The organism is Chelatococcus asaccharovorans (assembly GCF_003201475.1).
Lineage (GTDB): Bacteria > Pseudomonadota > Alphaproteobacteria > Rhizobiales > Beijerinckiaceae > Chelatococcus > Chelatococcus asaccharovorans.
Genome location: NZ_QJJK01000016.1, coordinates 57,169 through 109,656, shown reverse-complemented (window position 1 = coordinate 109,656; position 52,488 = coordinate 57,169). Strand labels below are relative to the sequence as shown.

Here is a 52,488-nt window from a genome sequence, read left to right as displayed (position 1 = left end):
CGGGTTCCGCTCGTTAATGAGCTCCCAAATCTCTTCCGCGCGCCAGGCCGTTGTTCCTCCCAGACGCACCGGCTGGGGAAACTCGCCCGTCTTCACTTTCGCCCAGAAGGTGGACTTGCTCAGGGGCAATGGGCCACCTGGCGCCAGGATCTGCTTCAACCTGACCAAGCCAGTCCGTGGCATCTCCGTCTGCGTTATTGTTTGTCGGTTCGTACTCTCGGCCGTCGGTTGCTCATCCGGGGCAACTTGAGTTGGTGCAGGCGATATAAATGCGGTCGGCCTTCTTCCCTTCTCAGGGCGTGGTGCCTCCTGCCCCCCAGTTTTACGGTCCTGCGGGCGTGATTGCCCCTTCAAAGCCTCCCATAACGCGGCATCCCCCAGCCAATCGGCCAGCTTCTCCGGAACGACCATGTCGTCATGACCAACGAGACCGATCGCCACTGCCCGGCGGATTCGCTCGTGCTGCTCCTTGAAGCGCTTGATTGTTGGCGGCGCCTCATCGGCCGTCAGCGATCCCTCGTCAAGCAAATGCGGAGCTTTGCCGAGGGACAAGGCTGCGGCCTCGGCCACCGTCCAGAACGGCATTTCCCGCCATCTGGCCGTATCGAGCGATGCGCCTAGTCGATTACAGGGCAATAGTCGATCGCGAAGCTCTGACATGGAGAGCGGCTGCAACGTGGTTTCGGGCTTGGAGAGCCATATCGGAGTGAGGACTTTTAGGACTCGCCGCTGCCAATCTGGTCGACCCGATGAGAGCCGAGGCGCGCAAGGAGAAGCGCATGCCGCACGCCGTTGGCGACGGCACTTTCATCGTGGACGGCCGCAAGTTCGATCGCAGGGAGATGATGCGCTCCAAACTGCCTCCGGGGGTCTGAGTTGGCTGTGCAGACCGATCTTCTTGCGCCTCCTTCTTCCGGCGTCACGATCGCCGCCAGTCATCACGCTATGATCTGATGGCGGAGGTGCCGGAATAGCCACGCTGATTCCGTCGCGCTTCAGGCCGCCGTTTCTCCGCCTAGGTTCGCACCACGCTTTGGGCTAGTCCTCACCGGACCTGGCAGATCACCAAGATCGTGTCAGTCTTGGACTGCAGCAGGCCGCGGGTCGACGGATCAAGGGCAAAGCTGCACCCCGCCTCTAGCCGATGTTCTTCGGCGAGGCAGCTGCCAGACAGAACGGTTCCCAGTCCGATTGCGCCTGGCTCTTGTACAAAACTCGAGCCTGCCGGGAGCCGAAGGCAGGTGACTGTCAGTCGCCTGTCGTGGCTTCGGAACAATTCTTCCTCGCCGCCGGTTCGCTCGGACAGTTCTGCGCGCCGTATGAGAGTAAAGTCCTGCATCGGCTCAACCGGGGATTCCGGCCGATAGCTGAGCGCGAATTTGAGCGTCGACTCGGTCTGCGCCCAACGATAGGAAAAAGTTGGCGGTAGCACAAAAAGATCGCCTGCATGGACCCTGACTTTTCCTGTCATTGGGTTCGACAGATCGAACTGGCCTTCCAGGAGGATCGAGAATTCGTAATCGGGCCGCGTCTTGGGATGGATCGCATAGGGCGTAGCGCCCCAGGCGACTATCGAAACGCCAAGCGGTGGCGCGGTGAGATATGTCTGGCCCCGGATCTCGGGACCCGGCCCATCGAGGATGGCCGCGTCTAGCGGCGGGCGTGGCCCAAGTCCATCAAGGCCGAGAGGTATCAGTGCCATCGCATGTGTTCCATTACATCCGCGCCGCATCCACCGCGGTACGGATCCGCGCCGTCGAGATCGTTGTCGGCAGAGTGCAGTCTGCACCGAGAATCAACCTCTGTCGGCCGAAACGCTCTATGATGTCGCGCACCGCGATTTGGATCTGTTCCTCCGTACCGTCGACAAGAACGCCGCTCCGGTCATCGAGGCCACCGAGGACGGTTTTTCCGAACAGCTTCGCTCCCGCGTCTAGCGGCACTTCGCTTTCGTGTACTGCCCAGTTGACCGCGGCAGCGCGGTAGTTCGCATATGGGCCAAGGCGCGGCTGCGGTTTGCAGACATGTAGCACCACCTCGTCGGTATGGCGCGAGATCTCATCCAGGATCTCGGTCTCGAACGGCTTGAGATAGCGAGTGAAGGTCTCTTCGTCGAAACGATCGGACTCCCCGCCGATCGAGCTATAGTAAATACCCGAAGCGCCGGCTTCCAGGCAGGACAACGACAATTCGATCAACGCATCGGTGACGGCGCGGAAGGCCGGCATCACCGCTTCCGGACATTCTTTCAGATGCCGGGTGAGAAGATGCGGCATATCGAAGGTGGCCTCGGGACGGCGACCACCGTGGAAAGCACAGATGTAGACGCCGTGGATTGTCGCGAGGATTGGCACCTCTCCTCCCAACTTGTCCGCCAATGCCTTGATGATGTCGAGCTGCCCCTGATAGTAACCGCCTTTCGTCTTTAGCGGCCTCCATGTCGCCCAGTCCTCCGGCCGGGAAATCGGCGTGTCCATCTGGTAACGATATTCATTCATTACCTTCAGGACGTCGGGATCGACCTCGCGATAGAAGTCTAGATGCGCGCGGACCGCCGCATCACCGAACCAGTCATCCTCATGGAAATGCAGCCAGAACCCTGACGGCACATAGTCCACCGGGCCACCCGCGAGAGCAGCCTTGAACGTTTTGACCTTGTTCATCTGTTCTTCCGACTCCTCGTCAACCGCGGAAAGGCAATCCTTTCCACGCGGCCGCCCGTTACATCAGGGTGGATATTTAGGTTCTGCCGGCCGACAACCGCATCAGGCGTGATCCGCCTAGGTGTTTCTTGATAACACGCTGCGCTTCATCGGAATCACGGCGCTCGATGGCATCACAAATGGCGCAATGTTCGTCCTGAACCTCGCCTTTGTAGAGGGCCAGCCGCTCCGTATCGTCCAGATCATCACGCATGAGAGCCCTAGCGATCGTGGCAGTGCGCACGGTAGCCAGCACACGTGAACAATATTCATTCTGCGCTGCTGAAGCGATGGCGAGATGCAGGGCGATGTCGGCCTCGATGCATTCATCCAAGTCACACGCACGATTGCCCCGCTCGAGGCAGTTCATAAGCTCTTTGATATCTGCGTCGGTCCGCCTCTCTGCCGCAAGCGAGACTGTTTCGGTCTCAATCAGGGTGCGGAACTCGTAAAGCTGCCGAAGGCTTTTCATCGACTCGAGATCTGCCACGGTGATGCGAAATGCAGGCGACGGCGAATTGGCGATCACCACGGAGCCGCGTCCGCGCTGGGTCGAGATCAGGCCGGCCTCGCGCAGGCTCGAGACGGCTTCGCGCACGACCGTGCGACTCACTCCGAAGGCGGTGGCAATCTCGGCGTCGCTAGGGAAATGCTCACCAACCTTGATGCGACGACTCTCGATTTCCTCGCGCAACTTGCGAGTCAGCATCGTCGCAAGGCTAGGCGCCGCCTCTAGGGTTTCGGATTCTAATAGAAACGCCACAACTCCTCCCTCTTGTATGCCTGCAAAGTATCGACACCGCTGCCGGCGCCAGCGCGCTGACGGAGACGCCCCCCTGTTTCGCGGCCCATAGAAGCACGTTCCGCACTGGATCGCCAGATAAATAATATATCATCTTGTAATATATGCTGATGACACACTGGATCGGTTCTGCTTAGAATGTGTCGTGAGAGGTGGTTTCACACCCGTCTGTTGCCCGCCGGCCCGGATTGTTGCTTAGGGGGACGCGTTGAAAATTCTTATTGAGGAAAGTCTGCGAGCAGAGGCCAAAGAGCTGCTTGTGGGACATGAGGTCGTTTCATTCGCCACGGGCGAAGATGGTCGCGATGTGCTCACCAGCAAGGCACGGGGCGTCGAGGCGCTTGTCCTGCGTTGGCCGCTGAAGTTTCCGGTCGACGCGGAATTTCTTGCCGCCTGCCCGGACCTCAAGCATGTCCACAAGTCCGGTTCTGGACTTGAGCACGCCAATGTTCTCCATATTGAGGCCTGCACCGAAGCCGGCGTCATATTCTCGAACAACGCCGGATTGAACGCGGATGTGGTCGCCGAACACGCGATCCTGCTGACGCTGATGGCCCTGCGGCCTGACACGCTGACGCAGATCAACCGCATGCGCGAGGGTAGCTGGGATCCCTCTCCGGCGGATGGCGTTCAGCGGCCGCGTACCCTCATCGGCAAGACGGTCGGCATCATCGGGCTCGGGCAAATCGGTACCTGTATCGCGGCCCGCATGCAGGCCATGCGCGTCGGGCGCATGCTGGGATATCAGCGCACCCGCCGTTTCGAGCAGACCTATTTCGCCGGGATCGAATGGGTGGAGCTGCGCGAGCTTCTGGAAAGCTCGGACATAATTGTTCTGTGCCTGCCGCTGACCCCATCGACGACTGGGCTGATTGACCGTGAGCTGGTGGGGGCGATCCGCCCCGGCGCGGTTCTGGTCAATGTCGGCCGCGGCGGGGTTGTCGACGAAGTCGCTCTATTCGATGCCGTGCGCGATGGTAGGCTTGCCGCCGTCGGGCTGGACGTGCTTGAGACCGAGCCTTCCGACAGCCCGTTGATGCGGCTTCCCAACGCCTTTGTCACTCCGCACACAGCTGGAACCGCTGTCGAGATGCAGCGGATTCAGCGCCAGGCCGCGATAGAGGCGGCCGCCGAATTTGCGCGAAGGCGGCGACCGCCACGCCTGGTCAATCCAGAGGTGCTGAAATCTCCAGCATTGCGCGCCACGTGGCTTCGCACCGCCTGACACTCCAGAGCTAACCTACAAGGATAAATTCCGTAATGATGCCGATCCAGCCTCCCGATGCCGTATTTGACCCCTATGAGCGGCTTGCTGCGCTTAATCTCAAGCTCGAGACCCGGAAGACCCGGGGCGACTGGTTCAGTTTCACGCGGCGTTCAGGCGATCTTCTCTACACCTCTGGCCAGATCGCCAACACCGCCGAGGGACCACTGTATCGTGGCCATCTGGGGCGCGAGGTTTCGACCCAGCAAGGCAATGAATGCGCCCGTCTGACGATGCTGAACGTGCTGTCGCTGGTTCATCAGAGCACCGGTGACCTGCGGCTATGGCGGGCATTCAAGATCTCCGTACAAGTCTCATGTACCCCGGATTTCGCCGACGTCGGCGAGGTGGTGAACGGTGCGTCCCAATTGCTGTTGGACGTATTCGGTCCTCATTTCGGCGCTCATGCCCGCATCGGCATGAGCAACGTGGCTCTGGCCGGCGGCTCGCCCGTCGAGATGGAGGCGATTTTCCAGCTTCGCAGCGCCTGATTTCTGTCTGCATGAGAAAGGTCCGGAGCTGTTGCGGCTACGGGCCGGCCAGAAGGGGTTCCAGTCCCGCTAAACAGGGTAAAAAGGATATAGAAATGCCGACCCTCGCAATCAGCCGCCGCGGTTTGCTCCTCGGCTCGCTTCTCGCCTCTACTGGCCTGGCAACGATTGGCACCGCCATGGCCCAGAAGGCTACGCCAACCCCCATGCACGGCGGCATTCTGACCTTTGTGCTGATGGCGGAGCCCACAGTGGGGCTGATCAATATCGTCAGCGCCGGTGCAACGCGCACCACTGCCAAGACAAACGAAGGCCTGCTGACCTACGATTTCGACCTGACGCCGCGCCCTCAGCTTGCGACCGAATGGGATATTGCAGAAGACGGCATGACCTATACGTTCAAGCTGCGGCCTAACGTAAAATGGCATGACGGGAAGCCCTTCACGTCGGAAGATGTGAAGGTCTCCTATACGTTGCTGCGCAAGGGACATCCACGTTCGCAGGCGGTTGTTCTCAATATCGCTGAGATCGAGACGCCGGATCCCTTGACCGTCATCTTCCGGATGTCAGCGCCGGCGCCATACCTGATCTACGGCCTCGCGGCGGCCGAGATGCCCATAGTTCCGGCACATATCTTCAAGATCGGCGAGGACGCCTCCCAGAATCCTGCGATTCGCAAACCGATCGGCACCGGTCCCTTCAAGTTCAAGGAATGGGTGCGCGGCAGCCATATCATCTATGAGCGCAACCCTGACTACTGGGATGCACCCAAACCTTATGTTGACGGGATCGTCTTCCGGGTGATGACCGATCAGGCCGCCCGCTCGGCCGCCTTTGAGACCGGCGAAATCCTGATCGGCGATGAAACCCCTGTCTCTTACGCCGATATCAAACGGCTGACCCAGACGCCGGCTCTGGATGTCACTGCCGACGGCTATACCTCGCGCAACACAGTCGCGCGGCTCGTGTTCAATCTCGACCATCCGATCTTCTCCAACCTCAAGGTTCGGCAGGCGATTGAACTCGCGATTGACAAACAGCGTCTCGTTGACTCGGCCTGGTTCGGATACGGCAAGGTTGGCACCTCGGCCATCCCCTCGGGCATCGCCCGCTTCCACGTGCCGGTCGAGACCAAGGCCGTCGATCTCATCAAGGCCAACGCGCTGATGGATGAGGCCGGCTATCCAAAGGGGGCAGACGGCAGCCGTTTCAAAGTTAACATCGACTATTATCCAGGCTTCTCACCGATGAAGAGTCAAGCCGAGTTCATCAAGAGCGAGCTGGCCAAGATCGGAATCATCGTCAACGTCCGAAATGCAGACTACGCGACATATGTGAAGCGAATCTACACTGACCGTGATTTCGAGTTTTATACCACAACCAATTCGGCAACTTTTGATCCAACCATCGGCGTACAGCGTAACTATCTTTCTACAGCTTTCACGCGCGGCGTGCCGTTCTCGAACGGCTCGCACTATGTCAGCAAGATCGCCGACGATGCGCTCAATGCTGCCGCGCGCGAGCCGGACGAGAAGAAGCGATACGAGTATTTCGACGTATTCCAGCGTCAGGTGGCCCAGGATCTGCCGGCTATCGCTCTGATCGAGATCCAGCAGCTGACTGTTTTCAACAAGCGCGTGCATAACCATACGCTGGCGGCAGAAGGGCTGTGGAGCAACATGGCGGACCTGTTCCTCACTAAGACATGACGTCGCCCGCACGGCGAGCCATGCGCTTCGGACCGGGCCCTTTCATGCATGGCCCGGCTTCCGCCGATCCCTGAGCCCACGTGGAGGCAATCCCTTGTCCGGCCTCAGCCGTATCCTGCGCACCCTACGACGCAGTACCCTCCAGGCGATCCCCACTGCCATCTGCATTATCGTCCTGAATTTCATCCTATTGCAGATGGCGCCCGGTGATGCGGTTGACGTATTGGCCGCAGAATCCGGCGCGGCGACGCTGGAAGGTATGGCCGCGATGCGCGAGCGTTTTGGCCTGAACGCGCCGGTGATCGAGCAGCTCTCGGCGTATCTCAATCGCCTCCTGCATCTTGACCTCGGTACCTCAGCTCGTTTTGGCGTGCCAATCGCGGAGCTTATCGCGCAGAGGCTGCCGCGAACGCTCCTTCTCATGGCGCTGGCGCTTGGTATGGCGGCGATCATTGGGGTCGCGTTAGGCGCGGTGATGTCCAGTTTCGCCGGCCGGCTGTCCGATCGGGTACTGTCGATCCTGTCGCTGCTGTTCTATTCGATCCCTAACTTCTGGATCGGCCTCATGTTGATCGTCCTGTTTTCGGTCAAGTTAGGTTGGCTCCCCAGCGGCGGCTCGGGCTCCATCGGGATGGGGCTTACGGGATGGGCGGCGCTCGTGGACCAGGCGCGATATCTTGTCCTGCCGGCAGCCTCGCTGGCGCTATACTATGTTGCCATTTACGCGCGCCTCACCCGCGCCGCCATGCTTGAGGTCCGAGCGCAGGACTACGTTCGCACTGCCCAGGCCAAAGGCCTGCCGCCTCTGGTCGTTAATGTCCACCACATTCTCCGCAATGCATTGATACCCATCACCACTATGGCCGGTATGCATGTCGGCGCCATGTTGGGCGGCGCCGTCGTGGTGGAGACTGTATTCAGCCTACCGGGGCTCGGTCGGCTGGCCTTCGAGGCGGTGCTGGGCCGCGATATCCAGGTGCTGCTGGGCATCCTCCTGCTGTCGTCCTTCTTTGTCATCGTGATGAATGCGTTGGTGGACCTCCTGCATACCTTCCTTGATCCGAAGATAGGGGTCCACTGATGCGATTGCCGTTCTTCAGGAATGAGCCCCCCACTCCTTACGACATGGCCGCCGCCAACCTGTCGAACCGAGAACTGAGACTGTTCCTCACCAACCCGAACGCGGTCGTTGGCCTGGGCATCCTCGCCTCGGTGGCGTTGCTCGCGCTATTGGCGCCAGCGCTTTATCCCGGCGATCCGTTGAGCGTGGTCGCGGAGCCTTTCCTATGGCCGGGCCAAGATTGGGCCTACCCGCTGGGGACGGATGCGCTGGGTCGCGACGTAATGGCCGGAGCCCTGCATGGGGCCCGGATCTCGCTCTATGTTGGTTTGGCGGCGACGATCGTCGGCTTTGGCATTGGCCTGCTTGTTGGAGCGAGCGCCGGCTACTTCGGCGGCCGGACGGATGCTGCGCTAGTGAAGCTGATCGAGGTGTTCCAGACCCTCCCCAATTTCGTGCTGGTCGTGGTGATCGTTGCAGTCCTGGAGCCGACGCCCACCGTTGTCGCCGTTGCGATCGCGATCGTAAGCTGGCCGACAATCGCCCGGCTGGCCCGCGCGGAGTTCCGTTCAATCCGTGAGCGCGACTATGTCACCGCGGCGCACAGCTTGGGCTGCGGCAGCATCCACATTATGGGGCGGGAGATCCTGCCCAACGCCCTGCCGCCGCTGATCGTGACCTCGTCAATCATGGTCGCGAGCGCAATTCTGATGGAATCGGGGCTGTCCTTCATGGGCCTCTCGGATTCGAACATCATCTCCTGGGGCTCCATGATCGGCGCTGGGCGCGAATTCATTCGTACCGCGTGGTACCTGACCGCCCTGCCAGGAATTGCCATTGTCCTGACTGTGCTGGCGCTGAATATGATCGGCGACGGCTTGAACGATGCGCTGAATCCCCGGACCCAGAACGACTGACGCCGCGCCGATTACGACGATCGAACGGAGAGTGACGATGGACGTCAACCCCACCGCCATCCTGGACGTGCGCAACCTCACGGTCAGCTTCAAGGTCCAAGGCGGCCATGCCACTGCCGTTAACCGGCTAAGTTTCAGCATTCCCGCTGGTCGCACGATGGCGCTGGTCGGAGAATCCGGCTGTGGCAAGTCGACCACGGCGCTCTCGGTGCTTCGTCTCCTGCCGCGCAATGCCAATCTCAAGGGGCAGATTCTCTTCGGCGGGCAGAACCTTGCCACGCTGCCCCTTAACGCCTTGCGCAAAGTCCGCGGCCACGAGATCGGTATGATCTTCCAGGAGCCGATGACCTCCCTCAATCCGGTTCACCGCATCGGGCGGCAAATCGCCGAGGCGATCCTCTATCATGAAAAAACCACAGCGGAGGCCGCCCGCGCCCGCGCTTTGGAGCTGTTGCGGCTTGTGCACCTGCCGGATCCCGAAAGGCGACTGGATGTCTATCCGCACCAGCTCTCAGGGGGACAGCGCCAGCGTGTCATGATTGCCATGGCCATTGCCGGAAATCCTAAGCTTCTGATCGCTGACGAGCCAACGACTGCGCTGGATGCTACCGTCCAGGCGCAAATTCTGGAACTCATAGACGAGCTACGCCGCAAGTTGGGAATGGCGATACTGATGATTACGCATGACTTAGGTGTGGTCTCACGCTGGGCGGACGAGGTCGTCGTCATGCATCACGGTGAGAATTTGGAACATCTGAAGGCCGCTGACCTTTTTACCGAGGGCCGCCATCCCTATACGCGCGGACTCATCGGGGCTTCGATTCGCGTAAGCCAGGACATCCACTACCGGACCCGGCCTTTGTCCGAGATACGCGTGAGCCGCGATGCCGAAGGTAACTATGAGTATGCGCTGGAACTTCCAACGCGTCCGAAGCTGCCACCGATCGATTCCCTGGCGCCCCCTGTGCTGGAGGTTCGGAATCTCGTCACCAGCTATGATCTCGCCGGCACCGAGTTGCGGGCAGTCGATGATGTCAGCCTTATTATTCGGCAAGGCGAGACGCTTGGTCTCGTTGGCGAATCCGGTTGCGGCAAGTCTACGCTGTCGAAGACCATCATGCGTCTTGTGCCGGCTACCTCGGGGCAGCTCTTGTTTATGGGACGAGACATAACTCGCCTTGAGGGCCGGGGCCTGCAATCGCTCCGGGCAAACATGCAGATGATCTTCCAGGATCCGTTCGGATCACTTAATCCGCGGCACACTGTGGGCGGTATCCTCGATATCCCGTTGCGCCTGCACGGCATAGCCGACAAGGCTGAAAGGCGTAACCGCATAGCTGAGGTGATTGAGAAGGTCGGTCTGCCTGCGCATAGCGTATTGCGCTACCCGCATGAATTCTCGGGCGGACAGAGGCAGCGGATCGGCATCGCGCGCGCACTGATCCTGCGTCCCTCGCTGGTCATCTGTGACGAGCCTGTCTCGGCGCTGGATGTCTCTGTGCAGTCACAGATCCTCAATCTGTTGGCGCAACTGAAAGAACAGTTCCAGCTTAGCTACTTGTTCATTTCGCATGACCTGGCAGTGGTGCAATATATCTCGGACCGGGTCATGGTGATGCAGTCGGGCAGGTTTGTCGAAGAAGGTAGCTACCGTGACATTCTGCGCAACCCCCGCCATTCCTACACCCGCACGCTGATCGCTGCTGCCGAGGGCGGCCGCGTGGCCGAAGCAGCCGCTTGAGCGGGCGCCAACAAGTTGGATGGAAAATGCGAACGGCAATCGTTATCGCTCCCGGATATGCCGACCACCGGGCCGAGGCGGCTTTGCTGGCGCCATTAGGCGTCAACGTGAAGGTGCTTGACTGGGCCGGCGAACGGCGTCGATTGATCGAGGGCGTTGCGGACGCGGCAATCCTGTTTGTCCGCGACACTGCACTGGATTCTGAGGTGATCAATGCATGCCGGAACGCCCACGGGATTATCCGATACGGCGTCGGTGTGGATCGGATCGATCTGGACCAGGCCCGTGCCCGGGACATCAAGGTGGTCAATATTCCCGACTATGGCGCAGAGATAGAGGTGGCAGACCACACCCTGGCATTGTACCTCGCCGTGCAGCGGCGGATCGTCAGCCATGACCAAGCAATTCGGGCCGGTGCCTGGGGTTTTGGCCAACAAGCGCCCATCGAGCGGATAGCCGGACAGATTCTGGGGCTGATTGGATTCGGGCGGATCGGGCGGGCGGTGCGCGACCGTTTCGCCGCCTTTGGCATCACCGAGGTGCTGGTCCACGACCCCTGGCTTGACCCCGCGGCTGCCGTAGCGGCTGGCGTTGCACCGGTCAGTCTCACCGAGCTGGCCACGCGGTCTCGGATCATCTCGATTCACGCCCCCGTTTCGGACCCGGAAAGGCCGATGATCGACAAAAATCTCTTGGCCGTGATGCGGCGAGACGCTGTGTTGATCAATACCGCCCGGGGAGCCCATGTCGATGAGAATGCGTTGACAGAAGCACTGCGCGAAGGACGCCTCTATGGAGCGGGGTTGGATGTTTTTCAGACCGAACCTCCGGCTCCGAGCAATCCGCTGCTTTCCTTGCCAAACGTCGTGATATCCGATCACGCCGGCTGGTACTCGGAAGCAACGGTCGCCACGCTGCAGCGCAAAGCGGGTGAGGCCGCCGTGGCGATCCTGACCGGCCGGATTCCCGCAAACTGGGTGAATGCATGAAGACCGTTAGTTTTGACCTAACCGGGCGCACGGCCCTCGTGACCGGGGGTGGCGGGGGCCTTGGGTTGGCGATGGCGCGAGGCCTTGCCGAACATGGCGCGAGGGCTCTTCTGGTTGGACGCGACCATGCAAAGCTGGATGCGGCCGTGGCCGTGCTGGAGGCTGACGGGCTGCTCGCCGAAGCGTTGCCATGCGATCTCCTGGATCGCAGCGCCAGTGACGCGATGGTCGTAGAAGTAGAGAGTCGGTATGGCATAGACATTCTGGTGAATAATGCTGGCGTACAGCATCGCCAGCCGGTACTCGACGTTGCCGATGACGACTGGGAACGAGTTATCGACACCAATCTCAATGCGCCGTTCCGGCTGGCGCGGGCTGTCGGCCGTGGAATGATTGCGCGCGGACGTGGCAAGATCATCAACACGCTGTCAGTTCTGTCCACGCTGGGCCGGGCCACGGCGGTACCCTATGCATCCGCAAAGGGCGGCCTGTTGATGCTGACCCGAGGTCTTGCGGTCGAGTTGGCCCCTTCGGGCATCCAAGTGAACGGCATCGCCCCGGGATACATCTTGACCGAGATGAACACGGCCCTTTCCCAGAATGCGCAGTTCAGCGACTGGCTGACGTCCCGAACTCCGGCCCGCCGCTGGGGCCGCCCCGAGGAACTTGCCGGCGCCGCAGTGTTCCTGGCCGCGCCGGCTTCCGATTTCGTCACCGGGCACGTGCTGGCCGTCGATGGCGGCATCACCGCTGCAGTCTGACCGCCCTCATCAGATTTCCAGGAGAAGCGACATGAGCCTGATTATCCGCAACAACGACAATGCCAACCGGCCGATTGTCGACGCGGCAAGTCCCCATCTTCCCGATGTGTATTTCAACCGTATCCGTCTGTCCGCCGGAGAGAGCCTGACGCTTGAAGTTCCCGGCTTCGAATGTGTGGTCGTGGTGCAGACAGGACGCTGCAAGATATTGGTGGGTGACACCGAGTTCCACGGCATTGGCGGACGCGCCGATATTTGGTCAGGCAAGGCCGACAGTGTCTATACCGGTACCCGCCAACCCTTTACGGTCATCGCCACTGCGGATCTGGAAGCGGTGGTCGCGGGCGGGGCCTGCACCGAAGCCCATGCGCCCTTCCGAGTCACGTCTGACGAAGTGGAAAGCGTCGTTGTTGGTTCGTCTGACACCAAGTCGCGGCGGGAGATCTTCCACATACTTGGTCAGAACGCCAATGGCCGCGCGGGCAATCTTCTCGTGAGCGAACTCTATGCGGAAGACGGCTGTTGGGCGGGCTATCCGCCGCACAAGCACGACACAGATCGCGGAGGTGAGACCAACCACGCCGAACTCTATCACTACCGTTTCAACCCGCCTTCTGGCTTCGGCGGCCAGTTTCACTATCACGCGGATGGAACTCCCGAAGCGGTGATGACGCTAGACGGCGACACCTATCTGCTCCCATCGGGCTACCACCCGACGGTGACCTCGCCCGGCCACCGTGCCTATGTATTCACTATTCTGGTCGGCCGGGATCAGCGGGGCCTCGTTCAGTATTTCGACCCTGTACACGAGCACCTGACAGATTACATCCCTGGCCTTGGTGCCATGCGCGACAAATTCAAGTAGGATAGACTTATTGCTCAATGGGGGGCGCCGGCGATGTTCCTGGCCTGTCACTGACTTGTGGATATGCTTGCGGGATCTCGCCTTGGCGAGCAAATCGCGGTCGATATCGAAGGTCAAAGACCACCAGAACGCGAGGACATCGGCGTCATTCATCCCCCCGGGATGTAATCACGTCGATCCGTCGCGCTGGCAAGGCTGACGATGTCGTGGCTGTCCAGCCGCGCCCTGGCCTCGGGGCGTAAGTCTCTTCCCATACGATACGCATCGCGCTGCCTATTGGCTATTCGGCAGCCCCATGGCCGTGCAGCGGTGGTTGTGGACAGATTTGGGGGGCCGCCTCAGATCGTGGGGTAATCGACACCGAGTTGCTTGAGGTAGGTCTCGAATCTCGCCGGGTCGTAATAGGTTTTCTCAAGGTCAGGCCGGTATTTCGCCTGTGCTGGGCCGTTGAGGTGTATAGCGGGGATTGCGTCGGCGCTCTGAATCGGCGCGTATTTGATGTCTCTGGTCTGCACATTGACGAAGTAGTCGCGAATGCTGTCCAGAAGATCAGGCTTGAGGAGCAGGTCGATAATAGTCATACCCGCCACCTTGGCTGCCGCCGAGACGCCCTTGTGGGCGATCGGTGTCGCCATCGACACCGCTGAACTCCAGTGATGCCCGATCGCGCCAGGAATGTTGGAGGGATACCGTAGGCGGATCGTCGGAACCTTCCAGGTCACATCGCCGATGTCGTCCGAGCCGCCGGCGGTCGGCCCCATGAGTGGCGGGGTAAGCGGCGGAAGAACCGTGCGAAGCCCGATCTGCTCGACCTGCATATGGCTTTGCAGAGCTTTCGCCAGGGCAAGATCCTCCTCGCTCCAATCGGGCATGCCGACCGTCTCCATATTGCGATGGACAGCCTGTGCAAGCGGAAGGTTGTAGTGATGCGGCCAAGCGACACCGAGCAGTTCGGACGTGAAGCGGGTGCCGGTCATCAGGGCTGCGCCCGCTGCGATGTCCTGCGCCACATCCATCATAGCGCGCACGTTTCCTGCATCGGAATCGCGGAAATAGTACCAGACTGATGCACGATCCGGCACGACATTGGGTTGCCCGCCGCCATTGGTGATGACGTAGTGCGAGCGCTGACGGGGATGCAGATGTTCGCGTTTGAAGTTCCAGCCGACATTCATCAACTCGACGGCGTCGAGCGCGCTTCGGCCAAGCCACGGAACACCCGCCGCATGGGCGCTCTTGCCGTGGAATGTGAACTCGACGGAGGCGGCGCCCAGGGATTCTCCTTCGCCGCCCTGCACGGTGAAGTCGTTTGAGACATGCATGCTCAAAACCACATCCACGTCGTCAAGCACGTCGGAATTTGCGACATATGATTTGCTGGCAATCTGTTCTTCGGCGATACCCGGCCAGAGGTGAAGTGTTCCTGGCAGACCTTCTCGTTCCATGATGTCCTTGGCCGCCAGGGCCGCGACGATGGCGACAGCCATGCCTGAGTTGTGGCCTTCGCCGTGGCCTGGTGCGCCTTCGACGAGCGGTTCGGGGCGAGGAACCCCTGGCTTTTGGGAGAGGCCCGAAAGCGCGTCGATATCGGAGTTCAGCGATATGACAGGACCGCCATTCCCCCAGCGCGCAGCCCATTGCGTCGGGATGCCCGCCGCCTGCCTTCTGATGCTGAACCCCGCATCTTCGAGGATGCGGGTCATATAGCGTTCGGATTCGCTTTCCTGAAAGCCGAGTTCCGCGAAGCTGAACAGGCTATCGACGATCTCCTGCACCAGCTTGGCGCGTCTTTCCACACCAAGGACGATTGCCTGCTTGAGACTATCGACGCTTGCCGATTTTGAGCCGTTGTGGGTGTCCATCTGAAACGTCGTCCCTGCGAGGCGAATGAAATCACGTCCCGGTCGAGCGCTGGTTCTCGCTGATGTGGTTGGGTGCGGCGGCGATAAGTCTGCGCGTGTATTCGTGTTGTGGATTTTGGAGGACGGCTTCCGTCGAGCCGGCCTCGACGACATCGCCGCGATACATAACGATCATCCGGTCGCAGATGTAGCGGATCACACCGAGGTCGTGCGAGATGATGATGTATGACATGCCACGTTCTCGCCGAAGGCGGTTCAGCAGATTGAGAATGGTCGCCTGTACGGAGACATCGAGCGCCGAAACCGGTTCGTCGGCGATCATAAGCTTCGGATTGCGTGCGAGCGCCCGGGCGATACCAACCCTCTGCCTCTGGCCGCCGGAGAGCTGATTGGGCTTCCGGCTTGCCATAGCCTCGGTCAGCCCCACTTCGGCCAGAAGCTTTCTAATGCGTTCCTGCCTTGCCTGCGCGTCCGGCTCAAGGGCGAGAAGCGATTCCTCAATACTGCGGGCGATGGTGAAGCGTGGATTAAGGGAGGAGGAGCTGTCCTGGAAGACGAATTGCACCTCGCGTCGCCACTGGCCTATCTCCGCCGGCTCCAGCGCGGATAGCGGTTTGTCACCGAACAGGATCTCGCCTTCGGTTGGCATTTCCAGGCCGACCATCATCCGTGCAACCGTTGTCTTGCCCGATCCCGACTCCCCGACGATCCCGAGCGTTTCTCCCGGCGCAATCGAAAGCGACACGTCTTTCACCGCAGGAGGCCTTGGGCCTCGCCAGAAGTTCAGCAGCCTTTGCTGGCCAAACACCTTGGTGATGGATCGGACCTGCATGATAGCCGCCGCGTCAAGTTCAGGAGCGACGGTTTCCATGGTGGTATCCGCAATGACAGGAGGCAGCACCACGCGTCCGTGGTGGTGGTTGTGACAGGCTGCCCAATGTCCGGTGCGTTCCACGAACGCTAGTGGCGGGTCGATCTGCTCGCATATCCCGGTGGCGAGGGCGCAACGGGGCCGCAATGCGCAACCGCCCGGCAGATTGATCAACGGAGGAGGGAGCCCCTCGAGCCCCTGCAGGGGCTTGTCGCGCCCGCGGTCGATGCTCGGCATGGCCGCGACGAGCGCGGCCGTATAGGGATGGCTTGAGCGCGAAATGACGTCGTCCGTAGCGCCATGTTCAATGATGCGGCCGGCATACATGACAGCGACGCGATCGACGCGCTCCTGTACGACGCCGAGATCATGAGTGACCATCAGCACAGCGAGCTTCAGCTCTTTGCGGAGATTGTCGATAAGGTCGAGGATCTGCTTCTGCACGCTGGCATCGAGGGCGGTGGTAGGCTCATCGGCAATCAAGAGTTTCGGGTTGCGGGCCAAGGCCATCGCAATCACGATCCTCTGGGCAAGACCACCCGATAGTTCGTGCGGATACTGGCTCAGCCGCGCTTTGGGCTGCGTCACGCCTACGCTATCCAGCAGTTCCATGCTCTTCATATGGCTGGCGCGTAGCGAGCCGCGGTCCTTGGGTGCCATCGCCTCCGCAAGCTGGGTTCCGACGAGCATTCGCGGGTTGAGCGCCTTCATCGGATTCTGGAAGATGACGCCAACGCTATCGCGGCGGATGTTCCTCCAGGCACGCTCGCTTGCATTGCTCATGTCCACTCCGCCGACAACGAAGCGTTTGGCGGTGAGCGTCGCGGAAGGCGTGAGCAATCCCGCGATCGCCATCGACGTAATCGTCTTGCCGCAGCCGGATTCCCCGACCAGACCTAGCGCTTCGCCAGGCTCGATCTGCAGCGAGACGCCGCGGACGGGATGGACAATGCCGGCGCGCGACAGGATCTGGATCTTCAGCTCGGAGATATCCAGAAAGCTCATTGCAATCCGTCCCCTCGGACCGAATAGACATCCGCAAGCCAGTCACCAATGACCTGCGCGCTCCACATCACGAGGACGAGCGCCATGCCGGGGAACATCGCGATCCACCAGCCGCCGGCGAGCTGTGACTGCCCCTCGGAAACCATCGTTCCCCAATCCGGCGTTGGCGGTTGTACGCCGATGCCGAGGAAGCTGAGAGCGGCCTCCATGAGCAGAGCCTGTGAAAAATTGGCGGTTCCCGTCACTGCCAGGAGCGGTATGGTGCTCGGCAGGATATGCCGCAATACGATCCAAACCTCGCCGATGCTGGCAAGCCTTGCAGCCTCCACGAACGAAAGATTGCGTACTGCCATGACCTGGCTGCGCACCACGCGGTAATGCATGGTCCAGGATTCAAGCGCGATCACGATGATGAGGTTCGTGATGCTCGCCCCGAACAGGACAAGGATGAGCAAGGCCAGAACGAGACCGGGAATGGACATCTGGATATCGGCCAGCCGGCTGAGGAAGCCATCGACGATGCCCTGCCGGTAACCGGCAAGGAGACCAAAGCCGAGCCCGAGCAGGACGGCAATGGCGGTTGCCGTGAAACCCACGAAGAGCGGGGGGATTCCGCCCCAGATAACCCGGGCCGCGATATCCCGGCCGAGCAGGTCGGTCCCGAATGGATGCTCGAAAGAGGGCGGCAGCAGTATGGCCATCAGGTCCTGCTTGTAGGGATCCACGCCAAGGAAAGGCGCGGAAACCGTCATCAGCAGTACGCATCCCAGGGTGGCGAAGGCGAACATTACGCCGACCGGAGGCATCCCGCGGCGCACCGCCTTAGTGGTCTGTGTCGTTATCGCGCTCATCTCTTCTGCGCTCGCGGATCTATGATGACGACGAGCACGTCAACGAGAAGGCTTGCGATATTGTAGCCGAGGCAGACGAGGATGACGGCGGCGAGCGCAACAGGATAGTCACGAGAGACGACCGCTTGCACCAGCAATTGCCCCACACCGGGATAGGCGAACAGGGTTTCCACCACGACGGCTCCGGCCAGAACGCCACCGAGCTGCAGGCCGATCAGGGTGGTGACGGGCCCGAGCGCGTTGATCGCATTGTGGCGTATTCTCACCGCGCGCTCTGAGATGCCCTTCGCCCGGGCGGTCTGGATATGCTCCTCGAAGCGGATCTCGTTCATCGTCGAGCGGAACAGTCTTGCGACATTCGGCGCGACGTAACAGGCGAGTGTGGTGATCGGGAGAATAAGGTTCCGCCAGCTCGAAAAGCCGCTCGTCGGTAGCCAGCGCAACGTCAGGCTGAAGAAATAGATCAATAGCAGGCCCATGAAGAAATTTGGCACGGACTGGAGGATCATCAGAAGCCGGATCGGCACGACGCGCATGATCCTGCTCCGGCCAGACGAAGACACGTATCCGACGACAAGTCCGAGGAGAGCACCGAGTACGACCGCCGTCAGTCCGAGGAGCAGGGTATTCGGCACCCGGTAGAGCACCTCCTGGAAGGCTGGACGGCCGGTATAGAGCGAGTTCGGGAAGTTCCCCTGCATGATATTCACAAGGAAGTTGCGATATTGCAGGTAAATGGGCTGGTCGAAACCATACTGTCGCGCCAGTTCCGCCACCTGTTCGGCCGTGGCCGTTTCGGGAGCCAGCACTTCAGCCGGATTTCCGGTTGCGTAGAGCATCAGGAAAACGATCGTGACCGCTCCCCACAGCGAAAAAAGTCCGCCGATTGCCCTGCGTAGAAGAAATCTTACCTCTATGGGAGAGCGCAGGCGCGCCTGCAACGCCTTGAAATGGGAGATCGTCGCCAAATTACCGTCCTTGGTGTATCTGAGATACGGACAGGCAGGGGCCGCGCGTGCGCCAGCCCCTGCTTCGATCGTCGTTACTTGGCGGGGCGCATGTCGGAGGCCCGCGGCCGGTCATCTGCCCGTGGCGTCCACTCGACGCTCTTGCTGACGGCGTAGGTGAACGGCTGCGGCCACAGGTAGACGAGCTGGGCATCGTCCGCGAGGATACGGTTGGCCTTACGGATGAGTTCCGCCTGGCTTTCCAGAGACGTCGCCGTCTTCACTTTCTCCACCGCGGCATCGTAGTCGGGATTGGACGGTCCCCATGTATAGCGGCCTTTGCCGGTGAACTGGTTCATCAGCTCGGTTGAAGTTCCGGTTGTCGATGAGAAGCCGAGATAGAGGAGATCGGTCCCCTTCTGGGCATCGGTGATGAATGAAGTCCAGATCGCGGTCGGTACGATCTGCAGCTTGATCGTCACGCCGACCTCCGCGAGCTGTGCGGCGATGGCCTGCGCGGCCTGCGGCGCCTGAAGATATTCGTCGCTGACGCCAAGCGAGAGAGTGAGGCCCTTGGCGTAGCCGGCCTCCGCAAGAAGCTGCCGTGCCTTCGCTGGATCATAGGGCCAGGCCTTCATCGTTTCGTCGAAGCCAACCTGACCAGGAATGAGGACCTGGGTCGTCGCAGCCTTCGTCTGGCCGCGATAGATCGATGCGGTAATCAGGTCCTTGTTGATGGCGTAGTTGAGCGCCTGGCGAACGCGAACGTCCTTCACCGAGTCGCGTAGCATGTTGAAACGCAGCACGTGGACGCGACGCCCAGGGATTGCCCCGACGTTCAGGTCTTGCAGGCTGGAAAGCTGTTGCACATCCAGCGGAGAAATGTTGTTGGCGAAGTTGAGTTCGCCGCTGCGCAGCGACGTGACCCGCGTCTGGCTGTTGCCGATCACGCGGTAGGTCGCGTTTTCGAAGGCAGCCTTCTCACCGAAGAAGTTTTCATTCCGCTTCAGGGTCACATGGGATGCAAAGTCATAATTGACGACGACGTACGGACCTGAAGGATTAACCTCCACCTTGGGGTTATGGGTTTTCGACCATTCAGGCGCGAGGAATGAGATCGCGCTAAGCCGGCGCGGCAATTCGAGCCACGGCGTTGATGTCTTGATGACGACGGTTGTCGGATCCGGTGCCTCGACGCTGCTGATCATGTTGAAGTCGGCGATGACTGTCGATTGCGTTGCCGGATCCAGGAGCCGCTTGAAGTTCCACACGACCGCATTTGCGTCGAGCGGCTCTCCGTTAGCGAACTTTGCGCCCGGTACCAGCTTGAACGTGAACTCCTTCCCGTCGACATCTGTCCATTCGCGCGCCAGGTTTGGGACAAGAGAGCCATCCACGAAGGAGGCGGTTGTCAGGGACGAATAGACCTGGCTCATGATCGAGAGATCCTGCACCGTGCGGGCGAATGCGGGATCGAATGTCAGCAGCGGCAGCGAGGCGACCGTGACGCCGCTATCCGCAGCAGATGCCGGTCTGCTGCCTGACGCTGCGCCAAAGATCATAAAGCCCGCCAGTGATGCTGCTATTAGGCTGTTTCGCATCATGTTCCCCATTTGAGTTTTGTTGAGCGAAATGAGTTCCTGCAGTTCAGCCGCGACCGATCTCTTCGGGATAAGGGAGTCCAAGATTGTCGCGAAGCGTTCCGGGTTCATATTCCGTGCGGAAGCAGCCCCGCGCCTGAAGCGCCGGTACCAGTAAGTTGGTGATCCGTGTCACGCCACCCGGTTGGTAAAGCGCCGACATGTTGAAACCGTCCGCTCCGGCGTTGTTGAACCGATGGTGCATTTCCTCGGCAATCTTTTCGGCTGAGCCTACTGGCGACCAATGTCCACCTGCCGTGCAGTTGTGCTCGACCATCTGGCGAACGGTGAAACGTCGCTCTACGCTCATGTAGCGATAGAGTTCGTATCGCGACTGCATGACCTGGACGGTGGTCGTTTCGGGAAAGGCCTCGGCGGGCACAGCTTCGTCAAGATCATAGGCGGCAAGATTGACGCCGGGCAGGAGGTCCTGAAGCTGGGCCACGCCGACTTCGAAATTGATCAGATCGTTGAGCTGCCGATGCATCGACAACGCTTCCGCCTCGGATTCGCCGATGACCGGAGAACAGCCGGGCAGCACCTTGATGTGATCCGGGTTGCGCCCTGCCTTTGCGGTGCGCGCCTTGAGGTCAGCATAATAGTCCTGCGCCTCCTCCAAGGTAGGCGAAAGGGCGTAGACCATATCCGCATAGGCAGCGGCCAGGCTCTTGCCGCTCTCTGAAGTGCCGGCCTGCGCGTATACCGGGCGTCCCTGCGGACCGCGAGGCATGTTGACCGGGCCGCTGATACGGAAGACTTCGCCTTCGTATTTCTCGATATGGACATGCGACGGATCGCCGAAAATGCCGCGTTCGCGATCCATGACCAACGCGGCCTTATCCACGCTGTTAAAGAGCCTGCTGATAACTTCTACATACTCGGAGGCGCGCTTGTGACGGGCGCTGTGATCCAGCATGGGCTGGTCGGAATAGTGATGCGCGCCATCGTAGGACGTAACGATGTTCCAGCCCACGCGGCCGTTGGAGATGTGGTCAAGAGATGTAAGCTGCCGCGCGATATTGTATGGTTCGGTGAACGTCGTCGAAAGTGTGCATACGATGCCGATGTTGTCCGATATTGCTGCAAGAGCGGATCCGAGCGTGACGGATTCCAGAAAGCGTAGCGGACGAACGGGAAAAAGCTTCTGACTGTGCAACGGGCTGTCGGCCAGAAATATCAGGTGGATCTTCGCCGCTTCCGCGGCGCGCACCGCATCCCTGTAGAGGCTCAGGGAATAGGCTTCCTCCACGCGGCTGTCTGACTTCCGCCACGAGGCTTGATGCATGCCGACCCCGTTCAGCATCAGTCCCAAAATCATCTGGCGCTTGCGCTCTGTCATCTCGACCGACCCTTTTTGATCCCCACGCAATGTTGTATGATAACTAGACATACGATATAGAGCTATGTCAATCGTATTCGACCGTGATCGGCCCCCGGCTGTCGGATCGCGGAGCCAAAGATAAGTGGAGGCGGCGTGAAGCAATCCTTTGTTGCCGAGGCGATAGAGATGCAGCCGAGTCTGGTATCCATCGTTGCCAAGCGGCTTAGAGATGAAATCGAACAACGCAGGTTTCCGCTTGGGACGGCATTCCCGACCGATGCGGAGCTTGCCAAGGGTTTCGGCGTCAGCCGAACGGTCGTGCGCGAAGCTGTCTCCTCGTTGCGGGAAGCGGGACTGATCTCAACCCAGCGCGGCCGAGGCTCTATCGTCATTGCTTATACGGCGTCTCCCGGTTTCAGAATCTCGGCCGAAGAGCTGGAGTCCGGCAAGCGCCTTCTTCATCTTTATGAATTCCGTTCGTTGATCGAGACCGAGGCCGCAGGGCTTGCGGCGCAACGGCGGACTGAGGCCGATGTCCAGCGCATCTATGACGCTCTGCAGGACGGACGCTCGATTGGCTCCTTCGACAAGGCGATCGCTGCAGATATCGATTTCCACGTTGCGATAGCCGAGGCGGCCCGTAACGAGTATTTCCAGCGCATCATGGCGACTATCCGCACCGCAACGACTGCGCGGGCTCTCATGCGTTTCGAAACGGACCGGGAATCCTATGTCGAGCTCTACCGGACGGTACTTCAGAAGGAGCATCTCGATATCGCCGACGCCATTCGTGACGGCCACCCCTCCAAAGCACGTCAGCTCCTCAAAAAGCACCTTGGTGGGCGCCGCTACAAGGCGCTGCTGAAGTCCGCCCTCGAGCAGATGGACGAATGATCTACTCTGGCCTGCATTTTCAAGGGAAGGACATGCCGTGACGGAAACGACTGCAATCCAGATCGATGCCGGAATCTTCTGGGAGGCGCTGGGCGCACGCGCGGCAGGCGCCGCTGTGGTGACGGCCCGCGACCACGCCGGGCCTGCCGGCTTTCTGGCGCTTTCCGCAACGCATCTCAGCGCGTCACCGCCGATGATGATGGTATCGATCGGTCTTAAGACCTCGGCGCTCTCGACTATTCTCTCAAGCGGACATTTTGCCATCAACTATCTGGCTGATACCCAGGCCGACCTGGCGGCCAGCTTCGGCGGCAAGGGGCCGCTCAAGGGCGCGGACCGGTTCGAGCAGGACAGGTGGGGAACGCTTTCCACCGGGGCCCCCGTGCTCAAGGATGCCGTTGGGGTGCTCGATTGTATTCTCGAGGAAACAATCGAACGTCACGGCGCGGTGATCGCGCTCGGACGCCTCTCCGCCTATTCCCTGGAGGGCATCGGATCCCGCCCCCTAATCAGTTTCGCAGGCCGGATGGGACTCTAAGCAGGATCAAAAAGAAGGGTCCATCATGAACACGCCAGTCGCCGTACAGACAGGCGATCCGGCCACGGATTCCCGCGGATTTCGGCAGTGTCCCGGTCAGTTCAGCCCGGGGACACAATCATCGCGGCCGGAAAGCATGGAAAACGTGCCGATGTGACGGCAAATTCGTTCTCTTCGCCCTCTCTCGATCCCCCGTCGATCCTTGGAGACGGGAGCCGCCAGCATCGATTACAGTGCGATCGATCGAACCAGAACTGCGGTCGAGGCTGCTCATCAATTCCAGTCAGGTTAACGGAGAGATCGATGAGCAAGCCGAGGATCGCCCTCGTTGTCACTGGTGGAACGATCGACACGCTGGGCGAAGGACGACTCGATCTCTTCGAATATGCCCGCCACCAGAGGTGGCTTACCCCGCTGGAACTACTCGCCTCCGTTCCTGAACTCCAGGAACTGGCGGATATCATGCTTGTCGAGATGCCACGTTTCGGCGTCTCGACTTTTTCGATATCCGACTGGGTGGCGCTGCATGCGGCGATCTCGTCGGCAGTGGACGCTGGCGCGGAAGGGGTGGTTGTCACCCAAGGGTCCAACTATGTCGAAGAGAATGCCTATTTCCTGTCGCTGACGCTGAAGACCGCCAGCCCGGTGGTGTTGACGGCGGCGATGCGCCCCGCGTCGGGAATGGGCAGCGACGGCGCCATGAATCTCGTCGACGCGGTGCGAGTGGCGCTCGATCCCGCCAGTCACGCGCATGGCGTCACCGTCGTGATGAATGGCCAGATTCATGCCGCGCGTGACGTAACCAAGGGCCACACGCAGGCACTGGAAGCATTTCATTCACCGCAATCCGGTCCCTTGGGTGAACTTCTCCCCAATGGTTCCGTTGTGTATTTCCGGCGCGGGCTCAAGCTGCATACGTTGGATACACCCTTCCATATTACCTCCTTCTCCGTGGCCGATTGGCCGCGCGTCGAAATTCTTGCGGCCTGTTACGGCGGCGATGGAGCGCTTGCCGAAGCCGCGCTTCAACTTGGCGCCCACGGCCTCGTATGTGTGGGTTTCGGGGCTGGACGGCCGGGGCCCGGTCTGCATGGTGTGCTTTGTAAAGCTGCAGCCAATGGTATACCTGTTGTTTTGTCGGCGCGTGCAAACGGCAAAGTCACGGCATATCGTGCTCTAAGCAAACAAGGGTTCATTGCGGCTAACGACCTAACGCCTTGGAAGGCGCGTATCCTGCTGCAACTCGCGTTGGTCCACGCAAACGACGTCCGCAGCTTTCAGGACATATTCGACGAATTCTGATGATTTATCGTGCAACTACCAACAGAAATACCAACTAAGGTGTTAGATTTGGTGAGAGTATCAGCTGCGCGGCATGTTAGTAGGGAAGAGCGAAACGCGGCGCCGCCCTATGACAAAGTACCAGCGTTCATCCACGCCATGTACGCCACCGATAGCAGCCTGTCGGCCAGGCTCGCGTTCGAGCTTTTGATCCTGACAGCCACTCGGACCAGTGAGGTCTTGGATGCCGATGGGATGAGATCGATGCCGATCAGGCGGTGTGGGTCGTTCCGAAGGCACGCATGAAGGCCGGCCGCGAGCATCGCGTCCCCCTCCCCGATCGGTGTGTGGACATTCTCCAAACCGCGAGGTGTTCAGTCCCGGCATTTGATGGATTGGATTGAGCGTGAATCGCTCTGACTCTGAAGTCCAGCGTTTGCAGATGAACTCGCAGGGGGGTGAGGCTCTTCAGGCGTCGGCCAAAATTGTAGGCTGAGACGAACTCCTGAAGGTGGCGTTCGAGCTGGTCGTGGCTGTCGTAGTGATAGCGCTTGACGGTGGCCTCCTTGATGGTTCGGTTCACTCGCTCGACCTGCCCGTTGGTCCACGGATGATTGATTTTGGCGAAGCGATGCTCGATCCCGTTCTCCCGGCAGCGCATGGCAAACATATGCGTGGTGTAGCGGGCTGTAGGGCCGTTGGCGTAGCGCGGCGGAAAGCGGAACTGGATGCCGTTATCGGTCAGGATCGTGTGGATCTTGTAGGTAACGGCAGCGATCAGAGCGACGAGAAAGCTCGAGGCCGTCACCCTGCTGCCGCTGTCGACCAGTTGCACAAGGCAAATTTGCTGGTCCGGTCGATGGCGACGAACAGATGGAGCTTGCCCTCGGCGGCTTGAACCTCGGCAATGTCGATGTGGAAGAAGCCGATGGGGTAGCTCTTGAACTTCTTCTTCGCCGGCTTGTCACCCTCGACATCCGGCAGGCGAGCGATGCCATGACGCTGCAGGCAGCGATGCAGGGATGAGCGCATCACGGTTGGGATCGTGGCCTGAAGCGCATAGAGGCAGTCATCCAGCGGCAGCAAGGCGTGCCGCCGGAAGGCGACGATGATAGCTTCCTGTTCAGCCGACAGAACCGACGACTTCGGCTCCTTGGGCCCGGTCGGAAGATCGGAAACCGAACTCCGCTTCTTCCACTTCGCGACCGCGTTCGGGTTGATCCCATAGTGCTTGGCGAGGTGCCTCAGGCTCTCTTGATGGCGTGGACGACACCCGCGCGGCTCGTCCCGGAAGGATGGTGTGTCAGAATATCGTCGTGCACTTGAGCGAGGGAGCATCATTCATGGGCAACGGTACGGTTGATATGTCCGCCGTCGCGGCTGTCGGTCTCGATCTGGCCAAGCACGTCTTTCAGGTTCACGCGGTCGATGCCGCAGGCCGCGTCCTTGCGAGCAAGTCCGTTAGACGGAAGGACCTGCTGGCGTTCTTCGAGAAGCTGCCCGGTTGCCTTGTCGGGCTGGAGGCCTGTGGCTCGGCCCATCATTGGGCGCGCGAGCTGATCAGGCTTGGGCATGATGTGCGACTGATGCCGCCAGCCTACGTGAAGCCTTACGTCCGACGCCAGAAGAACGATGCCGCCGACGCGGCTGCCATCTGTGAGGCAGTGACACGTCCCTCGATGCGCTTCGTGCCCGTTCGCTCGGTCGAGAACCAGGCGGTGCTCATGCATCACAAAGTGCGTGAACTTCTGGTGGCGCAGCGCACGCAATTGCTCAATGCCCTTCGCGGCCATCTTACCGAGATCGGGATCATCACCGCGCAAGGGCCAAACAACGCCCGTAGCTTGGCTGCTCATGTCATGGACAGCCACGACATGATCCCGGCCGGCGTGCGAACGGCGCTCATGCCACTGGTGCGTCAATTGCACCTTCTCGACGAGGAGATCGCCGAGAGCGACAGGACCATCCAGGCGATTGCGAAGACCGACGCGACCGCCCGTCGCCTGATGAGTATCCCCGGTATCGGCCCTGTCACCGCTTCTGCGATTGCGGCGAGCGTGCAGGATATCTCCGTCTTCTCCGGTCCGCGTGAGTTTGCAGCCTTCCTCGGCCTGACGCCACGGCAGAACTCATCGGGCGGCCGGGAACGGTTGGGCCGGGTATCCAAGATGGGCAACCGATACCTTCGCAAGCTACTCGTGGTCGGGGCTCACGCGGTGCTTTACCATCGCAAGGTGCACAAGGATGCGTTGCGAACATGGGCGAGCCATCTGATGGAGACGAAGCCCTTCAAGCTTGTCGCCGTGGCGATCGCCAACAAGCTGGCACGCATCGTCTTCGCCATCTTACGCGGCGGGACGCGTTATGCCGGCGTGAACGCGTAGGACACGGCAGTATCGTCCCGCGCTGAACCCGCGCACCATCATCGAGGGTGACCACGACGTGATGTGAGTGAACGAGGACCGATCCGATAGCCTGAAGCATAGTCAGAGCCTCTGAGCTCGCTCTCTTGATCAGGACAAGGATCAGCGGACACCATCAGGGCCAGCGGAGACCTCCGCGTCAACAGGCCGAAGACATGACCGCACCCACGAGAAGCACATCACCGAGAAGAAATCCTTGATCAGCGGGTGTCGTCCAGACATGGCTATGCTGAATCGCTCGGCGGATCGCCTCTGTCGTCGTGGCGCTGCCATGGTGAACCTGGCCCATAGTGCATCCTTCCAGCCCTGCGAATAGCTTTCACCATCAAAACCCGGGATTTAAACACCTAGAGGAGATGCTGGCTGGGCGAGCCGTTATATTTGATCGCGCGACGATTAACGTCATGAATGTGCGCCTAAGACGTTTGATAAGATGTGACGACAAATGACACATTACAGATGGACGAATCGTTGAAATGACTTCGCAGCGCATTTCCAATCAATAACCTCTGCCCCACGCAATAGTGCTTTTTACGTGAAATACACTGAAGCGGGATCTCTTCGCCCATTGCGCAGCCCTATTCTTGGCGGCACAGTACCATGCATGGGGCTTTGAAGCCGGTTTTGCCAAGCGGGTGTCAGCGTTTTGTCTTCGTGGGCGGATTCCGCTTGTTGATGAGTTCCCAGATCTCTTCCGCGCGCCAGGCCGTTGTTCCTCCCAGACGCACCGGCTGGGGAAACTCACCCGTCTTCACTTTCGCCCAGAAGGTGGACTTGCTCAGGGGCAATGGGCCACCTGGCGCCAGAATCTGCTTCAACCTGACCAAGCCACTCCGTGGCATCTCCGCCTGCTTTGTTTGTTGATTCGCATTCTCTGCCGTCGGTTTCTCATCCGGGGCAACTTGAGTTGGTGCGGGTGATGCAACTGCGGTGGGCTTTTTCCCTTTCTCAGGGCGCGGTACCCTCTGTTCCTCACGTTTCCGGTCTTGCGGGCTAGGTGGCTCCGTTAAAGCCTCCCGGAGTGCGGCATCTCCCAGCCAATCGGCCAATTTCTGCGGGATGACCATGCCGTCATGGCCAACGAGGCCTATAGCCACAGCCCGTCGGATCCGCTCGTGCTGCTCCCTGAAGCTCCTTATTGTTGGCAGCGCCTCATCGGCCACCGGCGACCCCTCGTCAAGTAAATGTGGATTTTTGCCAAGCGATAAGGCCGCAGCCTCCGCCACTGTCCAGAACGGCATTTCCCGCCATGCGGCCATATCGAGCGATGCGCCTAGTCGATTGCAGGGCAACAATCGATCACGAAGCTCAGACATGGAGAGTGGCTGTAACGTGGTATAGAGCGCAGCGGCGGCGATGACCGCGCCCTCCACCTCCGCCCTCTCGTCGTCGGTCAAGTCACCGCAGTGAGGCTGGTGCTCCGTTAGGGATTTAGCGGGATCGGCGGCCTGTTGCCGAGGAACTTCGTTCGGCTGATCCTAGAGCGTTCTGGGAGTAGGCTGCCTCGAGTGAGGTTCCTTTTGGCATTGGAGATGTGCTTCCTGATCCAAGCCCGGGCATATCGCGCTCGTCTTCAATCTCGCAAGCCGGCTCGACACGACCGACCGTCGTACTGGCCACTATGACGATATCGAGGGCGAGGGTGTTTCCGAGGTTGTGGCGTCAGCACCAGCGGAGCCCGGGTCGAGTCTGAGCGCACAGCCTTCTTGGGAGCGCCGCGCGCGCGAGGACGATGGCGATATACGCTGATGGAGGCAGAAGCTGGCGTCGATGCGAAATCTGGAGATCGATGAGGCTATTGCATGACCAACAACTCGAGGGACGGTCTCAACCGCGAGTTCTCATCTCCCTCGATCGCGCAGATACCTCGTGGGATGTTGCAGATTGCCTTAACCTATTACCGGCGCACCATCGAGCACGTCCGCGTCGCGCCCGATTGGGCGGCAGGCGCGCGAGCGTGCTGAGACGATCCTAGCTGTTGATAACGCATAGCGGCGCTGGTCTTGCTCCAACCAAGCCGGCATACGCGCGGGGCGCTGTGTCACGAGGCCTGCCTTCCATTGAAGAATGCCTTGACCCATCGAACAATGGTGACCTTATCGAAGAGGCCAGCTTGCGAAAAGGGATCTCCGTCCGCAAACGCTTGCGCGTCAGCGAGAGTTTCGGCGTCGAGGATGATTGCGCCGCCGACGTACTGGCCGTTCTCGTCCTGAAGGCCGCCTGACGCGATGAGCCGCCCTTGGTTCGCCTGCAGATAGGCGTAATGCGCGGCCCGATGAGCGTCCCGGATGGGTTTTCCGTCAGCGCGATCCTGCGTGACGATCAAATAGGGCATGATCACTCCTTGGGGGTTTCGCGAGAACGCGTCTGGAGGCCGAGCGAGCGCCCGACGATGTAGCCAAATGTCAGGGCAGGACCGAGCGTAATGCCTGCGCCCGGGTAAGTCCCGGCCATGGGAGAGTTCATCTCATTGCCGCAGGCATAGAGGCCGCGGATCGGTCGGCGTTCCCTGTCGAGCACCCTTCCCTGGTCGTCCGTGATCAGGCCGCGCGTAGAGCCGATGTCACCGGGATACACCGCGACCGCGTAGAAGGGTGCGCGGTTGATCGGCCCGAGGCAGGGATTGGGCGAATGCCGCGGATCTCCCTGGTGCAGGTCGTAGGCGTTGCCACCCTTGCCATGATCCGGATCGTGCCCCGCGGCAGCAAAGCGATTGTGCCTGGAAATCTCTTCGGTGAGCGCCTCTTCCGGTACACCTATCGAGCGGGCAAGTTCTGCAATTGTGGCGCCTTTGCGCAAGTAGCCCGCTGCCAGGTAGCGCTTTCGCGACCCTATGCCCGGGCGAACCAGCCCCATGCCGTATTGTCTGAGGAATGCGGCGTCGCATACGAGCCAAGCGGGCACCGCCGCGCCGTCGGGCTGGGCGATCATGGCCCGGACGAAGTTGTGGTAAGATGTCGCCTCATCGACAAACCGTCGCCCCCGTGCGTTGACGGCGATGAGGCCAGGCTTCGCGCGGTCAAGGAACAGATGGGGAAAGCGGATTTCGCGGGATCCTTCGCGAAAGACTGAAACCGGTGCGTAATTGACAGGGTCCACGACAGCATCATCGATCGACGCGCCGAGTGCCACGGCGAGCTTCTGCAACTCTCCGGTGTTAGTCTGCGGCGCCATCGAGAAGTGATGATCGGGCCAAGACAGATGCGCGCGCATGCCAGCCGCATCTGCAGCCGCGCCCCCACCGGCGAGAACAATCCCGCTGCGTGCTCGAACACTCTGTGCCTGTCCTTGCCTGTTCAGTGTCACGCGGCCAGCTCGGCCTTCGACCAGCTCGATTTGGTCGATGCGGCAGTCGGACCAAAGTTCCACTCCGGCATCGATTGCGGATTTCAGCAGCTGTGCTGCCAGCGAGTTTCCCTGAAGGAGGCGCGCGCCTCGCCCATAGGATACACGCTCACGTGCGTAGAGAGCCAACAGTCTTGCCGTTGCCAAAAAGTTCTTCGGCGAATCGAATGTTCCGAGAAGTTGGTCGATCTCTTTCCGGCCTACCATCATGCCGCCGAAGACCATGAATTGCGGAATTGGTCTCTTCAGCTTCGCGAACCATTTTCCGAGCTTTCGCCCGTCGTAGATTTGAGGGTCAAGCGACCGGCCGCCTGTCGAGGCGCCCTCAATATCGGGGTAGTAGTCGGGCGCATGCTCGCGCGGAATGAGGCGAAGTTCGGTGTGAGCGTGCATAAAATCGACCATATCGGGCCCGTTATCGAGGAACGCGTCAACAAGATCCCAGCGAATCTTGTTGCCGAGGACCTTCCCGAGATAGGCCCTGGCTTGCTCTTTGCTGTCGGATATCCCCACCCCAGACATCAGCGCATTGCACGGTATCCAAACCACGCCACCTGAAATTGCCGTACTGCCGCCGAAGACGTCGGCTTTTTCCAGAAGCAGAACTTTCGCGCCCGATTTTGCCGCCACGACGGCCGCCGCAAGTCCTGCGGCACCCGAGCCGAGTACGACGACATCAACCTCAGTTTCCAACGCAGACCCCCGGTTTCCACCATCGACGCCCATCTTTGAGCGCCACGGTGTCGGCCTCATGCTGATGCACCTGACCCTGCAGTCAGATGCGGTTTGGTTCGGACGCCAGCGACTGCGGACAAGCTCGGCTGGTGTTGGTGCACAGGACAATCATTGGCTCAGGCAGCATCCGGTCGGGGAATTCCATTCAGTTTTGTGAGCGTCCAAGGACGCGATCCAGAATCGCACCGGCGAAGCGGCTATCCGACACGCCGTTGCCCCGCCATGCGACATGCTGGTCGGGCCGAACAAGGATGAGATTGGCCTCATAGATCGCGTTGAGGTCTGAAGCGTTTATTGTCAGAATCGTCAGCTCTAATTGCCGATCCCGTGCTGCTTCAATGAAATAGTCAACGTCGGATGACGACCCGAAGTTGAGCAAGGTGAACCAGTTGCCCAAGCGGTCGAACAACGCAGACCCGTCAGGCAGGAACGTGCTCGGCAACCGGGCGCCTGGAAGCGTCGTCGGCTCGTACACCGCCGGATCGAGAGTGAATCGCGCTCCGGATTCCGCCATCACCACGGGGGATTCCGCATAGACGAATCCGTGCTCGATTCCCCAGGCCTCGTTCTCGAGGTTGCCAAGCCTTGCGATCTCGGCGGCCGCCTGCCCCCGTGCGCTGTCGCCTTCCACGCCGTCGGCATACAGCTGACCCGTGTACAGCGCGCCGATGGTCCTGCGGATCTCATTGTTGTCGCTCGCAGCCTTGCAGTTGCGGATTCCGATAGGCCGACGCTCGGCTTCGTAGCTGTCCAGCAGGGCAGAGCCGGCAAAGCCCTTTATGACCGCCGCCAGTTTCCAGCCGAGATTCGTGGCGTCCCCAATTCCTGTATTCATGCCGTATCCGCCAGTCGGAATATACTGGTGGGCGGCGTCGCCTGCGAGGAAGACGCGTCCTTGTCCGTAGTGTCTTGCGACAAGGAGATGGGGCGTCCATCTGTTGGCGACGATTACATCCGCAGCGATATCCCGCCCTATAAATCGACGGAGCAGAATTTTTGGATCTATTTCGCTGGAATCGCCATGGGGAAAGCGAGAGTGGAGCGTCCAAATGTCTTCATCATTCTGCGCGATGAGTGTGCCGAAGGCGGACTGGTAGTGCCAAGCGATGCCCCAGCGTTGCAAGAGAGCTTTCTCGGGAGACCGAAAATGCGTCATGAAGCGGTCCATGACGCGCGCCTGCCCCTCTAATTCGATATCGAGGATTTGCCTGACCTGGCTTCCTCCGCCATCGCAGCCAACGAGATACTGGCAGGTTACGGCTTCCCTCGCGCCGGATTTGAGGTCGTCGAGATAGACCGTCACCTCCTCTTCGCCGGCCTCGAAACCATGAAAACTTGTCGAAAAACTCAGGTCCACGAGAGGTTCACGCTCCAGGGCGGCTCGCAGCGCCGGCTCGATGACCACCTGCGAAACCCGCATCGGAGGTTCGAGCGGCTGTGTACCGTCGTTCGTGTCGCGGATGCGGCATCGGATCTCGTCCACTGAGGGATAGCGGAACCGGTGCAACTCGACGCCGGTGAAATCAGTAATCCACGACACGTCGAAAGGATGCGAAGGGGGAACGGCGACGGCTCGCAGTTCCTCGGCGACCCCGAGCGCCCGAAACAGTTCCATGCTCCGAGAGTTGGTGATGTCCATTTTCGGATGTTGCGTCGTCGTCGCGTTCCGCTCGACGATCAGCGTGCGCACGCCGCGCCCCGCGAGGTCCAGGGCGAGCGTCATGCCAACCGGCCCGGCACCCGCTATCACTACCGGAACATTGATCATTGTCTCAGCCTCAGTTTCTAAAATTCTAAAATATATGCAGGGCCGCGGACTTCATCACACGTCCCCCCACGGGTCGCTGAGCGACAGATGTCTAGCTCAACGCCCGCGGATGCGCAGGTCGATGCCTAGGATATGCTGCTTCATGATCTCGCGCGCGCTGCCAGGATCACGCCGGCGAACGGCTGCGATGATCGCTTCATGTTCGTCGTGAGCCGTCTGCAGGCGATCCGCGAAGAGCGGCTTGCGCGATGCTGCGATAAAGAAGTCGCTCCGATCCCCCAACGTTTCGACAACCTCCGTAACGGAAGGGGATCTGGCTGCACGACGCATCTCGAAGTGCAACCTTCGGTTCAGGTGACGGTATTTCCGACTGATTTCATCGGGGCCGTCCATGCTCGTGCGCAGAACGCCGATCTGCGCCGAGATCACTTCAAGATTGGCAATGTCTTCGACGTTAGCCCGTTCGACGAGAAGCTCGGCGACAAGCGCTTCCCCTTCGGCGAACAGCCGGAAAAAGTCCCCAACCTCGTCGGTTTCGTACTGGCGAACACAGCACCCGATCTGCGGGAAGATGACGAGAAACCCCTCCAGCGACAAACGCTTCAACGCATCTGTCACAGGTTGGCGGCTCACGGAAAGCTGCCCCGCTAACTGATCGACGGGTATGGTCTGTCCGGGAACAAAATGGCCATCGAGGATCAGATCCTTGATGTGGCCATAGACATACTCCGCCAAGCCGGCACGACGTGGCACCTGCCTGATCGAGCTTCTCTCGGGGAGCGAAGCGGTAGCGCGGGCGATCAGCCGCTTCGGTTTACGGGATTTTCCTGCCGTCGTCATCAACCTGCTCTTAATCGTCTGCGACGGTATTGGCCAGTGTCCCGATCTGCGAAATCTCGACTTCCACGGTATCCCCGGCTTTCATGAAAACGGGTGGATCACGGAAAAGGCCGACACCTCCTGTGGTTCCGGTAACGATCACATCACCGGGGACGAGCGGAGTGAAGATCGAACAATAGGAGATCAGCTGAGCTACCCCGAAGACCAGATCGGAGATCGGCGCCTGCTGCATAACGGTCCCGTTCAATCGCGTCGTCAACGTCAGCGCCGCAGGGTCCTCGATCTCGTCCGCCGTTACAAGCCAAGGCCCAAATCCTCCTGTCTGGAAGAAGTTCTTCCCGGGGGCGAACTGCGAGGAGTGACGCTGCCAATCCCGAACCGACCCATCATTATAGCACGAATACCCCGCTACCGCGTCCAATGCATGCTCGACGGCGACGCGGCGGACCGGCTTGCCGATAACGACCGCGAGTTCGCCCTCGAAATCCAACTGGACGGATTCGGAGGGGCGCAGGATGGGCTGGCCATGCCCCACCTGAGACGCCGGAACGCGCATGAAAATAACGGGGTGAGTCGGCGTCGGACGGTTGGTCTCGGCGATATGAGAGGCGTAGTTGATACCGACGCAGAAGATCTTGTCCGGGTTGGGAATCACCGGCGCGAAGGTGATCTCTGACAGCGGAATGCGGGGAGCGGAACTCGGCAAGGCTTTCGGGAGCCCGTCAGCGATCGCGCCGCGCAGATCTTGCGAGGAAGCGGCGGACACGGCGCCGAGATCGACGACGACGTCATCCTGCACCGCTCCCCAACTGTCTCGACCGTCATATGTGAAGCTAATCAGTTTCATCAGATCATCCTTTATAATTCTCGACGGAGCGATGGCCCCGTGCTGAATGTCAGAGGCCGTAGGGCCCGCCCAAGGAGCGTCCCCCATCGACCAGGAGCATTTGACCGGTTATGAATGCGGCCTGAGGGGAAGCGAGGAAGGCTATCGCGGCGGCGATATCTTCAGGCTGTCCAATCCGGCCGAGCGGTTGATGGCGGAGGAAGGCGCTCTCGTCGGTGTCGGTGCGTAACGCCAGCATCGGTGTCTTGATCGCTCCGGGTGCCACCGCATTCACTCGAATGCCCCGACCTGCGAACTCGAGGGCCATCGCCCTGTTTAACCCGGCCACTGCCGACTTCGCCGCAATGTAATGCGCGTAGTTGACGGCGCCGAAGATCGCTCTCGACGACAGGTTTACGATTGCGCCCCCGCGAGGCATTCTCTCGACGATCCGACGGGAAACTTCCGCAACTGCGATGACATTGACGTCGAACATTCGACGATAGTCGTCAGGGCGGAGGTCGCCGAATGCCTTCACGCTCAAGATGCCGGCGTTGTTGACGAGCACGTCGACCCGCTTCAGCCGGGACGCCATCGCGTCCAAAGCGTTGGCATCAGTGACATCGATCGCTATAGCTTCGGCACTCCCCCCTGTGGCCTGGATCAAGTTCGCCACGCGCTCGGCGCTCTCGGAGTCCCGTTCCGCGATGATCAGGTGGTCACCATCGGCAGCGAGACGAATAGCCGTCGCTCTGCCGATCCCCGATCCCGCTCCTGTCACGATCGCAATGCGCTGCTCTGCCATTACTCAGACTCCGCTCTTGTCCAGCGCTCGCCACAGCCACGGGCAATCCACGAGAGGGGGGGCCTGCACGCCCCTCCGCGCCGCCTCAAGCCGCATCTCGCGGAGCCGCGCGCGAGGTTCCGGCTCCATATAGAGGCGTTCATGCCCCCAAAAGCTCGGCCCATCGAAAGTCTCATGCGGCTCCCAGGTCGCCGGGTCGATCTCGCGTCCGCCCCAACCGTTCTCGACGAAGAAGCCCGACGGCGTGTGCGCGTAGAACGAGGTCATATAGTCGTTCGTATGCCGCCCGAGCGTGTAGGCGATGCGATCCGGCTCCAGACCTGCGAGATCGTAGCCTTGGCCGACATCGTCAAGCGATCCGAATTCAACCATGAAGTGATGAAATCCGGTTCGTCCGGTGCCCACCATTGCAAAACTATGGTGACGCGAATTGAGGTGAAAGAAATACAGCGGATACGGTGTAAATCCGTAGTCAGATACGCCGAATCCAAGCACATCGCGGTAAAACGGCAACAGCAAATCCACCGACGGAACTTGCAGGACGGCATGACCCATGCCGAGCGCGCCCGTCTTGAAACCGGAGATCTGCCGGCCTGGTACGAACGGCGTATCCGCGACATGCGCACCGTGAAACAACTCGACACGATTCCCTGCCGGGTCGTGAACGACGATGAGGTCGTTGACGAAACGTCTGTCTGCGAGACTCCGACTGCCTCGGTTGACGACAAACGCCGCAGCCTCGAGCCTAGCGGCAAGGGCGTCGAGGTCGGCTGGCGTGGATACCTCGAAGCCGAGAAACGCGAGCGTCTCACCAGGCTCGTCTGAGACGACGAGCCGCTGCTTGCGGTCGTCCATCCTGAACGAGCATTGCTTGCCCCCCTGGTCAGCGATCTGCATGCCGAGCAGCCTGGAAGCAAAGCCGCTCCAGTCTTCGAGTCTGTCCGAGCGGACGCCGAGATAGCCAAGAGCGACCACGGGCATAGGCTATCCTCCGAAACGCCAGTTCACATCCACAGGTCTAAGCAGAAATCGATTGGCATGACCGAGAACGTAGCGCTCCCCTGTCCCGCATTCCGATTGGGCCTCCGCGAGGGGTCCGAGATCAATTCCGGTCTGGGCGCGCTGCCAGGTCTCTGTGTCGGGCCAACTCAATAGGCTGAGGACGCTCGGCAGTCGCGGACCGGTGATCGCTTCGAAAGCAGCGACGGTGCTGACGCCCGCCCGCGTGCGCCGCGGTATCTCCTGTTCGAGCAGCGCCTCGCGCATCTGAGCGGCTCGGCCGTTGGCTGCCGCGTAGAGGGTGAGCTCGAACACACCCTCTTTTTGAAGTGCCATGGGTTCGTCGATACCGGAACTGTCGAGTGCGCGAAGAAACTGTATATCGTAGTGCTCGACCAACTCGGATGCGCCGTTCGTCCTCGCGCGCGTCTCGTGCCAGTCCGGATCCGCGACGAAGCTGGCGAAGGCGGCGTTTCGCTCGGCCAGATCCGACCAGCGCATCAGATAGACGAACGTCGGCATCCTCGGAGCCGCGAGTGCCCCCCAGCACCCGATGACACGAATGCCGTGGCGTGGAAACAACTTACAGATGTCGTTTCGGAACCGCGCCTCCATATCGGCCAACCTTCCGGGGGCGATTGCGTAGATGCGCAGTTCGTAGAGATCCGCGTCAGATTCGGCCATGTTCCGTCTCCACAGTCGCGGTGCACCCGACCGCAGAAAGCAGCCGCGGTGCGCCACTTAGTTAGGCATTCAGTTGGCGAGAACCCATTTGCCCTTCTGAACCTTCACCAGAAAGGTCGCGTCGTCACCGACGCCCCAGGGCCACGTGGGGTCGTTGTAGGTGTAGATGCTGTGCGTTCCCGGAATGCGCTGCAGCTTGCGGATTTCGGCAGCAATCGCCGCCCGGAATTCGGGAGTGCCGGGCTTGGCGGACGCAAGCGCCTTTTCGATCGCCGCGGAGGCGAGCAGGCCGGCATCGTACCCGAAGCCGGAGATGGCGTCCGCCTTCCCTTTGCCGTACTTCTCGTCGAACTTCCGGAGGAAATCGACCACCACCGCCTTGCGCGGCTCGCTGTCGGAAAGGCTGTCGGGGATCGCGATCGCTCCGATCGTCCCATAGATGCCCTCCAGGGATTTTCCGCCCAATGTCAGAAAGTCGCCATTGAAAACGCCGTTACTGTTGTAGATCGGGCCGGTATAGCCGCGTTCGACGATAGCAACGTTGCCCAGAACACCAGCCGTTCCCGAGACACCGAGGAAAATTGCATCCGGTTTAGCGGCGAGCAACTTAAGGACCTGACCGGTTACTGATGTGTCCGCTCGCGCATAGCGTTCTTCCGCGACAATTTTCAATCCCAGCTTTTCAGCTTGCTCCTTGAGGGCGGCAAGGCAGATATCGCCCCAGGCATCGGAGAACCCGAGAAAGCCGACTGTTTTGATGCCGCGCCGCTTCATGTCGGCGGCGACAGGAACAATCCACTTCGAAGGCGGCGGCGGTACGTTAAAGAGCCAGGTGTCGCGCGCGTCGCGCAAGCTGACTGGCGCGCCGGGCATGATTGGCACCTCCGCGGCTGCGGCAATCTGCGCCATGGCGATTGCGCTGGGAGTCGCCGTCGGTCCGAGGATGATGTCGACCTTTTCTTCCTCGATCAGCTTCTTCGCGTTGCGCGCGGCCACCGACGGGTCCGTGGCATCGTCCAGTGCCACGATCCGGACCTTCTCTCCGCCAATTTCGGCGGGAATGGCCATCTCGATCGCCTGCTTCTGCGGGATTCCCTGGGAAGCTGCAGGTCCGGACAGAGAATGCGCGATGCCGATCTTGATTTCAGAATGCGCCTGATTGGCCGACATAACCAGCGCCATCGCCAGCGTCGCCGAAACAAGGACAGAGTGTCTTCTGTTCATTTCCATTCCTCCCGTGAAGTGTTGTTTTCCAAGAACGTATCAGTGTTTGAATCGTCATCATCTCAACTATTCTGCCGATCCACCCAAGTAAGTTTTCAATATCCTGCTATCAGATTGGAGGTCGGATGCTTCGCCGGATAGAGTTATGTCGCCTGTCTCAAGCACATAACCGTAGTCGGCGATACGAAGCGCCGCACGTGCATTCTGCTCCACGAGAAGAATGCTGACGTTCATATCTCTCAAATTCGCGAGCACTCGAAAAATCTCGCGCACCACGATCGGGGCGAGTCCAAGGCTTGGCTCGTCGAGCATGAGAAGCTTGGGGCGAGCCATGAGGGCCCGCCCGAGTGCGAGCATTTGACGTTCTCCGCCTGACAGCGTGCCCGCAGCCTGGAGCCGGCGTTCCGCAAGCCGAGGAAAGAGATCGGTAACCATGGCGAGATCGGCCCGCAAGGCCTTCGCGCTGGCGCCCTTGCGGCTGAACGCACCGAGGCGGAGGTTGTCCCAGACAGACATCTGTCCGAAGAGCTCACGGGTCTCCGGAACGAGCGCCATTCCACTACGGACCCTGTCCTGAACGCTCTGGCGCTCCAGCGGACGATCGAGGAAATCCGCGCTGCCGCGGTAGGGGAGCAATCCCATCAGAGCTTTGAGGAATGTGCTCTTTCCTGCTCCGTTTGGCCCGATGATGGTGACAATGCGACCTGGCTTCATGTCGATCGTCAGATTCCTGACGGCAGAGATCTTGCCATAGTTGACGCTGATTCCAGCCGTTCGTAGCAGGCTCATCACTCGGCCCCTCCGAGGTAGGCTTCCTGGACGCGTGGATTGTTGCGGATTTCGGCGGGCTTCCCCAGTGCGAGGCGGCGACCGAAGTCGAGCACGACGATGTCGTCGGCAAGTCCCATGACGAACTCCATGTCGTGCTCCACCATCAGGATGGACAGACCTTCCGATCGGAGATGTCGAAGGAGTTTCGCGAGCGCCTGCTTTTCCTGGGAGCGCAAGCCGGCCGCCGGCTCATCAAGGATAATGAGGACAGGATCCGATGCGAGCGCTCTTGCAATCTCCAGCAATCGCTGCGGACCCAGCGGGAGGTTGCCGGCCAAGGCCAACGGGTCCTCGTCCATCCCGATTTCCTTCAGCGCCAGCATCGCCACGCGTCGAAACTCACGCTCCTCGCGACGGTCCAGGCGGAGCAACCCGGCGAAGAGTCCCGCCTTCATGCGCCAATGCGCACCCATCATGACGTTTTCGAGCAGGGTAACCTTTGGGCGAAGTTTCACATGCTGGAACGTGCGCGAGAGACCGCTGCCGATCATTGTGTGCGCTGGCTTGCCGCGTGTAGGCTCGCCGAGGAACAGGACGGTGCCGGAACTCGGGATCTTGAGGCCGCTGATGAGGTCGAATGTTGTGCTCTTGCCGGCGCCGTTGGGTCCGATCAGCGCCGTGATGGATCGTGCGCGCATCTCGAAGCTCAGATCGTCGACTGCCGCCAATCCGCCGAAGCGCTTGCCCAGGCCGCGCACCGCCAGCACCGGAGCGTCCCGGTCGGTTGTGCGGGAGAATGCGAGTCTCTCGTCCTGGCCGATCGTCGGCAGCGTCTCGCCGGACCGCGTGGGGAGCAGCGCTTCGATGAGCGGCGAAAGCCCCCTTGGGGAGTAATGCAAAAGCAAAATAAAGACGATGCCGAAGACGATGATCTCAAGTGTTCCAGCATTCAGGCCAAGGCCTGGCAATAGATCCTGAATGGCATTGCGGCCCAGTGTAACAGCAGCGCTCCCGATCACGGCGCCGAGGACGTTGCCTATTCCGCCCAAGACGGACATCAGGAGGATCTGGAGCCCGACGTTAAGATCGAACGACGACGGTGAGATGAAGCGCTGCGTGTGAGCGAAGAGCCAACCCGCGATTGCAGCCAGTTCAGCCGCGAGCACGAAAAGCAGGAGGCGAACGCGGAAGGGATTGACACCGAGGCTCTGCGCGAGAACGGCACCACCTCTCAGGGCGCTGATCGCTCGTCCCTGCCGAGACGACAACAGATTGGACGCGCCGATCAAGGCCAGAACGAGTACGGCCCAAACAAGATAGAAGGCGCGATCCGGCCGATCGAGGGGTAGGCCGAAGAGGGAGATCGGCGCGATGTCCCCGATGCCGCTATGCGCGCCAAGATCAGTTAGGTTGCCAAACACCATATAGACGGCGACGGCCCACGCCAGGGTCGTGATCGGAAGGTAATGTCCGCCGAGATGGAGCGTCACCGCGCCCATGAGTGCAGCGCAAGCACCGACGACGAGAAGCGCGGCACCTAGCCCGATCCAAGCGCCCAACCCAAGCCGCAGTGTCATATAGGCCGAAGCGTAGGCGCCGATCCCCATGAATGCTGCCTGAGCGAAGGAGGTCACTCCGCCCGACCCCGTAATGAGGGTCAGCCCGAGCGCTGCCAGCGCGTAAATGCCTACCAGATTGAGCAGAGAAATGCTGAATGATGAAATCGCGAAGGGCATCGCCAGCAGCGTTGCGGTGCCGGCCAGAATGAGAGTGGTACGCATAAGGTGTGCATGCGAGAGCGTTATGGGAGCGGTAGAAAACATCGTCATCAGGCGGGCTCCTCTTCTTCCTCAACGTGGTGTTGAGTGCCCATCCAGCGCAGGAGCACGATCGGAATTATACTCAGAAATACGATTATTTATTTAAATAAACTTGCGAAGAACGAGGCGTAGGCTTCGACAAGACCGACAATGACGGAGCCCAGCGCCGCAAGCGGATAGCTTACAAAGCCGCCGAGGACGGCTCCCACGAAGCCTTTGAGCCCGATCATGAGGCCGGAGTCGTAATAGATGGTGATGGTCGGGCCGATCAGAATTCCAACAATCGCCGCGATCACCCCGGCAAGCAGGAAAGCGAACACTGCGGACCCTCTCGTCGAGATGCCGACCAGGCTTGCACCCGCGCTGTTGTAAGCCGTGGCGCGTAGGGCCTTGCCAGCCATCGTAAACCTGAAGAACAGTGCAAGACCGGTCGAAAAGAGTGCTGCGACAGAAACGAACGCTACGACCTGCAGACCAACGGATACGCCAAGAAGTTCTACCGAACCGCTGACAGCTCCTGCCGTCCTCACGCCCTCTGCGCCGAAGGTCAGCAGGGCAAAGCCGGCGATGACGTAATGGAGGACGAGCGCCACTATCAGCAGGGTCAGTGTCGAAGCGCGCTCAATCGGCTGAAAGACAAGCCTGTACAGAAGGGGCGCGATCGGCATAACCAGCGCAACGGTCAAGGCGATCTGCGCGGCATGGGAGAGGTGGTCTTGCAGGAGCAGGCATCCGGCCACCGGAAGAACCGGAATGATCAGCCAAATCAGGATCGCTCTCGGCACCCTGCGTAACTTGCCGGCGCGCATCAGAGACCAGCACTCGACCGTCGTGGCGAATACTGCGAGGATGGCTACGAGGGAAACGGTTCCAGGAAGCCGGCCGTTTTGAAGGGCGTGAAGGGTCAGCGCCGAAAGGGCGATCAAGTCGCCATAGGAAGCGAAGATGATCCGCGTCGTCGTAAAAACAAGCACGAAACCCAAGGCGAGCATCGTGTAGATCGCGCCGTTCGCCATCCCATCCTGAAGTAAGATAGCAGCAATCTGCAAATCCATCCAAAACTCCCTCTTGGCGCGCGTCTGGTTCTGACACCGAGACGCTCCTCCCCCTTGTTATGAGTGCAATGCCACGCAAGGCGGCAAGACCCGTTTTTCATTCTCAGCGGTATTAGTACTCTAGAATGACAATGGATTGCCGGCAGATCGGCGTGAAGCTTTCGATCGCCGGAAACACGGTTAGTGATAGGTCCTGCCACCGTCCACCGCGAGCGTCGTGCCGGTGACGAACGACGACTCGGAACTTGTCAGGAACAGGACGGCTGCCGCGATCTCATCCGGTGTCGCCGCGCGGCGAAGTGCGTAGTTGTTCGTGACCGTCGGCTTGGTGTTGCCCTCATGATCGCGTAAAACCGTCGTCGTCATCGGCGTATCGACCATACCGGGACACACGCAGTTCACGCGAACGGCAGGCGCCACCTCCGCAGCCAGGGCGCGCGTTAACGCGACCACACCGCCCTTCGCGGCCGCATAGGCGGCCGATCCCGGGCCCGTCGGCATCAGTCCGGTGGCCGAACCGAGCGTTACGATCGTTCCGCCGGTTTCGCGCCGAAGCGCAGGCAAGACATGCCGGCAGAGCAGGTAGGTCCCTGTCAGATTGACGGCTATCATCCGGGACCACAAATCGAGATCTGTATCTGCGAGCGTTGCGGGGTCGAATACACCCGCGGTGTTGACGAGACCGTCTATACCCCCAAGGATTTCTTCAGCTGTCGCGATCGCGGCAACCAAGGCCTTCTCGTCCGCAATGTCGACGGCAACGCCGGCGCCCCCGCACGCAGCTGCCGCGGCGCGCGCCGCCGCTAAGTCCCGATCGAAGATCATCACGGACGCATCTTCCCGCGCGAACAAGCGCGCGGTGGCCAGACCGATCCCCGAGCCCCCTCCTGCGATCACCACGCGGCGTCCGACAAGTCTGCCCGCTTTTTGGGTCTGGTCTGTCATGGCGCGCCGCTCGCGTCCCGACGGCCGTTGGCGACCAGCCAGCCGCCGTCTACGACAAGTGTATGCCCGGAGATGAAGCCGGCATCCTCCGAAGCGAGAAAGCAGACTGCCGCGGCGATATCCTGAGGGGTTCCGATGCGCGGAAATGGCGTTGTATCGACCATCTGGCGCCGAAAGGCTGCGTCGTTGTCAATCCTGTCTGCAGTCAAAGGGGTCCGGATGAGCCCGGGCGCCACTGCATTGACGCGAATGCCGGCGGGCCCGTGGTCTGCTGCCAACTGTCGCGTCAGGCCGATCATCGCCGCTTTCGATACCGCGTATACGCCGGCGCCGGCACTACCGCGAAACCCGAAGATGGACGCAATGTTGACGATCGCCGCTCCGGACGTCATCGCCGCAAGCGCTGCGCGGCAGAACCTGATCTGCGCTCGCACGTTGATGTCGAGGAAACGGTCGATGTCACTATCGTCAGATTCATGAATTGGACGAGGTTCACCGACGCCCGCATTGTTGACGAGTACGTCAAGGCGCCCGAATGTCTTGAGCGCTAGATCGACAGCGGCGTCAGGGGCCGGGTCCGCCTTGATGTCTTGCGCCAGAGTGGCGACGCGGTCGGGCGCAACGGACTTCAGTTCCTCCAGCAATTTTGCAGACATATCGGTCGCAACCAAGGCATGGCCTGAAGCGAGAAAGCGCTCGGCAGTGGCGCGTCCGATTCCTTGGGCCGCCCCGGTAATAAGTACAGTTTTCATCGCTGCCCCTCGCTGACGAGGCGATTAATATGCTAGAATTTTAGCGGTGTAAATAGCCTGTCTCGCCGGAGGAGAAACGTCGTCTGTCCCGTTGAGATAGCGCGCCGTGCACTCGACCTTGAGATGCCCGGGAGCCGTCGCCAGCCGCGCGGTCGCAGCCGATGCATAATGAATTCATAACAACGCCGCGGCCATCTCAACGCTTCAATTTCTATTTCTGCAAGTTAACGATAATGAGCAATACCGGTAAAAGCTATTCGTCATTCTGGCATGAATTAATACTTATAATAATCGTCTTATGACATTCGATTTGTTATGTAATTTTCAACGAAACTTGCTTTCTTCGGTGGTCTTTTTGTCGTGAAATACACTGAAGCGGGATATCCTCGCCCACTGCACAGGCCGTATTCCTGGTGGATCATGCATGGGCTTTGAAGCCGGTTTTGCCAAGCTGGTGTCAGCGTTTTGTCTTCGCGGGTGGGTTCCGCTCGTTAATGAGCTCCCAAATCTCTTCCGCGCGCCAGGCCGTTGTTCCTCCCAGACGCACCGGCTGGGGAAACTCGCCCGTCTTCACTTTCGCCCAGAAGGTGGACTTGCTCAGGGGCAATGGGCCAGTTGGCGCCAGGATCTGCTTTAATCTGACTAAGCCAGTCCGTGGCATCTCCGTCTGCGTTGTTTGTTGGTTGGCGTTCTCGGCCGTCGGTTTCTCATCCGGGGCAACCTGAGTTGGTGCAGGCGATGCAACTGCAGTCGGCTTTTTCCCTTTCTCAGCTCGTGGTGCCTTCTGGTCGCCTCTTTTCAGGTCTTGGGGGCGAGGTGACTCCGTCAAAGCCTGCCAGAGTACTACATCCCCCAGCCAGTCGGCCAGCTTCTCCGGAACGACCATGTCGTCATGACCAACGAGGCCTATCGCCACAGCCCGTCGGATTCGCTCGTGCTGCTCCCTGAAGCTCCGTATTGTTGGCAGCGCCTCATCGGCCACCGGCGACCCCTCGTCGAGCAACTGCGGAGCTTTGCCAAGAGAAAGGGCCGCGGCCTCCGCCACTGTCCAGAACGGCATTTCCCGCCATGCGGCCATATCGAACGATGCGCCTAGTCGATTGCAGGGCAACAGTCGATCGCGAAGCTCAGGCATGGAGAGCGGTTGCAACGTGGCATACAGCGCGGCGACGGCGATGACCGCGCCCTCCACCTCGGCCCTATCGTCGTCACTCCACTCTTGCGGGTCTGAGAATGCCGCTGAGCCTGCCAGCGTACGTTCATTGCATCATCAGGCAGCACGCCTTCAGACAGCGCACGCACGAGATCTCTCAGTTCGTCGGTAATCCGCGGAAAACTGAGCTCCAAGATCGCCTGTATATGGCCTTCGCGATCAGTCGCGTCAGGCTGATGCCGAAGCAGCTTCCGCAACACCCGTGCCACGTGATCCCCCTATTCCCCGCCCAGTGGCACCTTAGCAGGCAGGCGAGACCTTGCCATCCTTTCACGCCACATTCCCAACGCGGGAGAGCATACATCCCTTCTGAGAATGGTGACCTATTGCAGCTTGATCCTATAGACCGCTATGCGCCCCCATCCCGGTCACTCGACCGCCTCGTTAAGGACACCAATAGCTGCCCGTCGTTCATGTATCCATTGCTTCAATCTTCAGTTCCGCGCATGTTTCCCATGGATTGGGGGCGAGAACACTGGATGGGGTCGCTAGGGGCTGATCTTGTTGGCACTCCGAGACGGGAGCGTGCCGGAGAGCGGGTGCAGGAGCGCTTCGACTTCCAGGCCCTCTGGGGGATGGCGCTTCTTCTGAGAAGGCATGACGCGGAAGGTGATTACGCGGTCATCTTCGAATTTCACGACGACCTCGCGCTCATCGACGATCCCGTGGACCCCGGCGAAGTCCGCTTCTTCCAGGTCAAGACGAAGGAGAAGGGCTCCTGGAATCTGACGGATCTCAGGAAGCGGAAGCCCCTGCGTCCGCGTAGGAACACCGGCGATCTGCTGGCGCAGCTGGCGGCCAACGACGGCGTCGACGAAACGAGCGTGAAGGACGCGCCCAAGCAGCTCGGTCCTTCGATCCTCGGCAAGATGTTCCACAATGTGAGGCAGTTCGGCGATCGGGTCGCCTCGGTCACCTTCGTATCGAACGCTCCCTGCGAACTGCATTCGGAGCGAGCCTTCGAGTTCAGTAAATGCGTGCCCACCACCTTCGCGAAGCTGATTGAGGCCGTGCAGGGGGAATATGACGACGCGACCGAGGCGGAGGTCGCTCTTCTTGGATTCGAGCGATCGGATCTCAGCCTGCAGGACAGCTCGGCCCACATGAAGGGCAAGCTGCATGACTTCGTCACTAAGCACGTCGGTCCGGACGACTTTCCGCTCGATTCCATGTTTCGTCTCGTCGCGGACGAATGCCGCAAGCGCTCGAAGTTCACCGGCGACGCGCCCACGCTCGGCGATGTTGTCCGCCTGAAGGGCATCACGCGGGCCGACGTCCAGGGATGGCTGGACACGGTGAAGGCCGCGGTCCGGCTTCCATCATGGGAGGAGCTCGATCCGCAGCTGACCTACGGAATCTCAGAGAAACTCCTGTTGAGGCGCGAATGGAGCGTTTACCGTGCGGAAGCGCTGAACCAGGCGGACGAGGCCCTGCGCAGCATCCGACGTGCGATCCGCGAACGGGTCGCGACCGGCTTCGGTGATGCAGACACGCTGGTACAGGTCATCGACGCCACGTTCATCGCCGTCGAGAGCGTCGGCAGAACCTATCTCGCGCCATTCCAACCAGCACGACTGAGGGCAATGATCATCTATGAGCTATATACGCAGGACCCAGCTTGAGAACTACAAGAGACTTGTGCGAAGCCTAAGAAAGAAGACGCATGAAAAGCTTAAAACTACGAAGGCTATCGCTTCTTTCAAAGAAGGAAAGGAAGGGAAGGATCGAGAAGTTCGATGACGGATCAAACGTCGTCATCGGCGAAAACGACACGGGCAAGTCGTGCCTGATCAAATCTATCTACGGCGCGCTCGCGGCGCCGGCCACCAAGATAAATCCGCGTTGGAATTCCATCGACCCGATCGCGCGCCTCGACTTTTCCGTCGACGCCGATGACTACACTATCGTCCAGCACGGAAAGTTCATTGCGCTCTTTGACGCCGATGCGAGGATGCTCTGGTGTCACACCGCCGTGACCGCGCAGATCGGCCCGAAGATCGCCGAACTGCTGGATTTCGGTATCCGCCTAGCAACGAAGCAGCAGACGGTGGTCGTGCCACCGCCAGCATTTAGCTTCATGCCATTCTATGTCGATCAGGACACTGGCTGGCAGTCGAGCTGGATCTCATTCGCCGGTGTGCAGATGATCCCCAACTACAAGAGGGACATTGTCGAGTTCCACACGGGCATCCGGCCGAAGGAGTTCTATGCGGCCAAGATTGTTCGTGACGAGGCGCTTCGGAAACAGGCCGACCTGGTCGCCGAGCAGCGTGCCCTTGCTAGAGCGGCCCGGAGGCTTCAGGATCGGCGCCGGCCCGTTGGCTTGGATTTCCGCCCAGAGGTCTTCGAGGATCACATCACCGAGCTAACGGAAGAGGTCACGCATCTGGAAGAGGGCCACTCCCAGATCCGCCGCGAGCTTTCGGCTCTCCAGTCCCGCAAGGCGGTTCTCGTCGAGGAAGTTTCAGTCGCGCGGTCGGCGCTGTCCGATCTTGAGGCGGACTACCGCTACGCGACCAAGTTGGAAGGTGAGGTCATCTGCCCGACCTGCGGGACGGAGCACGAAAACGACTTCGCTGCGAAGTTCGGGCTGCTGGCCGATGCGGAGATGTGCCGGACCATCATCACAGACTCATCGGCCGAGCTCGAGCGGATATCGGTCCATACGAAGGATACCGTGGCGCGGCTCGGCGAATTCCAGATGCAAATCGGCCGGATCAACGGCCTGCTGGAAGAGACGCGCGGGGACATCAAGCTCAGGGACATGCTTGAGGACGAGAGCGAGCGAATCCTCGACGTGACCATCAAGGACGAGGACCGCGCGCTGATTGAGGCCATCGGGCAGGCGGCGCATGAGATCGACGAGGCGAATGAAAGGATGGGTTCGTTCGAGCGGCACGGTCGACGAGCGCAGATCGAGGAATTTTTCGGCGAGCGTCTCCGCGAGTTTGCGGAGGAGCTGAAGGTGAGTAACGCCGTCTCCGGGATTACGCCCCGGGTGGACATGACCATCCGTGATACTGGCAGCGACCTGCCGAGGGCGCAACTCGCATACTACTATGCGATCCTTCACACCGTGGCGAAGTACTCCACGGCGTGCATGTGCCCGATCATCCTCGATACGCCGCTGCAGCAGGATCAGGACGATGAGAACGCGCGACGGATGATCCGCTTCGCCATCGAGAGACGTCCAAAGGACACGCAGCTCGTGCTCGGCACTGTGAAGCTTCACGGCGTCGTGTACGATGGTCACAGGATCGTGACTGTGGACAAGGATTCTCTCCTCCAGGCGTCTAGCTACGACGAGGCTCGGGCCGAGATAGATCCGCTCGTCGATCAGATGTTCGGGCAGGGAAGTTTGGGTTTCTGATCGAGATTGGCTTAAGCCGAATTACGACGAGTGATTGACAGCTAATGCCGTCAATCTGCCCGTAACCGGTCGGTCGGCAAGCGGCCCCAAGTCTACCATTTGGAAACGGTTTCCAAAGTCGCGTTCAGCGGCACCTGGATCAGGGCACGATCACTTCAGGTTACCCTCGCGGAGCTCATCCACACGGTCGGCCCACCAGGCCATCATCCTCACCCGCTCGTCCCAATGCTCACCGCGAGCATAGGCGCGCCGCACACTGTTTTCCTCCACATGGCCGGCTGCCGTTCGATGGCAACGGGATGCCAGAATCTGCTCTCGTTGAGCATGGAGCTGGCAAGCGCGCGGAACCCGTGCGAGGTCATCTCGTCCTTGGTGAAGCCCAAACGGCGTAGCGCCGCATTGAATGTGTTTTCCGACATGGGACAGAGAACCGAGCGGATCGAGGGAAAGACAAGGGTGCCATGGCCGGTGAGCTGCTGCACGTCTTTGAGAATGGCAACCGCTTGCTTGGGTAAAGGCACCCGATGGGGACGGCGCATCTTCATCCGCGCTTCCGGAACGATCCATACCTCCTCGTCCAGATTGAACGCGGACCAATGGGCCGCTCGCAACTCACCGGGCCGAGGAAAGAGCAGCGCCAAGAGCTTCAGCGCGGCTGTCGTCGTGGCCTGCCCCTCGAAGCCATCGATCGCCCGCAAGAGCGCCGCGCAAGGCTTTTGGCTCGGTCAAGGCGGCCCAGGATTTCCTCTGCGGTGCAGTCAGAGCGCCACGCGAGGCGAAGGTTGGGTCAATATCGGCCCGCGCCGTGGCAACAGACGATGCTGGATGAAAGGGTGGTGCCGCTTGCGTGACTCGAACACGCGACCCCATCATTACGAATGATGTGCTCTACCAACTGAGCTAAAGCGGCCTAACCCTCATGCAGGCCCTATCGCGGCCTGCCGACGCAAACCGACCTCAACCGAATAACCCGCCAGCGCCTCCCATTCGCCAGCGGACCCACCCGCAAGGAATGCAATGCGCCTTCGGCCGAGCGGCTGAGGCTCACTCTGCGTTGGCGCTCTCATATCCGCATTGGGGTGGATTTGGCAAGGACCTCTTTGCCGATCTCAGCACATCTCCGCGCATTTATCCCACCGGGCGCGCCCAGACCAGCCGATCCAGGCCGCCGGCAAAGCGCGGCCCCTTCTGCCGCGCCAGGCCCGCTCCCTGAACACCCTTCCGTCTAAAGACGCGTCATGAAGGGATGGCGGTCACCGGCCCGCGGGTCATCGGGAGAAAACTCGTCCGTGCCGGGATCGTCGGGAGGCCGCGCAACGGGAAAGACCACAGGCCCAGCAGCACGTTTCGTGGATGCCTCCGGCTTTGCTGCGGACGTCCCGACGCCAGCCGGTTTGGCATCGGCAATCTTGAGATCAGTCCCCTTGGCTTCCGATGCCCTGGCTTCCAATTCTTTGGCTTCCGATTCCATGGCTTGGGGCGTCACGCCGCGAGGAGCCTCACTGTCGCGCTCCCCGAACGATGGCTCCGGCGATACAGACGGACTGCCCTGTTCGGCCGGCTTCGCCATGGGCTCCGACGACGGGACGCCGGCCTTGGCCACCGGAGCCGACGCGCTCGGGGCGGACGGAGCAGGAGTCAGGGGGGCGGGAGCGAGAGGCGTAGGCGCTGCCGGGGGAACAGGAGAGGACACATCGGATGCGGGCGCTGGCGACGCGTCCCCACTTTCCTGCCCCTGATCCAACGCGGCCGGCAGCAGCACGGTCGGCTCGTCGCCATCGGCAAGCACGGCATCGGCGTCTCTGTGCACGCGGCCGTTGGCGATCTGCTCGGCCGGCGCGACCCACTGGAAGGCGTCAAGGCGCCCCGATATGGGTGAGACTGGCTCCCACCGGTCCGAGGTGACACCATCGGCCATCCACACCGCATCGCGGGGGGCCCGCGCCGCCTTGCCCAGCCACTGCCGGAGCGCCGGGGATGCGCCATGCTCGGCCTCCTCGATATCCGCCATGAGGAGACAGGCGCGCACGGTCGGCCGCTCGGCCAGGAGGGGCGCCAGGACCTGCTTGGCCTTGGCATATTCATGAGCCGCGATCGCCGCCTCGGCCACGGCAAGCGTCGCCTCCGGATGGCGGGGCTTGAGCCTGGCAAGCGTTTCGGCGCGCGCAAGGCGGTCATGGGTCGAATCGCCGTGGCGCAAATCGAGATAGGCGGCCGCGATGTCCGGATGCGGCTCGATCTTCCAGTTGGCCTCCAGCACCTTTGCGGCCTTGCGCAGCTTGCCGTTTGCGGCGAGCAGCCGGCCGGCGAGCGCGGCGGCGGGCACGAGGTCCGGCGCAAGCTTGACGGCTGCCAGCGCCGCCGCGAGTGCCGTTTCAGGCTCCTTGTCCGCGCGATCCAGCGCATCCGCCGTCAGCAGCACGGCGCGCTGGCGCTTTGCGGTCGCCTTGTCGATGGAACGGTGCGCGACCCGTTGCTCGAGCTTGGCAAGGGCGCCGCGCCAATCCCGCTCTGCAGACTGAAACTCCAGCATCGCCTCGCTGGCCCAGGCGACGCCGGGCGCGAGTTCCACGGCCTTGTTCACATAGGCGCGGGCCGCAACGGCATCACCCTTGCGCCGCGCCTCGACGAAGAGCCCGCGCAGTCCCAGAACCCGGGTCTCGGCATCGTCCAGCATCTCCGTGAACGTGGCCTCCGCGCCGGCGCGATCTCCCGAAATCTGTGCGGCCTGCGCCTTCAGGAGCAACGTCAGTGGCTCGCGTCCCAGCCAACGCTCGGCATCACTGGCATGGCGCCGCGCGGCGAGCGGATCGCCAGCGCCCACAGCCACCATGCCGCGCGAAACTGCGACATAGCCGCGGTTGCGCCGCCGCGCCCGTGAGGCAAAGCTCATGACGCTCGGCAGCCGCAGGATGAGACGCAAAAGCGACCAAAGGCACACGAGCAGAAACGCCACGGCCAGCATCGCCGCCATCAGCACCGCGACAGATGTCTCGATGCGGTAACCCTGCCAGATCACCGCCACCTCGCCGGGACGATCGGCAAGCCAGGAGGCGCCGAGCGCGACCAGGGCGAGGACTGCGAGGAAAACGAGAACCCGGATCATGGCCGCGCCCCCGTCGGGGTGTTGGCGGCCTCGCCGGCCAAAGCCGTGACGATCTCACCGGAGAGCGTCTGGGCAGCGGTCTCCACCGCGACCAGACGTTCGAGTTCGGCGCCCCAGGCGGCAGAGGCCTTGCGGGCATTGTCCGGCAGCGCCTGCCAGGCCGTGAGCGCCGCCGCACCATCGCCGCGGGCAAGAGCCGCGTCGACCGCGGCAACTTGTTCCGTCACCGCATTGGCGCCCACCGCGCGAATACGAACGAGACGGTTGATGCTGGCGAGCGCGCGGCTCGTGAAATCCTCCGGCGGCGCCTGTTCGGGCGGCTCTGCCAACCGGTCGGCGAGGCCGGCGAAGCCCGTGCGCAGGGCCGAGAGGCTCGGCAAGCCTGCAGCCGCCCCTTGGCGCAGGGCCGCCAGCTTCTGATTGGGGACACCGAGCTCGACCAGGCGGTCGATCGACCGGGAGAAAGGTTCGCCGCGCCGGATCCGGCCAATGAGATCCTCGGCGACGAGGGCCTGGGCCGCAAGCGTCGCCACACGGCCGGCACGGGTCGAGGCATCGGCTGAAGCCGCCGCGAGGCGCGTGGGATCGAGCCGCCCGAGCGTAGCTTCAAGCGCATTGAGCCGCTGCTCCTGGGCCGCGAGGGCCTCGGGGCGCACGGCCGGCTGAGCGCTCGCGGGGGGCGCATTTTCGAGGGCTGCAGCCCGGCTCGCCGCTGCATCGGCCTTGCCGCTCGCCGCGGCAACCTCACGCCCGAGGCCTGCCACCTGTTCCGCCAGGCCATTGAGGCGTCCTGCAAGTGCGCTGACTTCACCCTGCGGTACTGGAGCAGGCAGCGCGGCGACGCGTCGCTCCAGGGCAACAAGACGTGTGGCGGTTTCGTCGATCGGTGTGGAGGTCGGCATCAGCAGGAAGCTGACGAGCCCGCCCGCGATGGCGCCAGAGACCGCTGCAAGTGCCAGGGCCGGCACGGACACCGCTGCGGAGGTCGTAGCCCGTGGTGGTGCGGATGGCGAAGATGGCCCGGCTTCAGCCGGAGCGGGGGCCGCGCCCGATGGCGGAAGGTCCGGGGTGACCGCCCGCGAACGATCGGCGCTATCATCCTTCGCATCGTCCATATGGCTTCGCCCCTTGGCTCTATCCTCGTCCGGCCGTCCCGTGAAACCGTCCGACCCTTGGCCGAGATCGGCCGGGCGGGCAGGTTCAGGCGTGACAGCTTCAGCCGTGACAGGCGGCCGCGCGTCGGTCGCGGCGGAAACGTCGGGCAGCGACGATGGCCGCTCGTCACCGTCCGGCGCA

General features: G+C 60.9%; 42 protein-coding genes, 1 tRNA gene and 3 pseudogenes (1 of these 46 only partly in view). 15 read left to right on the top strand and 31 right to left on the bottom strand.

What is annotated here, in order from left to right:
• From C7450_RS34795 to C7450_RS29130, 4 genes are all read right to left on the bottom strand, one after another.
• A partial coding sequence (locus tag C7450_RS34795; protein WP_245450202.1) for a helix-turn-helix transcriptional regulator occupies positions 1-585 on the bottom strand: 585 nt, incomplete at its 3' end.
• Between the two features lie 460 nt (positions 586-1,045).
• The gene (locus C7450_RS29140; RefSeq protein WP_110378000.1) at positions 1,046-1,702 is read right to left on the bottom strand and encodes a cupin domain-containing protein; all 657 of its coding nucleotides are present in this window, start codon (positions 1,700-1,702) and stop codon (positions 1,046-1,048) included.
• A gap of 13 nt (positions 1,703-1,715) precedes the next feature.
• Positions 1,716-2,618, bottom strand: a complete 903-nt coding sequence (locus C7450_RS29135; RefSeq protein ID WP_170147502.1) for a uroporphyrinogen decarboxylase family protein — start codon at positions 2,616-2,618, stop codon at positions 1,716-1,718.
• 121 nt (positions 2,619-2,739) lie between these two features.
• Positions 2,740-3,465: a FadR/GntR family transcriptional regulator gene (locus C7450_RS29130; RefSeq protein ID WP_146227582.1), complete on the bottom strand. Its 726-nt coding sequence runs from the start codon at positions 3,463-3,465 to the stop codon at positions 2,740-2,742.
• Between the two features lie 247 nt (positions 3,466-3,712).
• Between C7450_RS29130 and C7450_RS29125 the strand changes: the two genes are divergently transcribed.
• The 9 genes and pseudogenes from C7450_RS29125 (at position 3,713) to C7450_RS29085 (ending at position 13,301) form a co-directional block, all read left to right on the top strand.
• Positions 3,713-4,729 carry an NAD(P)-dependent oxidoreductase gene (locus C7450_RS29125; protein WP_110377997.1) on the top strand — a complete coding sequence of 339 codons (1,017 nt, stop codon included), beginning with the start codon at positions 3,713-3,715 and terminating at the stop codon, positions 4,727-4,729.
• Between the two features lie 35 nt (positions 4,730-4,764).
• Positions 4,765-5,259 (top strand): RidA family protein, encoded by a 495-nt coding sequence (locus C7450_RS29120; RefSeq protein WP_110377996.1) that lies wholly within the window; start codon positions 4,765-4,767, stop codon positions 5,257-5,259.
• Positions 5,260-5,354: 95 nt separating this feature from the next.
• Entirely contained in the window at positions 5,355-6,968 is a 1,614-nt protein-coding gene (locus tag C7450_RS29115; RefSeq protein WP_170147501.1) for an ABC transporter substrate-binding protein, read from the top strand.
• A gap of 94 nt (positions 6,969-7,062) precedes the next feature.
• Positions 7,063-8,049, top strand: coding sequence for an ABC transporter permease (locus tag C7450_RS29110; protein ID WP_110377994.1), 987 nt, complete (start codon positions 7,063-7,065; stop codon positions 8,047-8,049).
• Positions 8,050-8,117: 68 nt separating this feature from the next.
• A pseudogene (locus tag C7450_RS29105) lies at positions 8,118-8,945 on the top strand (ABC transporter permease); the annotation flags it as partial.
• Between the two features lie 37 nt (positions 8,946-8,982).
• Complete coding sequence (locus tag C7450_RS29100; RefSeq protein WP_110377992.1) at positions 8,983-10,686, top strand: ABC transporter ATP-binding protein; 1,704 nt, start codon at positions 8,983-8,985, stop codon at positions 10,684-10,686.
• Between the two features lie 26 nt (positions 10,687-10,712).
• Positions 10,713-11,675 carry a C-terminal binding protein gene (locus C7450_RS29095; RefSeq protein ID WP_110377991.1) on the top strand — a complete coding sequence of 321 codons (963 nt, stop codon included), beginning with the start codon at positions 10,713-10,715 and terminating at the stop codon, positions 11,673-11,675.
• Positions 11,672-12,436, top strand: a complete 765-nt coding sequence (locus C7450_RS29090; protein WP_110377990.1) for an SDR family oxidoreductase — start codon at positions 11,672-11,674, stop codon at positions 12,434-12,436. Before C7450_RS29095 ends, C7450_RS29090 begins: the two co-directional genes overlap by 4 nt.
• A 31-nt stretch (positions 12,437-12,467) precedes the next feature.
• Positions 12,468-13,301 (top strand): 5-deoxy-glucuronate isomerase, encoded by an 834-nt coding sequence (locus tag C7450_RS29085; RefSeq protein WP_110377989.1) that lies wholly within the window; start codon positions 12,468-12,470, stop codon positions 13,299-13,301.
• A gap of 338 nt (positions 13,302-13,639) precedes the next feature.
• On the opposite strand, the gene C7450_RS29080 is transcribed toward C7450_RS29085, so the two are convergent.
• From C7450_RS29080 to C7450_RS29055, 6 genes are all read right to left on the bottom strand, one after another.
• Positions 13,640-15,163, bottom strand: a complete 1,524-nt coding sequence (locus tag C7450_RS29080) for an amidohydrolase (RefSeq protein WP_110377988.1) — start codon at positions 15,161-15,163, stop codon at positions 13,640-13,642.
• 31 nt (positions 15,164-15,194) lie between these two features.
• Entirely contained in the window at positions 15,195-17,039 is a 1,845-nt protein-coding gene (locus C7450_RS29075) for a dipeptide ABC transporter ATP-binding protein (RefSeq protein ID WP_110377987.1), read from the bottom strand.
• The gene (locus C7450_RS29070; protein ID WP_110377986.1) at positions 17,036-17,890 is read right to left on the bottom strand and encodes an ABC transporter permease; all 855 of its coding nucleotides are present in this window, start codon (positions 17,888-17,890) and stop codon (positions 17,036-17,038) included. The genes C7450_RS29075 and C7450_RS29070 overlap by 4 nt, the downstream gene beginning before the upstream one ends.
• On the bottom strand, positions 17,887-18,858 hold the full coding sequence (locus tag C7450_RS29065) for an ABC transporter permease (protein ID WP_146227581.1): 972 nt from the start codon (positions 18,856-18,858) through the stop codon (positions 17,887-17,889). Before C7450_RS29065 ends, C7450_RS29070 begins: the two co-directional genes overlap by 4 nt.
• Positions 18,859-18,932: 74 nt before the next feature.
• The gene (locus C7450_RS29060; protein WP_110377984.1) at positions 18,933-20,549 is read right to left on the bottom strand and encodes an ABC transporter substrate-binding protein; all 1,617 of its coding nucleotides are present in this window, start codon (positions 20,547-20,549) and stop codon (positions 18,933-18,935) included.
• Positions 20,485-21,816: an NtaA/DmoA family FMN-dependent monooxygenase gene (locus C7450_RS29055; RefSeq protein ID WP_170147500.1), complete on the bottom strand. Its 1,332-nt coding sequence runs from the start codon at positions 21,814-21,816 to the stop codon at positions 20,485-20,487. The genes C7450_RS29060 and C7450_RS29055 overlap by 65 nt, the downstream gene beginning before the upstream one ends.
• 135 nt (positions 21,817-21,951) lie before the next feature.
• Between C7450_RS29055 and C7450_RS29050 the strand changes: the two genes are divergently transcribed.
• The 3 genes from C7450_RS29050 (at position 21,952) to C7450_RS29040 (ending at position 24,532) form a co-directional block, all read left to right on the top strand.
• Positions 21,952-22,692 (top strand): FadR/GntR family transcriptional regulator, encoded by a 741-nt coding sequence (locus C7450_RS29050; RefSeq protein WP_110377982.1) that lies wholly within the window; start codon positions 21,952-21,954, stop codon positions 22,690-22,692.
• A gap of 37 nt (positions 22,693-22,729) precedes the next feature.
• The gene (locus C7450_RS29045; protein WP_110377981.1) at positions 22,730-23,230 is read left to right on the top strand and encodes a flavin reductase family protein; all 501 of its coding nucleotides are present in this window, start codon (positions 22,730-22,732) and stop codon (positions 23,228-23,230) included.
• 303 nt (positions 23,231-23,533) lie between these two features.
• Entirely contained in the window at positions 23,534-24,532 is a 999-nt protein-coding gene (locus tag C7450_RS29040) for an asparaginase (RefSeq protein WP_110377980.1), read from the top strand.
• Positions 24,533-24,883: 351 nt separating this feature from the next.
• On the opposite strand, the pseudogene C7450_RS29035 reads toward C7450_RS29040, so the two are convergent.
• Positions 24,884-25,849, bottom strand: a pseudogene (locus C7450_RS29035) (IS481 family transposase); the annotation flags it as partial.
• Positions 25,850-25,875: 26 nt separating this feature from the next.
• Here C7450_RS29035 and C7450_RS29030 point away from each other — a divergent pair.
• Positions 25,876-26,895, top strand: coding sequence for an IS110 family RNA-guided transposase (locus C7450_RS29030; RefSeq protein WP_170147508.1), 1,020 nt, complete (start codon positions 25,876-25,878; stop codon positions 26,893-26,895).
• Positions 26,896-27,572: 677 nt separating this feature from the next.
• Here C7450_RS29030 and C7450_RS34790 read toward each other — a convergent pair.
• The 16 genes from C7450_RS34790 to C7450_RS34785 all read right to left on the bottom strand — a co-directional run bounded on the left by C7450_RS34790 (position 27,573) and on the right by C7450_RS34785 (position 44,695).
• Entirely contained in the window at positions 27,573-28,331 is a 759-nt protein-coding gene (locus C7450_RS34790; protein ID WP_245450200.1) for a helix-turn-helix transcriptional regulator, read from the bottom strand.
• A gap of 644 nt (positions 28,332-28,975) precedes the next feature.
• On the bottom strand, positions 28,976-29,269 hold the full coding sequence (locus C7450_RS29020) for a YciI family protein (RefSeq protein ID WP_110378038.1): 294 nt from the start codon (positions 29,267-29,269) through the stop codon (positions 28,976-28,978).
• Positions 29,270-29,271: 2 nt separating this feature from the next.
• Positions 29,272-30,972 carry an FAD-dependent oxidoreductase gene (locus tag C7450_RS29015; RefSeq protein WP_170147499.1) on the bottom strand — a complete coding sequence of 567 codons (1,701 nt, stop codon included), beginning with the start codon at positions 30,970-30,972 and terminating at the stop codon, positions 29,272-29,274.
• 187 nt (positions 30,973-31,159) lie between these two features.
• Positions 31,160-32,737: an FAD-dependent monooxygenase gene (locus C7450_RS29010; protein ID WP_245450213.1), complete on the bottom strand. Its 1,578-nt coding sequence runs from the start codon at positions 32,735-32,737 to the stop codon at positions 31,160-31,162.
• A 141-nt stretch (positions 32,738-32,878) separates the two neighbouring features.
• Positions 32,879-33,622, bottom strand: a complete 744-nt coding sequence (locus C7450_RS29005) for a GntR family transcriptional regulator (RefSeq protein ID WP_110377976.1) — start codon at positions 33,620-33,622, stop codon at positions 32,879-32,881.
• A 10-nt stretch (positions 33,623-33,632) separates the two neighbouring features.
• Positions 33,633-34,469, bottom strand: coding sequence for a fumarylacetoacetate hydrolase family protein (locus C7450_RS29000; protein WP_110377975.1), 837 nt, complete (start codon positions 34,467-34,469; stop codon positions 33,633-33,635).
• A gap of 49 nt (positions 34,470-34,518) precedes the next feature.
• Positions 34,519-35,253: an SDR family NAD(P)-dependent oxidoreductase gene (locus tag C7450_RS28995; protein ID WP_110377974.1), complete on the bottom strand. Its 735-nt coding sequence runs from the start codon at positions 35,251-35,253 to the stop codon at positions 34,519-34,521.
• 3 nt (positions 35,254-35,256) lie between these two features.
• Positions 35,257-36,234 carry a VOC family protein gene (locus C7450_RS28990; RefSeq protein ID WP_110377973.1) on the bottom strand — a complete coding sequence of 326 codons (978 nt, stop codon included), beginning with the start codon at positions 36,232-36,234 and terminating at the stop codon, positions 35,257-35,259.
• Positions 36,235-36,237: 3 nt separating this feature from the next.
• On the bottom strand, positions 36,238-36,936 hold the full coding sequence (locus C7450_RS28985) for an NIPSNAP family protein (RefSeq protein ID WP_110377972.1): 699 nt from the start codon (positions 36,934-36,936) through the stop codon (positions 36,238-36,240).
• A 69-nt stretch (positions 36,937-37,005) separates the two neighbouring features.
• On the bottom strand, positions 37,006-38,160 hold the full coding sequence (locus tag C7450_RS28980) for an ABC transporter substrate-binding protein (RefSeq protein WP_170147498.1): 1,155 nt from the start codon (positions 38,158-38,160) through the stop codon (positions 37,006-37,008).
• 66 nt (positions 38,161-38,226) lie between these two features.
• A complete protein-coding gene (locus C7450_RS28975) occupies positions 38,227-38,952 on the bottom strand; it encodes an ABC transporter ATP-binding protein (RefSeq protein WP_410369519.1) in 726 nt (241 codons plus the stop codon).
• Positions 38,949-40,760 (bottom strand): branched-chain amino acid ABC transporter ATP-binding protein/permease, encoded by a 1,812-nt coding sequence (locus tag C7450_RS28970; RefSeq protein ID WP_210206568.1) that lies wholly within the window; start codon positions 40,758-40,760, stop codon positions 38,949-38,951. Before C7450_RS28970 ends, C7450_RS28975 begins: the two co-directional genes overlap by 4 nt.
• A gap of 89 nt (positions 40,761-40,849) precedes the next feature.
• Positions 40,850-41,806, bottom strand: coding sequence for a branched-chain amino acid ABC transporter permease (locus C7450_RS28965; RefSeq protein ID WP_110377968.1), 957 nt, complete (start codon positions 41,804-41,806; stop codon positions 40,850-40,852).
• Between the two features lie 180 nt (positions 41,807-41,986).
• The gene (locus tag C7450_RS28960; RefSeq protein WP_110377967.1) at positions 41,987-42,751 is read right to left on the bottom strand and encodes an SDR family NAD(P)-dependent oxidoreductase; all 765 of its coding nucleotides are present in this window, start codon (positions 42,749-42,751) and stop codon (positions 41,987-41,989) included.
• On the bottom strand, positions 42,748-43,503 hold the full coding sequence (locus C7450_RS28955; protein WP_110377966.1) for an SDR family NAD(P)-dependent oxidoreductase: 756 nt from the start codon (positions 43,501-43,503) through the stop codon (positions 42,748-42,750). The genes C7450_RS28960 and C7450_RS28955 overlap by 4 nt, the downstream gene beginning before the upstream one ends.
• Positions 43,504-43,960: 457 nt before the next feature.
• Positions 43,961-44,695: a helix-turn-helix transcriptional regulator gene (locus tag C7450_RS34785; RefSeq protein ID WP_245450196.1), complete on the bottom strand. Its 735-nt coding sequence runs from the start codon at positions 44,693-44,695 to the stop codon at positions 43,961-43,963.
• Between the two features lie 41 nt (positions 44,696-44,736).
• On the opposite strand from C7450_RS34785, the gene C7450_RS28945 reads away from it, so the two are divergent.
• A complete protein-coding gene (locus tag C7450_RS28945) occupies positions 44,737-46,338 on the top strand; it encodes a dsDNA nuclease domain-containing protein (protein WP_110377965.1) in 1,602 nt (533 codons plus the stop codon).
• Between the two features lie 41 nt (positions 46,339-46,379).
• On the top strand, positions 46,380-48,086 hold the full coding sequence (locus C7450_RS34350; protein ID WP_210206567.1) for a coiled-coil domain-containing protein: 1,707 nt from the start codon (positions 46,380-46,382) through the stop codon (positions 48,084-48,086).
• Positions 48,087-48,236: 150 nt separating this feature from the next.
• On the opposite strand, the pseudogene C7450_RS28935 reads toward C7450_RS34350, so the two are convergent.
• The 4 genes and pseudogenes from C7450_RS28935 to C7450_RS28920 all read right to left on the bottom strand — a co-directional run.
• Positions 48,237-48,902, bottom strand: a pseudogene (locus C7450_RS28935) (tyrosine-type recombinase/integrase); the annotation flags it as partial.
• 18 nt (positions 48,903-48,920) lie between these two features.
• Positions 48,921-48,996, bottom strand: a tRNA-Thr gene (locus tag C7450_RS28930).
• Positions 48,997-49,311: 315 nt separating this feature from the next.
• Positions 49,312-51,192, bottom strand: coding sequence for a heme biosynthesis protein HemY (locus C7450_RS28925; RefSeq protein WP_110377964.1), 1,881 nt, complete (start codon positions 51,190-51,192; stop codon positions 49,312-49,314).
• Positions 51,189-52,488, bottom strand: partial view of a COG4223 family protein gene (locus tag C7450_RS28920; RefSeq protein WP_110377963.1) — the 3' portion only. It continues 146 nt past the right edge of the window; only the last 1,300 of its 1,446 coding nucleotides appear in the window; its start codon lies beyond the right edge, outside the window; it ends in the stop codon at positions 51,189-51,191. Before C7450_RS28920 ends, C7450_RS28925 begins: the two co-directional genes overlap by 4 nt.

Excerpts from the sequence above, each read along its gene's own strand:
- C7450_RS28965 (WP_110377968.1), bottom strand. The coding sequence starts at position 41,806 with ATGGATTTGCAGATTGCTGCTATCTTACTTCAGGATGGGATGGCGAAC.
- C7450_RS29100 (WP_110377992.1), top strand. The coding sequence starts at position 8,983 with ATGGACGTCAACCCCACCGCCATCCTGGACGTGCGCAACCTCACGGTC.
- C7450_RS29080 (WP_110377988.1), bottom strand. The coding sequence starts at position 15,163 with ATGGACACCCACAACGGCTCAAAATCGGCAAGCGTCGATAGTCTCAAG.
- C7450_RS29005 (WP_110377976.1), bottom strand. The coding sequence starts at position 33,622 with ATGACGACGGCAGGAAAATCCCGTAAACCGAAGCGGCTGATCGCCCGC.
- C7450_RS29095 (WP_110377991.1), top strand. The coding sequence starts at position 10,713 with ATGCGAACGGCAATCGTTATCGCTCCCGGATATGCCGACCACCGGGCC.
- C7450_RS34350 (WP_210206567.1), top strand. The coding sequence starts at position 46,380 with ATGAAAAGCTTAAAACTACGAAGGCTATCGCTTCTTTCAAAGAAGGAA.
- C7450_RS29040 (WP_110377980.1), top strand. The coding sequence starts at position 23,534 with ATGAGCAAGCCGAGGATCGCCCTCGTTGTCACTGGTGGAACGATCGAC.
- C7450_RS28955 (WP_110377966.1), bottom strand. The coding sequence starts at position 43,503 with ATGAAAACTGTACTTATTACCGGGGCGGCCCAAGGAATCGGACGCGCC.
- C7450_RS28995 (WP_110377974.1), bottom strand. The coding sequence starts at position 35,253 with ATGGCAGAGCAGCGCATTGCGATCGTGACAGGAGCGGGATCGGGGATC.
- C7450_RS28985 (WP_110377972.1), bottom strand. The coding sequence starts at position 36,936 with ATGGCCGAATCTGACGCGGATCTCTACGAACTGCGCATCTACGCAATC.
- C7450_RS28990 (WP_110377973.1), bottom strand. The coding sequence starts at position 36,234 with ATGCCCGTGGTCGCTCTTGGCTATCTCGGCGTCCGCTCGGACAGACTC.
- C7450_RS29120 (WP_110377996.1), top strand. The coding sequence starts at position 4,765 with ATGATGCCGATCCAGCCTCCCGATGCCGTATTTGACCCCTATGAGCGG.
- C7450_RS29000 (WP_110377975.1), bottom strand. The coding sequence starts at position 34,469 with ATGAAACTGATTAGCTTCACATATGACGGTCGAGACAGTTGGGGAGCG.
- C7450_RS28945 (WP_110377965.1), top strand. The coding sequence starts at position 44,737 with ATGCCGCTGAGCCTGCCAGCGTACGTTCATTGCATCATCAGGCAGCAC.
- C7450_RS29010 (WP_245450213.1), bottom strand. The coding sequence starts at position 32,737 with ATGACGCTCGCCCTGGACCTCGCGGGGCGCGGCGTGCGCACGCTGATC.
- C7450_RS29090 (WP_110377990.1), top strand. The coding sequence starts at position 11,672 with ATGAAGACCGTTAGTTTTGACCTAACCGGGCGCACGGCCCTCGTGACC.
- C7450_RS29140 (WP_110378000.1), bottom strand. The coding sequence starts at position 1,702 with ATGGCACTGATACCTCTCGGCCTTGATGGACTTGGGCCACGCCCGCCG.
- C7450_RS29115 (WP_170147501.1), top strand. The coding sequence starts at position 5,355 with ATGCCGACCCTCGCAATCAGCCGCCGCGGTTTGCTCCTCGGCTCGCTT.
- C7450_RS29075 (WP_110377987.1), bottom strand. The coding sequence starts at position 17,039 with ATGAGCTTTCTGGATATCTCCGAGCTGAAGATCCAGATCCTGTCGCGC.
- C7450_RS28960 (WP_110377967.1), bottom strand. The coding sequence starts at position 42,751 with ATGACAGACCAGACCCAAAAAGCGGGCAGACTTGTCGGACGCCGCGTG.
- C7450_RS29070 (WP_110377986.1), bottom strand. The coding sequence starts at position 17,890 with ATGAGCGCGATAACGACACAGACCACTAAGGCGGTGCGCCGCGGGATG.
- C7450_RS28925 (WP_110377964.1), bottom strand. The coding sequence starts at position 51,192 with ATGATCCGGGTTCTCGTTTTCCTCGCAGTCCTCGCCCTGGTCGCGCTC.
- C7450_RS29060 (WP_110377984.1), bottom strand. The coding sequence starts at position 20,549 with ATGAACCCGGAACGCTTCGCGACAATCTTGGACTCCCTTATCCCGAAG.
- C7450_RS29055 (WP_170147500.1), bottom strand. The coding sequence starts at position 21,816 with ATGACAGAGCGCAAGCGCCAGATGATTTTGGGACTGATGCTGAACGGG.
- C7450_RS28970 (WP_210206568.1), bottom strand. The coding sequence starts at position 40,760 with ATGACGATGTTTTCTACCGCTCCCATAACGCTCTCGCATGCACACCTT.
- C7450_RS28980 (WP_170147498.1), bottom strand. The coding sequence starts at position 38,160 with ATGAACAGAAGACACTCTGTCCTTGTTTCGGCGACGCTGGCGATGGCG.
- C7450_RS29085 (WP_110377989.1), top strand. The coding sequence starts at position 12,468 with ATGAGCCTGATTATCCGCAACAACGACAATGCCAACCGGCCGATTGTC.
- C7450_RS29030 (WP_170147508.1), top strand. The coding sequence starts at position 25,876 with ATGTCCGCCGTCGCGGCTGTCGGTCTCGATCTGGCCAAGCACGTCTTT.
- C7450_RS29020 (WP_110378038.1), bottom strand. The coding sequence starts at position 29,269 with ATGCCCTATTTGATCGTCACGCAGGATCGCGCTGACGGAAAACCCATC.